This window comes from Pseudomonas syringae group sp. J309-1, from assembly GCF_032582135.1.
Taxonomy (GTDB): Bacteria; Pseudomonadota; Gammaproteobacteria; order Pseudomonadales; family Pseudomonadaceae; genus Aquipseudomonas; species Aquipseudomonas quasicaspiana.
In genome coordinates, this window is the sequence record NZ_JAWHNU010000020.1 from 1 (window position 1) to 52,775 (window position 52,775).

General features: G+C 57.1%; 49 protein-coding genes. 23 read left to right on the top strand and 26 right to left on the bottom strand.

The annotated features are described in order from the left end of the window. The first annotated feature begins 313 nt into the window (after nt 1–313). The 5 genes from colR (at nt 314) to RX972_RS13145 (ending at nt 4,107) form a co-directional block, all read left to right on the top strand. Complete coding sequence (colR, locus tag RX972_RS13125) at nt 314–997, top strand: two-component system response regulator ColR (protein ID WP_027900279.1); 684 nt, start codon at nt 314–316, stop codon at nt 995–997. Next, complete coding sequence (locus tag RX972_RS13130; protein ID WP_122708173.1) at nt 987–2,267, top strand: sensor histidine kinase; 1,281 nt, start codon at nt 987–989, stop codon at nt 2,265–2,267. Before colR ends, RX972_RS13130 begins: the two co-directional genes overlap by 11 nt. Nucleotides 2,268–2,477: 210 nt before the next feature. Beyond that, nucleotides 2,478–3,158 (top strand): class I SAM-dependent methyltransferase, encoded by a 681-nt coding sequence (locus RX972_RS13135; RefSeq protein WP_316875898.1) that lies wholly within the window; start codon nt 2,478–2,480, stop codon nt 3,156–3,158. 5 nt (nt 3,159–3,163) lie between these two features. After that, a complete protein-coding gene (locus tag RX972_RS13140) occupies nt 3,164–3,880 on the top strand; it encodes a lipopolysaccharide kinase InaA family protein (protein ID WP_316875900.1) in 717 nt (238 codons plus the stop codon). Further along, nucleotides 3,880–4,107 carry a hypothetical protein gene (locus RX972_RS13145; protein WP_316875903.1) on the top strand — a complete coding sequence of 76 codons (228 nt, stop codon included), beginning with the start codon at nt 3,880–3,882 and terminating at the stop codon, nt 4,105–4,107. Before RX972_RS13140 ends, RX972_RS13145 begins: the two co-directional genes overlap by 1 nt. A 96-nt stretch (nt 4,108–4,203) precedes the next feature. Here the strand turns inward: RX972_RS13145 and RX972_RS13150 are convergent, their stop codons facing one another. The 11 genes from RX972_RS13150 to RX972_RS13200 form a co-directional block, all read right to left on the bottom strand. Then, nucleotides 4,204–5,301: a DUF1513 domain-containing protein gene (locus tag RX972_RS13150; RefSeq protein WP_316875981.1), complete on the bottom strand. Its 1,098-nt coding sequence runs from the start codon at nt 5,299–5,301 to the stop codon at nt 4,204–4,206. Nucleotides 5,302–5,317: 16 nt separating this feature from the next. Next, a complete protein-coding gene (locus RX972_RS13155) occupies nt 5,318–6,382 on the bottom strand; it encodes an imelysin family protein (protein WP_099270906.1) in 1,065 nt (354 codons plus the stop codon). A gap of 33 nt (nt 6,383–6,415) precedes the next feature. Continuing rightward, complete coding sequence (locus RX972_RS13160; protein ID WP_316875907.1) at nt 6,416–7,843, bottom strand: di-heme oxidoredictase family protein; 1,428 nt, start codon at nt 7,841–7,843, stop codon at nt 6,416–6,418. 300 nt (nt 7,844–8,143) lie between these two features. Beyond that, entirely contained in the window at nt 8,144–8,413 is a 270-nt protein-coding gene (locus tag RX972_RS13165) for an immunity protein (RefSeq protein WP_187522096.1), read from the bottom strand. Continuing rightward, nucleotides 8,413–10,260 carry an S-type pyocin domain-containing protein gene (locus RX972_RS13170; protein WP_316875984.1) on the bottom strand — a complete coding sequence of 616 codons (1,848 nt, stop codon included), beginning with the start codon at nt 10,258–10,260 and terminating at the stop codon, nt 8,413–8,415. The genes RX972_RS13165 and RX972_RS13170 overlap by 1 nt, the downstream gene beginning before the upstream one ends. 587 nt (nt 10,261–10,847) lie before the next feature. Further along, nucleotides 10,848–11,633, bottom strand: coding sequence for a hypothetical protein (locus RX972_RS13175; protein WP_316875908.1), 786 nt, complete (start codon nt 11,631–11,633; stop codon nt 10,848–10,850). 72 nt (nt 11,634–11,705) lie between these two features. After that, nucleotides 11,706–12,164 carry a DUF393 domain-containing protein gene (locus RX972_RS13180; RefSeq protein ID WP_316875910.1) on the bottom strand — a complete coding sequence of 153 codons (459 nt, stop codon included), beginning with the start codon at nt 12,162–12,164 and terminating at the stop codon, nt 11,706–11,708. A gap of 188 nt (nt 12,165–12,352) precedes the next feature. Further along, nucleotides 12,353–13,714: an imelysin family protein gene (locus tag RX972_RS13185; RefSeq protein ID WP_027900291.1), complete on the bottom strand. Its 1,362-nt coding sequence runs from the start codon at nt 13,712–13,714 to the stop codon at nt 12,353–12,355. Between the two features lie 492 nt (nt 13,715–14,206). Beyond that, nucleotides 14,207–16,258, bottom strand: coding sequence for a putative bifunctional diguanylate cyclase/phosphodiesterase (locus tag RX972_RS13190; protein ID WP_255877998.1), 2,052 nt, complete (start codon nt 16,256–16,258; stop codon nt 14,207–14,209). 304 nt (nt 16,259–16,562) lie between these two features. Further along, nucleotides 16,563–17,144 carry a superoxide dismutase gene (locus RX972_RS13195; protein ID WP_027900293.1) on the bottom strand — a complete coding sequence of 194 codons (582 nt, stop codon included), beginning with the start codon at nt 17,142–17,144 and terminating at the stop codon, nt 16,563–16,565. A 638-nt stretch (nt 17,145–17,782) separates the two neighbouring features. Further along, nucleotides 17,783–18,385 carry a LysE/ArgO family amino acid transporter gene (locus RX972_RS13200; protein WP_316875915.1) on the bottom strand — a complete coding sequence of 201 codons (603 nt, stop codon included), beginning with the start codon at nt 18,383–18,385 and terminating at the stop codon, nt 17,783–17,785. 117 nt (nt 18,386–18,502) lie between these two features. Between RX972_RS13200 and RX972_RS13205 the strand changes: the two genes are divergently transcribed. The 3 genes from RX972_RS13205 (at nt 18,503) to RX972_RS13215 (ending at nt 21,469) form a co-directional block, all read left to right on the top strand. Further along, a complete protein-coding gene (locus RX972_RS13205; RefSeq protein ID WP_027900295.1) occupies nt 18,503–19,402 on the top strand; it encodes a LysR family transcriptional regulator ArgP in 900 nt (299 codons plus the stop codon). A gap of 141 nt (nt 19,403–19,543) precedes the next feature. Further along, on the top strand, nt 19,544–20,536 hold the full coding sequence (locus RX972_RS13210; protein WP_027900296.1) for an NAD-dependent epimerase/dehydratase family protein: 993 nt from the start codon (nt 19,544–19,546) through the stop codon (nt 20,534–20,536). 78 nt (nt 20,537–20,614) lie between these two features. Further along, nucleotides 20,615–21,469 carry a hypothetical protein gene (locus RX972_RS13215; protein ID WP_027900297.1) on the top strand — a complete coding sequence of 285 codons (855 nt, stop codon included), beginning with the start codon at nt 20,615–20,617 and terminating at the stop codon, nt 21,467–21,469. A gap of 97 nt (nt 21,470–21,566) precedes the next feature. On the opposite strand, the gene RX972_RS13220 is transcribed toward RX972_RS13215, so the two are convergent. From RX972_RS13220 to RX972_RS13230, 3 genes are all read right to left on the bottom strand, one after another. Beyond that, nucleotides 21,567–22,616, bottom strand: coding sequence for an alkene reductase (locus tag RX972_RS13220; RefSeq protein WP_316875919.1), 1,050 nt, complete (start codon nt 22,614–22,616; stop codon nt 21,567–21,569). 21 nt (nt 22,617–22,637) lie between these two features. After that, nucleotides 22,638–23,804 (bottom strand): MFS transporter, encoded by a 1,167-nt coding sequence (locus tag RX972_RS13225; RefSeq protein ID WP_027900299.1) that lies wholly within the window; start codon nt 23,802–23,804, stop codon nt 22,638–22,640. A 124-nt stretch (nt 23,805–23,928) separates the two neighbouring features. After that, nucleotides 23,929–24,243 carry an ArsR/SmtB family transcription factor gene (locus RX972_RS13230; protein ID WP_231675224.1) on the bottom strand — a complete coding sequence of 105 codons (315 nt, stop codon included), beginning with the start codon at nt 24,241–24,243 and terminating at the stop codon, nt 23,929–23,931. Between the two features lie 160 nt (nt 24,244–24,403). Here RX972_RS13230 and RX972_RS13235 point away from each other — a divergent pair, with 160 nt between their 5' ends. Further along, entirely contained in the window at nt 24,404–25,000 is a 597-nt protein-coding gene (locus RX972_RS13235; RefSeq protein ID WP_316875921.1) for an ACP phosphodiesterase, read from the top strand. Here RX972_RS13235 and RX972_RS13240 read toward each other — a convergent pair. Continuing rightward, nucleotides 24,961–25,800 carry a lysophospholipid acyltransferase family protein gene (locus tag RX972_RS13240; protein WP_231675226.1) on the bottom strand — a complete coding sequence of 280 codons (840 nt, stop codon included), beginning with the start codon at nt 25,798–25,800 and terminating at the stop codon, nt 24,961–24,963. The genes RX972_RS13235 and RX972_RS13240 overlap by 40 nt on opposite strands. After that, the gene (gene olsB / locus RX972_RS13245) at nt 25,800–26,555 is read right to left on the bottom strand and encodes an L-ornithine N(alpha)-acyltransferase (RefSeq protein WP_316875924.1); all 756 of its coding nucleotides are present in this window, start codon (nt 26,553–26,555) and stop codon (nt 25,800–25,802) included. Before olsB ends, RX972_RS13240 begins: the two co-directional genes overlap by 1 nt. 477 nt (nt 26,556–27,032) lie before the next feature. Between olsB and RX972_RS13250 the strand changes: the two genes are divergently transcribed. The 6 genes from RX972_RS13250 (at nt 27,033) to RX972_RS13275 (ending at nt 32,092) form a co-directional block, all read left to right on the top strand. Beyond that, a complete protein-coding gene (locus RX972_RS13250) occupies nt 27,033–28,082 on the top strand; it encodes a serine hydrolase (protein ID WP_316875925.1) in 1,050 nt (349 codons plus the stop codon). 234 nt (nt 28,083–28,316) lie between these two features. Continuing rightward, on the top strand, nt 28,317–28,649 hold the full coding sequence (locus RX972_RS13255) for an amidase (RefSeq protein ID WP_316875926.1): 333 nt from the start codon (nt 28,317–28,319) through the stop codon (nt 28,647–28,649). A gap of 80 nt (nt 28,650–28,729) precedes the next feature. Further along, nucleotides 28,730–29,311 (top strand): YceI family protein, encoded by a 582-nt coding sequence (locus RX972_RS13260; RefSeq protein ID WP_316875927.1) that lies wholly within the window; start codon nt 28,730–28,732, stop codon nt 29,309–29,311. A 2-nt stretch (nt 29,312–29,313) separates the two neighbouring features. Further along, nucleotides 29,314–30,471 (top strand): phosphatidylserine/phosphatidylglycerophosphate/cardiolipin synthase family protein, encoded by a 1,158-nt coding sequence (locus RX972_RS13265; protein WP_316875929.1) that lies wholly within the window; start codon nt 29,314–29,316, stop codon nt 30,469–30,471. A gap of 530 nt (nt 30,472–31,001) precedes the next feature. Beyond that, nucleotides 31,002–31,406, top strand: a complete 405-nt coding sequence (locus RX972_RS13270) for an antitoxin Xre-like helix-turn-helix domain-containing protein (protein ID WP_099270889.1) — start codon at nt 31,002–31,004, stop codon at nt 31,404–31,406. Next, entirely contained in the window at nt 31,400–32,092 is a 693-nt protein-coding gene (locus RX972_RS13275; protein WP_316875932.1) for an RES family NAD+ phosphorylase, read from the top strand. Before RX972_RS13270 ends, RX972_RS13275 begins: the two co-directional genes overlap by 7 nt. Before the next feature lie 175 nt (nt 32,093–32,267). On the opposite strand, the gene RX972_RS13280 is transcribed toward RX972_RS13275, so the two are convergent. Next, a complete protein-coding gene (locus RX972_RS13280) occupies nt 32,268–33,791 on the bottom strand; it encodes a fumarate hydratase (RefSeq protein WP_027900590.1) in 1,524 nt (507 codons plus the stop codon). 380 nt (nt 33,792–34,171) lie between these two features. Here RX972_RS13280 and RX972_RS13285 point away from each other — a divergent pair, with 380 nt between their 5' ends. Both RX972_RS13285 and RX972_RS13290 read left to right on the top strand, forming a co-directional pair. Then, nucleotides 34,172–35,290 (top strand): sensor domain-containing diguanylate cyclase, encoded by a 1,119-nt coding sequence (locus tag RX972_RS13285; protein WP_231666358.1) that lies wholly within the window; start codon nt 34,172–34,174, stop codon nt 35,288–35,290. Next, nucleotides 35,283–36,221: an iron-sulfur-binding ferredoxin reductase gene (locus RX972_RS13290; protein ID WP_316875935.1), complete on the top strand. Its 939-nt coding sequence runs from the start codon at nt 35,283–35,285 to the stop codon at nt 36,219–36,221. The genes RX972_RS13285 and RX972_RS13290 overlap by 8 nt, the downstream gene beginning before the upstream one ends. 144 nt (nt 36,222–36,365) lie before the next feature. Here RX972_RS13290 and pyk read toward each other — a convergent pair whose 3' ends face one another. After that, on the bottom strand, nt 36,366–37,817 hold the full coding sequence (gene pyk, locus RX972_RS13295) for a pyruvate kinase (protein WP_027900593.1): 1,452 nt from the start codon (nt 37,815–37,817) through the stop codon (nt 36,366–36,368). 176 nt (nt 37,818–37,993) lie between these two features. Here pyk and RX972_RS13300 point away from each other — a divergent pair, with 176 nt between their 5' ends. After that, nucleotides 37,994–38,368 carry a tetratricopeptide repeat protein gene (locus RX972_RS13300; protein ID WP_027900594.1) on the top strand — a complete coding sequence of 125 codons (375 nt, stop codon included), beginning with the start codon at nt 37,994–37,996 and terminating at the stop codon, nt 38,366–38,368. A gap of 234 nt (nt 38,369–38,602) precedes the next feature. Beyond that, entirely contained in the window at nt 38,603–38,962 is a 360-nt protein-coding gene (locus RX972_RS13305) for a PilZ domain-containing protein (protein WP_231666322.1), read from the top strand. Nucleotides 38,963–39,103: 141 nt separating this feature from the next. Here the strand turns inward: RX972_RS13305 and RX972_RS13310 are convergent, their stop codons facing one another. Genes RX972_RS13310 through RX972_RS13335 form a run of 6 tightly spaced genes read right to left on the bottom strand, consistent with a single transcriptional unit; the run spans nt 39,104 to nt 45,973 of the window. Continuing rightward, nucleotides 39,104–40,435: a DUF58 domain-containing protein gene (locus RX972_RS13310; protein WP_316875988.1), complete on the bottom strand. Its 1,332-nt coding sequence runs from the start codon at nt 40,433–40,435 to the stop codon at nt 39,104–39,106. 8 nt (nt 40,436–40,443) lie between these two features. Beyond that, on the bottom strand, nt 40,444–41,505 hold the full coding sequence (locus RX972_RS13315) for a MoxR family ATPase (protein WP_316875938.1): 1,062 nt from the start codon (nt 41,503–41,505) through the stop codon (nt 40,444–40,446). Next, nucleotides 41,502–42,713 carry a DUF4350 domain-containing protein gene (locus RX972_RS13320; RefSeq protein WP_316875939.1) on the bottom strand — a complete coding sequence of 404 codons (1,212 nt, stop codon included), beginning with the start codon at nt 42,711–42,713 and terminating at the stop codon, nt 41,502–41,504. The genes RX972_RS13315 and RX972_RS13320 overlap by 4 nt, the downstream gene beginning before the upstream one ends. Beyond that, nucleotides 42,710–44,284 carry a DUF4129 domain-containing protein gene (locus tag RX972_RS13325; protein ID WP_316875941.1) on the bottom strand — a complete coding sequence of 525 codons (1,575 nt, stop codon included), beginning with the start codon at nt 44,282–44,284 and terminating at the stop codon, nt 42,710–42,712. The genes RX972_RS13320 and RX972_RS13325 overlap by 4 nt, the downstream gene beginning before the upstream one ends. After that, nucleotides 44,271–45,251 carry a stage II sporulation protein M gene (locus RX972_RS13330; protein WP_316875943.1) on the bottom strand — a complete coding sequence of 327 codons (981 nt, stop codon included), beginning with the start codon at nt 45,249–45,251 and terminating at the stop codon, nt 44,271–44,273. Before RX972_RS13330 ends, RX972_RS13325 begins: the two co-directional genes overlap by 14 nt. Then, nucleotides 45,248–45,973, bottom strand: a complete 726-nt coding sequence (locus tag RX972_RS13335) for an RDD family protein (protein WP_316875944.1) — start codon at nt 45,971–45,973, stop codon at nt 45,248–45,250. The genes RX972_RS13330 and RX972_RS13335 overlap by 4 nt, the downstream gene beginning before the upstream one ends. Nucleotides 45,974–46,153: 180 nt before the next feature. On the opposite strand from RX972_RS13335, the gene sbcB reads away from it, so the two are divergent. Further along, a complete protein-coding gene (gene sbcB / locus RX972_RS13340; RefSeq protein WP_316875945.1) occupies nt 46,154–47,584 on the top strand; it encodes an exodeoxyribonuclease I in 1,431 nt (476 codons plus the stop codon). 91 nt (nt 47,585–47,675) lie between these two features. Here sbcB and mvaT read toward each other — a convergent pair whose 3' ends face one another. Then, nucleotides 47,676–48,056: a histone-like nucleoid-structuring protein MvaT gene (gene mvaT, locus RX972_RS13345; RefSeq protein ID WP_027900603.1), complete on the bottom strand. Its 381-nt coding sequence runs from the start codon at nt 48,054–48,056 to the stop codon at nt 47,676–47,678. Between the two features lie 359 nt (nt 48,057–48,415). Here mvaT and purU point away from each other — a divergent pair, with 359 nt between their 5' ends. Then, nucleotides 48,416–49,267, top strand: coding sequence for a formyltetrahydrofolate deformylase (purU, locus tag RX972_RS13350; protein ID WP_027900605.1), 852 nt, complete (start codon nt 48,416–48,418; stop codon nt 49,265–49,267). Nucleotides 49,268–49,410: 143 nt separating this feature from the next. Further along, nucleotides 49,411–49,596: a hypothetical protein gene (locus RX972_RS13355; protein ID WP_316875946.1), complete on the top strand. Its 186-nt coding sequence runs from the start codon at nt 49,411–49,413 to the stop codon at nt 49,594–49,596. A gap of 1 nt (nt 49,597) precedes the next feature. Here the strand turns inward: RX972_RS13355 and RX972_RS13360 are convergent, their stop codons facing one another. After that, nucleotides 49,598–50,593, bottom strand: a complete 996-nt coding sequence (locus tag RX972_RS13360; RefSeq protein WP_316875947.1) for a lysylphosphatidylglycerol synthase transmembrane domain-containing protein — start codon at nt 50,591–50,593, stop codon at nt 49,598–49,600. Nucleotides 50,594–50,973: 380 nt separating this feature from the next. On the opposite strand from RX972_RS13360, the gene RX972_RS13365 reads away from it, so the two are divergent. Further along, nucleotides 50,974–52,452: a helicase HerA-like domain-containing protein gene (locus RX972_RS13365; RefSeq protein WP_316875949.1), complete on the top strand. Its 1,479-nt coding sequence runs from the start codon at nt 50,974–50,976 to the stop codon at nt 52,450–52,452. Nucleotides 52,453–52,775 lie beyond the last annotated feature (323 nt).

Consider the following 52,775-nt stretch of genomic DNA (forward strand, 5'->3'; position numbering starts at 1 on the left):
CTCGGCATGGATGCCGAGCGAGCGCCGTTGGGCCAAGGATGGCCCGTCGGCGCGTGCCCACACCACGGCACCGGAGTCGAAGGTACCCCTGCGAAGCAGGGCCGCACGTCAGCGATAAATGGTTTCCCCCCCTTTGCCGAAACAAAGGGGGTCGACCGTCAGGGCGAAACCAGAACTCAGAAGCACAGAGAGTTTTTTTGCTGCCACTCAGTAGCAAAATCACTTCGCTTCACCCTTAACCCTAACTGACACTGGCTCTTGCCCCCTATAGGCCTTAAGCTGCGCCAGCCTATTTCAGATGGAGGGCGTGCACATGCGAATTCTTCTTGTAGAAGACAACCGGGATATCCTGGCCAACCTTGCCGATTATCTGGGCATGAAGGGCTATACCGTCGATTGTGCACAGGATGGCCTCTCCGGATTGCATCTGGCGGCAACCGAACATTACGACCTTATCGTGCTCGACATCATGCTGCCCGGCATCGATGGCTACACCCTCTGCAAGCGGCTGCGTGAAGACGCCCGCCGTGACACCCCGGTCATCATGCTGACCGCCCGTGACCAACTGGATGATCGCCTGCAGGGCTTCCGTTCCGGTGCTGATGACTATCTGCTCAAACCCTTCGCCTTGTCCGAGCTGGCTGCACGCATCGAAGCTGTATTGCGCCGTGCTCAGGGCGGTGGCCGACGCACCTTGCAAGTCGCCGAATTGGTGTACGACCTCGACACACTGGAAGTCACCCGTGAAGGGCGTCTGCTCAAGCTCAATCCGGTTGGTCTCAAGCTGCTTGCCGTATTGATGCAGAAAAGTCCTCACGTGTTGCGTCGCGAGGTTCTGGAGGAAGCCCTGTGGGGGGACGACTGCCCCGACAGCGACAGTCTGCGCAGCCACGTTCATCAACTGCGCCAGGTAATCGACAAGCCTTTCGACAAGCCACTGCTGCAAACCGTACATGGTGTCGGTTACCGTCTGGCCGAGGGCCGGGATGGAGTTTAAACAGAGCCTTGCCCAACGCATCATCATCGCTTTCGCGTTGATGAGCGCGCTGGTGGCGGGTTCTTTTGCCATGGGCATCGTCGCGACTGTCCATCTGGTAGAAGAGAAACTGATTTCAGCCGGCCTTGGCGGCGACCTGAACCGTTTGCTGCTGCTCGACAGTGTCAGCGACTGGAGTCACCGTCCGGAGCCTGATCAGCTCTTCTATTTCAGCGGCGGCCCCGGCGATTTCGATATACCCAGCGACCTCAGGCATCTTGAGCCTGGCTTTCATGAAGTGTTTCGTGGCCCGCTGTCCTATCACGCCATGATCGAAGTGGTCGACGGTCGACGTTATGCATTGCTTCAAGATCAAAGCGATTTTGAAGAGCGCGAGCGAGTGTTATTCGCCGTCGTGCTGGTGGGCTTCGTGCTTGCCTTGGGGCTGGCGGTATTTTTGGGCTGGGTACTGGCTCGCCGGGTCATGGCGCCTGTCGTAAGGCTGGCACGGCAGGTGCGTCATCGCGACCAGTTGCTTGGTTTGGCACCTCCGTTGGCGCCTGACTATGCCGCTGACGAAGTAGGGGAACTGGCCGTGGCCTTCGATGCCACGCTGGGACGCCTGCGTCAGGCGTTGACCCGCGAGCGTATGTTCACCAGCGACGTCAGCCATGAACTGCGAACCCCGCTGATGGTACTGGCCAGCTCCTGCGAGCTGTTGCTGGATAATCCAGCGCTGGATGCTCGTGCCAGAGCGCAGGTCGAGCGGATTGCCCGGGCGTGTGAGGAAATGCGTGACCTGGTCCAGACGTTCCTCATGCTGGCGCGCACTCAGCGTGAAGAAGCCAACATGGTCCCCAAGGTGTCCCTGGAAAGTGTTGCTGAAGATCTGGTTGCACTCTGGCGCGGCCCTATCGAAAGCAAAGGGTTGCAACTGACTGTGCGCTCAGTTGGCACGAGTCCGCCTTCAGGAATTCTGTACAACTCCACCTTCCTTCACGCCGTTATGGGCAACCTGCTGCGCAATGCCCTGCATTACACCGACCAAGGCTTCATTACGTTGACGTTGCAGCAGGAAGGTTTTCTGGTGGAGGACAGCGGTGTCGGTATCCCTGAAGAAAAACGCGAGGCCATGTTCGAGCCTTTTGTGCGGGGTAACGAACAGCGGGGTGAAGGTCTTGGGTTGGGTCTTTCGCTGGTTCAGCGCATCTGTGAAAACCAGGGGTGGAGCGTCAGCTTGAGCCCGATGGAGCCCAACGGTTGCCGCTTCAGTGTGAAGCTCAAAAAGTAAGTCCGTCTGCGTCCATCAACGATGTGCTCCCCCGTTTCAACGCCGAAATAACTCTGACAGTCTTCTTTACCTTACGTCCTCAGGGACGCTAAACCTTTGACGTATCTGGAAACATCTGCGCAGACTTCCGACACTTTTTTCACATGGGCATGACCTGACGCTGACAGCGCTCTGACTATCTTGCCGGCATCGACATGAGTAGGTGCCCCTATGAGCAAGCGAATCGAACTTGAGTTTTCACGCAAGTACAACCACGAACATGCCCAACAGTATTTGCAAAAGCATCAGGACAATCTGTCCCGTCGCCTGTCTCATTGGCGCGATGAGCAATTGGCGCGTACCGCTTTGCATCGTGCGGGTGATCCGGGGTTAGTGCTTGACCTCCCTTGCGGTGCCGGGCGCTTCTGGCCGTTATTGGCTGAGAAATCGAACCGCATGATCATTGGCGCTGACAATTCGGCAGACATGCTGAAGACCGCTTGTGCTGCCCAGCCGGCAGAAGTAGTGAAAAGGGTACAACCCTTGCAGACATCTGCTTTTGACATCGATCTACCCGACAACGCCGTAGACAGCATTTTCTGCATGCGGTTGCTGCACCACGTAGGTCAGGCCGATCATCGGCTCGCTCTACTGAAGGAGTTTCAGCGTGTTACACGTGACAGCGTGATCATTTCACTCTGGGTCGATGGCAATTTCAAATCGTGGAAACGCAAGCGCCTTGATCAAAAGCGCCAGGCGAAAAGTGGGCAGGATAGTTACCAGAATCGCTTTGTGTTACCGGCCGCTACCGTTGAGGCCGAGTTTGAGCAGGCTGGATTCCGCATTCAGGACCGCCTCGATTTTTTACCGATGTATGCCATGTGGCGTGTGTATTTACTGCGTAAGAGGTAAACAAGATGGGCGTACAAGTCGCTATGGAGCCCACAATCTCAAAGGAAGAGCGTTTTGATTCCTTCTGGGCGCAGCATGGCGAATGGGTTGAAGAGCCCAACCAGCGTCGGGGCGGTGAGAGCGGTGTGCAACGGATAATTGCCGATGATGGCCAACTGATTTATGTCAAACGACAGGTTGGGCATACCTATCGCAGTTGGCTGCATCCATTCGGGCGTCCGACGGTATTGCGCGAGCGCGATGCGATTCAGGGCTTGAGCGGACTTGATGTAAACGTGCCCAGGCTGATTTTCTGTGGTGCGCAGCGTGATAAAAGCCATGAGTGGCGTGCGCTTCTGGTGACTGCGGCCCTGGACGGTTTTGTGGAGATCGAAGACTGGTACGCCGCAGGTGGGCGAGAGCACCATGGCGAGGCGTTGCATGATCAACTGCTCCATGAACTGGCAGGTAACCTGGCGCGGATGCATAAAGGCCGCTGGCAGCACAGTTGTCTTTATATAAAACACGTATTTGTGCGTGTTATTGGCGAAGGTGATAACGCTAAAGCTGAAGTCGCGTTGCTTGATCTGGAGAAGTGCCGACGCCGTTTGACCGCTGTGGCTGCCGCCCGTCATGACCTCAAACAGCTACGTCGCCATTCGTCGTTCACTTCAACGGATTGGCAGAAGTTGGTCTATTTTTATCAGGCAGCGTTTGGCAGCGCTATCAAGGGCTTAGACTGATGAAACTAGAACTGGCACGAGGTTTATTTATTCTGGGTGCGCTGGCGGTGACCTCCGTTGCAATGGCCGCCTGGGTACAGCCGGGAACACAGATTTTGAGCGCTCTACACGGCGAAGGGCATTGCCCGCTGCCACGGGTCGCAAAAGCTCCCGACCTGGTGAGTCCGAGTCACGACTTGCTGTTATTGATGTTTGGGTTGGCTCAAGGCTCAAGTAGCGGACGTTAGCTATTGGCGTTTGCTGCTCCACTGACTAACGGCCCCTGTAATGGGGCCTCGTTGCATCTGCGCTTTAGATAAAAGCTCCTCGCAGACCAGGGCGCTTCAAACCAGATGCAGATGGTTGTCCCAAAGTCCGGCAGGCAGATCCAGAGGTTTGGCAAGCAGCTCGTTTTGACGGCAGTCGTAAAAACGGCAACGACCTTGTCCGGAGGTCACCACAAATCCATCCGTTACCGCACCAACACCTGCGCAGTCGGGCAGGGCAGCGTCGAGGCGGACTGCGCCGCTGTCCAGATCCCAGATGAAAAAACGATTGCCCCGTGGAGCAGTGAGGGCCACCAGACGCAATTCGCTGTGTACGGCAACGCTTGCGGTGTAATGCCCCATCGAAGCCAGTTGCTGTTCACTCACCGGAAACGCAACAAACGGCTGGCCCGGGCGTTTGATCGCCAGCAACTCCGAGGACTCATGGGCGTCTCCCATGAATTGCTGACCCGAGACGATGGTGCCGTCGCTGGCGATTCCCAGGTGACGAACACTGTTCATGGATTGCGCCAGGGTTTCCTTGCTTAGCAGCGTGCCGTCGCGCTGCATCAATACCAGGCTTGGCTGCATGGCGTTCAGATTCATTTCGACGCGGCTTTCCGCTTCAGTCCGGATCCCGCCATTGGCCACCACCAATGTTTCGCCATCAGGCATCCAGGACACCTGATGCGGGCCAATACCATGGGTGGAGATTTCCCCTGTATGCACCAGACGCTCGTCCACAAACCGATACACGCCGAGTACACCGCGCCCAGGGTCGGTGGTGTCATTCTCGGTGGTGTAGAGCCATTCGCCGCTGCTGTGGATGACTGCATGGCCGTAGAAATGCCGATCAGGTTGCGAGTGGATCGTCTGTAGCAGACGTCCATCATTCAGGTCGATCAGATAACTTTCAGTGCCCGGTCTACGGGCGACGAACAGCGCCAGATTCAGCGTTGGATGATTGATGATGTCGTGGCAGCGTTGGCCGACCCGGGTTGCGAACACTTGTTGACCATCCAGACGATAACCCACGGCGTAGTGCTGGCCGTCGCCATCGTCGCGAGCGGACAGCAGCAGCGGGCTTTTGCCTTTCTGTCGAAACAGCGTCCAGCCGCCCAGGGTGCAGGCGCTGAGCAGCAGGCTTCCGAGTGCCAGGGCCTGGCGTCGCAACATCATTGTTATCTCCTGATCAGTCGCCGTCGTTGGCGTTGAAGCCCAACTGGATGCCCAGTGCTTTGGCCAACTCACCTTCGTGCAGACGATGCACGACGTTGAGGCTGTCGTAGAAGGCATTTAGCTGCTGACGACCCTCTTCACTGGCCAGCAAGTCGACGAGCGGCGGCTTGAGGTCCGATAGCAGTTTGCGACTGGCAGCGTAAGCAGCGTCGATCTTGTCTGCCAGCGGTTTCTGCTCGGCGGGCAGCAGACCACGCAAGCCTTTGTTGTCGACCCCGGCCCATACCGTCTGGGCGCTGGCCAGGCTCGCTTCCAGGCTGCTCAGGGACGACTGGCTACGCCATGCGTCCGCCTGGAATGGTTGTGGCTGACCTTTGCTCTGACGACCCAGCGGTGTACCGAGCTTTTTCTTCAGCGTATCCAGGGCGGTGACTTGCACGCGCAGTAACTCGGCGATGGCCTCGTGAGAGTCTGCGTAGCGCTGGTTGGGGAATTTGCTCAATTGCGCGAGCATGCCGTCGTTGCTGTTCCAGCGGCTGAGGATCTCTTCGGCGAGGGCTTTCTGGCGCTCACCAATCGCCATCAGCAATGGGCAATAACGGGCTTTTTGCTCGGCGTTGGCCATGTCGATGGCAGCGTCGAACAGGATGTATTCATAAGCGGACAAGCCTTGAACGACCACGCTGGATTTGGCCAACGCATCGGGGGTGATCTGCGGTTGGGCGGTCACCAGTTGTTCCACCTGACGGCCGACCAGATTTTTCTTGTCCGGCCAGAACTGCACCTGCCATGAACGATTGCCCTCGGCCAGTGGCCCGATCAGCAATGGCTGCAGCTCGGCCCATGCCTTCTGGGCATAGAGGAAGTCAGCGCGGGCAGTGGCCAGATCAGTCTTGCCTTCGCAGAACGCCAAAGCGCTTGTCGCCAACTTGCGATCAGCATCAACCCAGCGGCTGTAGGTCGGCAGGATCACTTGCTTGGCAATCGCTGCCGAAGTGACCGCTTGCGGGTCCGAAGGCGCGCAGGCACCCAAGGCGAGCGCGGCAAGGCTGGTGAAGAGCAACTTGGGACGGAACATGTCCGGCTCCTTATAGTTTTTAAATGAAAGAAGTCATAACGAATTCAGGAACGCCAGCAATGCTGCGCGTTGCTCGGCATCGAACGCCAATACCTGACGCTGCGCGGCCTGAGCTTCACCGCCGTGCCACAGCACCGCTTCGAGCAGATCGCGGGCTCGTCCATCGTGTAAAAACTGAGTGTGGCCGCTGACGGTCTGCGTCAGACCTATGCCCCACAGAGGCGGCGTGCGCCATTCGCGCCCGGTCGCCTGAAATTCGGTGCGATTGTCAGCCAACTCGGCGCCCATGTCATGTAATAACAGGTCGCTGTAAGGACGTATCACCTGATTGGCGAGTTCCGGCTCGGCAGCATCATGGCGTGTCTTGAACTGCGGTGTATGGCATTGCTGGCAGCCAGCCTCGTAAAACAGATTCTTGCCGGCCAATACCTGCGGGTTTTCAATATTACGACGGGCAGGAACTCCCAGGTTGCGACTGTAGAACAGCACCAGCCGCAGGATATTGTCGCTGACCTCGGGCTCGCCATCCGGCCCATTGCCGTTAGGGGCCGCAAGGCAGTTGGTCTGTGTGGGCGTGCAGTCATCGAAATTGCGCAGGCTGGTGGTCAGCCCCATGTCGCCTGAAAACGCGTGCACGTTTTGTTGGTTTAGATTGGGCTGCCCGGCCTTCCAGCCAAAACGGCCCAAGGCGACGGTCTGTTGCTCATCGTCCCACACCCAGTTCGGGCGACCGGAGATGCCGTCGCCGTCTTTGTCATCTGTATCGGCATTGGCCAGAATCGCTGCATCGGGAATCGCCTCCAGCAGCCCCAGGCCAATCATTGGAGGTGCGACACGCACCGAAGCGCGGGTTTCAGGGTGCATCGGGCCGTAGCCCAGATGAGTGATGCTCAAGGTCGGCTTGCGCAGTTCGACCACAGTGCCATCGCGGAACCTGACTGGCATGGGCTCGTACTCGATGCGCACTCGACCCTCTGGCTCAACACCCGGCACCGCCATGTCCTGCAACTGTCCGCCATAGACAGGTTCGGGCAGCACGCCATTCTTCTTGATCAGTTCAGCTTGCGCCGGATCATCCGGGATCGACAGGCGCACCAGCATCGAAACGGCATTGACATCATCCTGCTCGGGAGGATGACCGCGACCGTCCTTGATGTGGCAGTTCTGGCACGCATTAGTGTTGAACAATGGCCCCAGACCGTCGCGGGCCGTTGTGGTGGAAGGTGCAATCACCCAAGGGCTGCGGAAGAAGCTGTTACCCACGCTGAAGTCCAGACGCCGCACCGGAGACAGATTCGCCGACGGCATCGAAAACGCATTCACGTCCCGCTTGTTCACCGTCGCCTTGCCACCCGCCAGTGCTTCACCCGGCTCAGCCTGGGTGAAACGCGGGGCGTCATCGCATGCGCCCATCATCAGAGCACTGAGCAACACAACAAAGGGACGCAACCGCGTAGCCATAACCATCCTGCAACAAGCCCGAAATCAGGGCGTGCAAGCTTAACAGCCTCGTCGTTTTTGAATAAGAGGGATTATCGTTTGCCTTGGTGGGTGCAATGTGTTGTTACGAATTATCGGTTAGGCTTTTTTACCCGGCCCGACTCTAGAGTCCACTCCTTGCTACCTGTCCGCTGATTCCTGCAGTCGATCCGAGACAAAACATCGTTGGAAAGGACTGCGGCGGTCGCGGGAGATTTGTGAATACCTACATCGAATATTAATTGAAAAAGCCCCGCCAACGCGGGGCTGCTCGACGTTCCTCTACTCTTCAGTTAACGAATATTTTTCTTGGGTGATGAAGTCCGGCTCTTTCCAATTTGGACCTTTGATCGCCCGCCCCCGTTCATCGCGGGCTAGTACGCCATCAATTATGAGTTTTTCATAGGTATTCCATAACTCACCTGTTCCAAGAGCTTCAAATCTATAGGATGTGTAGAGTCTGTCTATTCTAGGCTGTGAAGAAATAGGAGCTAAAGCCGTTAGTACATCTGCTATGGATTCGTTGATGATAATATCTTTGATGTGGTTCATTATTTTTCCTTAAGTGCGCGAGCATAGTCTTGTTTTTCATCAGCGCTGATAGCGTCTTCCGTATATAGTGGGGTGAGCATTTCGTCGATTCCATAATCCTCAAGCGTAGCAGTGTGGGTATCGTTCCACACAGAACCTTCTTCACTGTCCCTCAACCCAAGAGCCCTATATCGTTCCAACTCTCTAATTTCGTGTGTATAAAACCTTTTATCAATGTCGCTGATAGATATTTCACCGCGCAGGATTTTTTCCAGGCGATCAATCATTATGTTGTTACCGTCCGATGGATCAAATCGCCCTGTATGCAATTTCACCAACTCAATACCCTCTTGGGTAACCGACGCTGTTGTCCAGTCCAGCTTCTGAATCGGGCCTCCAGCTTTGTCGGGATTGTACATACGTCCACTATATTTTCCTTTGGTGGTTGCCCCGTCATATGGAGAGTTCAGCATCACATAGACAGGCTTGATCCCGGATGCTGCCGGGAACCAGATGATGAAGTCATTTAACGTGGGCAGTAATGCAGGGTAGGGCTCAGCCTCAATAACAATGGGTTGCAGAGTGACGCCGGTGTACAGCGGTATTTCCTGGGATATGGCGGGGGTTGTGCTAGACGGGTTTTCGCTCAACGGTGGGTCCGCAGGCGTCCAGGTCAAAGTGATAGGTTGCTGATCCGGGATGGTGCTGAGTATTACTGACTCGTACAAACCTGTCGTTGGGTTCAGCGTTGCAACTCGTACGGGAACCGCCCTGGGTATGTTCGTGCCATCGGCACTAACCACAGAAATGAATGATCGATTACCTCTAGCTTCACTGGTCAAACGCATTGGCATTTCTACCGTGCCTTGCGCCAAAGCTATACTCTGCAAATCGGTATCTGGCGGGAGCCCCAATTGATCGGCGTCAGTGCCAAAACCGTAACGGATATGGTCGGGAGTTCGGTCCTGCGATACGTCAGCGGTAGAACTGGAGTACAGCGCTAGTGACAAGAAAGTGGCGATGTACGCACCCGGGCCTGCGACGGCTATTCGGCCCAAAGCAGCAACACCTTCGGCAATAGCCTGAGCCAGAGATGCAGCCCCTTCGCCAGCTAGAACAAGCCCTTGCCCTGCTATCGTGATAACGTTGGCACTAGCAGGCATAGCGATCGTGCCTGCTGAAGTGAAAATGGCCTGTCGAGCTGCTTGTTGCTGCGCCACACGCTGAGCATCTTCTTTTTTTACAAGAAGGGCGTTTTCAGCAGCTTCGGCAGCCACTCGCCGAGCTTCAGCTTCTATCGCGATACGTGCGTCCTCTTCCGCTTGGGCTGCCGCGATTGTCTGGACGAGCGCTGCTGACTTTTGCGTAAGTATTCCAATCTTCTCCTCGAGAATCTTTGCTCGATAGGCTGCTGTAGCTGACGCTTCCCAGCTCTTGTAAACTTCAAGCGGGGGACGTCGACCCGATCTCGTTTGAAAGATATTTACGAAATCTACCGCGCTTTTTTTTATCTCCCTCGCAAGTACATTTCTTCCAAAAAACGCATGAGCTGCTTGATTGCTTCTATGCAACTCTTCGGTGCTCTGTGTCGTCAGGCTGTCCACAATGGCTTTTTCAGCCCTTGCTCTATCAAGCGTAGAGATGAAATCAGATCCCAGTGCTGCACCGATTTCTGAGTTGATGTCTCCTGGTAATTGCGGCAGATAGGCCGTGTAGGACTGCTCGATGTTTCTTTGAGCTACTGCGACAGTCATTACAACTGCCATGGTAAAGCGCTCAGTCTTGATTCCTTTCTGATTGAAAAATGAGTCGAGTTCCGAGTTGGAGGGTAACTTGCCATCCCATGGTAGTGGCCTGGCCAATATCACTCCTGGAAAAGTCACAGAGGGACTAGGAGCTGTTATCGGCGGATCGGGTGTTATGACAATGGGCGGTAAGTTTATAGTGTTTTGAGGCATGTGCTTATCCTTTAGATTTAGCTAACTTGAGGTTCCATTTCCTGCAGCTAACAAGATCCCGGATAACGTTGTGCGGTACATATATATATATCTTTTGGTAAAATATAGCCCCGAGCGGTCCTTATATAGTTAAGCCCTTTCCTCGGCTGCCATGCCTCAATGGCAGGTACCACAATATCCACGGCAAGCCACCAACGTTGTTGGGTGACGAAGCTACCAGTCCCGACTCACGCAGGTGAGTTCGCCCTCATCGAAAGCCATCCACACAGAAAGGGCAATCGTCCGCCCACTAGATCCTGGCAACCCGGAACGGAGCGAGCTTCATTGACGTTGAATTTGCTTTGCCGAATTGAGTCATAAATACCATTGGCCGCTGGGGCGGCGTCCGGGTGACCGTCCTGGTTTGAGTGGTCAGAGGCTTGGTCCGGGCGGAAATTATCGAAAATTATTCAGACTTTCATCTGGTTTGAACGTCGCGGAAGGGGCAAAAACGGCTTTCACGGCTGAGAGCCTGAGGTGCCTCGGCCGGTAAAGATATCGCTTTGAGGGTTCAGAACTTTGTCCAGAAAACTTTGGACATCCGTATTACCTTCAGCCGTGTTGGTTTTGTAGTTGAAGTCCTGGTCTATCCAGTCCTGAAGCCTGGTTTCATAGTCGCTGGGGTATTGCGACTGTTCGATGGCTGGCAGCCCTTTGTAGTGATCAAGAGCCGAGGTGTAAAAATCAGTCAGCTTGCCTGTCGCGCTGTACTCCGCACTTCCTTGGGCCACGACTTGCTGGCGCCATACTCGCTCCTGACGGTAAGACTCCAGCCAGGCTGATTTTTTTTCGTTGACGGTGAAATCACTACTTTCGTCATAGGCGATGACAGAAAGCTGTTCTCGTGACATGCCAGCGAACGGGTTTTTTCCGCTGCCATTGAGGAATTGGGTCGCGCTTTTTGCGCGCTCCAGACGATCTGGATCGTCGCTGTCAGGAGTTTCCGCATTGTGCCGCGCTTTATTGGCGTCGTAGCTGCTGCCAACCAGTTGCTCTGTCAGTTGTCCGGCTTTCTCACCCAGTTCTTTGCGGCTGAGACTTTTGTCTCTTGCTTCTGCACGAGCAGAGGCTTCACTCAACTGGCGCGCCAGTGAGGACAGGGAGCTCGTATCGTTTGTAGTTCCGACCGTGCTCGCCAGCGAGTCGGTCGCCGTTGAGGGCACTGACAGGGTTTGGCTGACTTGAGTGCCGGACACCTTGATGTTCTGGTTCGAGGGAGTACTGGTATTGATTGAGCTGACCAAATCTGATCTCCATATCTTGAAAAATCCAGGTTCACCTCTGTCTATCGGCCACTCATCCGGGAGCTGAAACGACTAACGTTGATCAGGCGGTGACCGGTCGTGCGTCGCACGGTCGGTTTCCGGAACTACACAAATTTTTCCCCGGCAACGGGCGCCGCCATCAGGATGAGGCAGCCACGCTAAATGCGGCCGCCAGCGGCAAAAGAGACGATAAGCAATGTTAAACATCGGCCTGGCGAACCGCCATGATAACGGTGCAGCCCATGCACCCAGGCCCGCTGCTCGCCAGCTCCAGAGCGTAGCGTCAAGGCCAGTGACCCATGTTCCGTCGTCAAACCTGGCGTGCAACGACGACTCCATTTGCGCAAGCGTGAATCCCACAGAGTCGGTATCAAACGCTTCATCACTGATATCAACAAAACGAAGCCGATCCGGTGCCGCACGCGAACGCAGAATTTTGATTTCTCGAGCGCAGAGTGGGCATTCACCGTCAAAATAGAGCGTCAGTGGCCACTTTGTTGTCTCGTACATTGATGAGGGGCCCTGTATCGGTTTTCCACACAGTATTCCCAAACCTCCAGGCCGACAATGGGCACTTCAGTATCCCGCTCCAGCTTCAGAGATAATTAACAGCCAAAAAAAATGCCAGTCAGCAAAGCCAACTGGCATTTCATTCACCCGTTTCAAGCGTTCAGAAACAAACGCTCAGAGCTCGTTGATCAGAACTCGTGATCGGCGTTGTCCGGGTTCAGGTCGGTGATGCCGAGCTTGCCAGCGGCTTGCTCGATGGCACCGGTCTGCTTGACCAGGGCGGCGATGGCGTCGCGAACGATCTGGTTGCCTTCGGTGTTGCCCGCAGCGATCAACTGGTCGAAGTGCTGACCTTTGTTGGCTTGATCGACGAGGACTTGCAGTTTTGCCTGAGTGGCGTCCAGGTCGGCGCGCAGGGTCGCGTCGGCGGCCGGATCGGCTTTGGCTACCAGGGAAGACAGGCTTGGACCGCTGACCTTGGTGCCGTCTGTACGGGTGTATTCGCCCAGGTAAACGTTGCGGATGCCTTTACCGTTGTAGAAGTGCGAGTTGTGGGTGTTGTCGCTGAAGCAGTCGTGCTCGTCTTCACTGGAGTTGGCTTCCAGCGCAACTTTCATGCGCTCGCCAGCCAGTTCGCCAAGGGACAGGCTGCCCATGCCGAAGAGCATTTTACGCAGGCCGCTTTCGCCGCTTTCGGCTTCCAGGCTGGCGCGATAGTTGTCGGCAACGCCCGGCTTCCAGTTGTTGACCATTTCTTCCAGATCGCTGACCAGCAGGTCAGTCACTGCGGTCAGGTAAGCGCGACGACGGTCGTTATGACCACCGGTACCGCCTGCACCTTCGATGTAGTCAGAGGCTGGACGCTCGCCAGCGCCTGCTTCGTTACCGTGCAGGTCCTGGCCCCACAGCAGGAATTCGATGGCGTGGTAGCCGGTTGCAACGTTGGCTTCGGAACCGCCCAGCTCGTTCAGGCTGGCCAGTTTCTCAGGGGTGATTTCTTTCACGTCGACCTTGTCTTCGCCGACCTGAACTTCGGTGTTGGCGATGATGTTGGCGGTTGCACCCGGGTTGCCCAGCGCGTGTTGGTAGTCCTTGGCAACGTAGTCGATCAGGCCTTCATCCAGGGGCCAGGCGTTAACCTGACCTTCCCAGTCGTCGATGATCGTGTTGCCGAAGCGGAATACTTCGGTCTGCATGTACGGCACGCGAGCGGCAACCCACGCGTCGCGCGCAGCCTTGAGGGTCTTGTCGTTCGGGGTGGCGAGGAAGTCCTTGATCGCAGTCTGCAGCGTTTTGGCACTCGATTCAGCATCGCTGAACGCGGCGTAAACCATGTTGCTGTAGTTGGCGACTACGGCCTTGGCAGCGGCGTCACTGGATTGTGCAGCAGCCGGTGCCGAAGCAGTCGCTTCAGGCGCTGGTGCAGCTGCAGGCGCTGGAGCCGGTGCGGAAGCGGTGGCTGGTGCTGCGGCTTTTTTCTCATCGCCACAGCCGGCGAGAGAAATAGCGATGGCCAGCAGACTAGCGGTTGCCAATGGCATACGAATCATGACGGAATCCTGCGTCTAGAGGGTTCAAGGCGCCAGGCGCCCAAAAAAAGCTGCAACATAATGCGAAAGATTTGCATTCGGTGTAAAGGCCTATTGCCTTTGAGGAAAGATGAGTTGGGGTAGGGTTGTAACAAAGAGTGTCAGTTTCAAGGTTGACTCAGCGAGGTTCGTTGACATTGCTTCTTGGTAAGGGCGGCTACTTCGCGCTCCGTGGGAGCTAAGCCCTGTATCCCTGACACCGCGCTGTCGCTAAGCAAACGGATGACCCTGTAGGAGCCAACTTGTTGGCGAGACGTCGGACCCGCATCGTCAGAAATTCCGCTTCGCCAACAAGTTAGCTCCTACAAGGTCCGCGTTTCAAATCCATTATTGGAGTGATGTTTGATAGGAGCAGAGCTTGCTCGCGATGCAGGCAATGCGGTGCGCGAGATAAATCAGGTTGTTCTTGTCGCGGGCAAGCCCGGCTCCCACAGATGGCGATACTCTGCAGCCTTATGAAACTTCCACATTGATGCGTTGTGCCTGTCTCAAATAAGCCAGCAACTCCCGAGCCGGTAGTGGCTTGCTGTACAGGTAGCCCTGACCTTCATGGCAGCCTTCGGAAATGATGTAGGCCTCTTGCTCGGTGGTCTCCACGCCCTCGGCGATCACCTGCATACCCAGACTTTTCCCCAGCTGGATAATGGCGCGCACGATGGTTGCGTCGTCATCATCATCGATCAGGTCTTGCACAAAGCTTTTGTCGATCTTGATCTTGTCCAGCGGCAGACTCTTGAGATAACTCAGGGACGAATAGCCGGTCCCGAAGTCATCAATAGCGATCAGCGCACCGGAGCGGCGCAGGCTGAGCAGATGCTGCGCGGCGGTGGTGATGTCTTCCATCAAGCCGGTTTCGGTGACTTCCAGTTCCAGGCTGCGTGGCGGCAGGCGGTAGATCTGCATCAGGTTGTTGACCACCCGTGGCAGTTCGGTGTGGTGCAACTGGACGGTCGAAAGGTTGACCGCCATGCGCAAGTCAGTGAATCCCTGATCGTGCCATTCGCGCAATTGGCGGCAAGCCTGGTCAAGCACCCATTCACCAATCGTAATGATGGAGCCGTTCTGTTCTGCCAGCGGAATGAATTGGTCTGGCGGCACCAGGCCGTGTTCCGGATGCTGCCAACGGATCAGGGCCTCGACGCCCACCACGCGATTCTCGCGATAGCTGATCTGCGGCTGATAGACCAGAAACAGCTGGTTGCGGGGCAGGGCGTCGCGCAGGTCTTTTTCCAGCTCCCGGCGGCGACGCATTTCGCAGTCGACGCTGGCGATATAAAACTGATATCGGTTACGCGAGCGCGACTTGGCCAGCGTCATGGTCTGTTCGGCTTTCTGCAGCAGCTTCTCTGTGCTGTCACCGTCTTCCGGGAAGAGCGTGATGCCGATGGTGGCGCGCAGACGAATTTCCTGGTCGCCGAGGGCAAACGGCGCTTCCAGATCATCAAGGATGTTCTGTGCCAATTCTGCAGCTTCATAAGGCTGCTCAATATCAGCCTGCACCATGGCGAACTGGTCGCCGCCCAGCCGCGCCAGCGCTCCAAGCCGACCGCTGTGGCCCCGCAACCGGTCTGCCAGCGCCAGCAACAATTGGTCGCCAGTCTGGTAGCTGAATTGTTCGTTGATGCTCTTGAAGTCATCCAGCCCGACACACAACACCGCAACCCGGCGTTGAAGACGTCCGGCATCGACCAGAATCTTGTCCAGTTGCTGTTGCAGTTGCTGGCGGTTGGGCAGGCCGGTGAGGAAGTCATACTGAGCCATGCGCAGCAGGCTGATTTCAGCTTCGTGGCGCAAGTGCGTATTGCGTTCGATGGAAGCCAGCAACTGGTTGGCTGTATTGACCCAGATGCCCAGTTCGTTTTTCTCGTGGCCCTTGAGCAGCGGAAGCTGGTGTTCGCTGGGGCGATCGGGGTTGATGTTGGTCAGGTGTTCGATGATGCGCGACAGCGGCTTGGTCAGCAGCCAGTGATAGACCAGATACAACACCAGGCCCATCGCCAATGCGCGTAGCACCCCGGAGATGAAAATAATCACGGCATTGATGATGAAACCTTCGCCATAGGTGGCTGTGTCCATCGTGATGCGCAGGTCGCCGTAGTACTCGCTGTAAGGGCTGCGGCCGACCAGTTGAGTAGTGAAGCTGCGCTCCTTGCCAAGAATCAGGTCGGTCAGCCAGCGCGTTGAAGTGGCTTTCAGGGGGCGCTCTTTTTCAGCGAGCAAGGTTTCATTCGGATGGCCAATGGATGCCAGCCGCACCGCATTGTCCTGAAACAGACCTTCAATGACCTGCATGCCCATTTCCCGGTCCAGGCTGTATACGGCCTGAGTCGACGGGTCACGGAACATGTCCAGGATCCTTTCTGCATCGCTCGCTACGGCCTGGCGAGTCTTGTACGCGTCGTAGACGATCTGCGCACAACTCAACACAACGCCTACGACCAGTGCCGAGAGCAGCACCACGCGCAGAAGCTTTACTGACAGGCTGTTTTTGAGTTCCAGCTTCAAATGGCTATTCCTTAATCCGTGCCGGGTGCGTCAAGCCTTTGCAACCGTCAAAAAACAGTGGAACCAGAGCGAGATCGCTAAACGGCGATTCTTCTCCTCTTCACCTGCTCTCTTGCTCCATCCCGACCTCATCATAAAGTCAGGCATTCTCACTGTGTCGGACAAAAACCTTTGAAACTTGAACAGAATTGTAAAAACCCCAGCGGATGATATTAGTCCGCTATCGTCGGCTGACAAGACATTAAGCACATTTCATGGATGAAAAAAAACCCGGCAATGCCGGGTTTTTTGACTGGATCTGAAATCAGGCAGCGAATTGCTTCGCTACGAAGTCCCAGTTAACCAGGTTCCAGAATGCTTCAACGTACTTTGGACGCAGGTTGCGGTAGTCGATGTAGTAGGCGTGTTCCCATACATCGCAGGTCAGCAGCGGGGTGTCGCCGCTGGTCATTGGGTTGCCTGCGCCGATGGTGCTGGCCAGAGCCAGGGAACCGTCAGGTTTTTTCACCAACCAGCCCCAGCCGGAACCGAAGGTGCCGATAGAGGTTTTGCTGAATTCTTCTTTGAACTTGTCGAACGAGCCGAAAGCCGCGTTGATAGCGTCAGCCAGTGCGCCAGTAGGTTCGCCGCCAGCGTTTGGTGCCAGGCATTCCCAATAGAACGTGTGGTTCCAGACTTGAGCGGCGTTGTTGAAGATGCCACCCGAAGAAGTCTTGATGATTTCTTCCAGGGTTTTGCCTTCGAACTCGGTGCCTGGCACCAGGTTGTTCAGGTTCACCACGTAGGTGTTGTGGTGCTTGTCGTGGTGATATTCCAGTGTCTCTGCGGAAATGTGCGGTACCAGAGCATCTTTGGCGTACGGCAGCGGCGGCAATTCAAAAGCCATGGTTTATCTCCTAATCAGGTCAGTTGCGGTGAGCGCAAGGCCGATCACGGGCGGCCAGACAGAACATGCACCGGCGAGTTTGTACTCTTTGCGGCGCAGGGTCAGGATCATAGCACCGGGTCTGCCCGTTAACCACGCAACAACTGTGTGGGATAGAGGTTCCAGAGGATTTACCGAAAGGAAATGCGAGCTGATACAGGGCCCTGGTGCGTGAGGGATTCTATGTTGGCCTGCAAGCGTTGATCCCGGTGGGAGCGAATTCATTCGCGAAGAGGCCGGTACATCGAAGCTTATGTGCTGCCTGAACTACCGCTTTCCCGAATAAATTCGGTCCCACTTGAATGCGTAGAGCCTGTTGGCGGTGCTTGCCCGCGATAAACGATAACGCTGTGTGCCTTGAGGCTGCGTCTCATGTATCGCGAGCAAGCTCTGCTCCTATCAAACATCACTCCAATAATGGATTTGAAACGCGGACCTTGTAGGAGCTAACTTGTTGGCGAAGCGGAATTTCTGACGATGCGGGTCCGACGTCTCGCCAACAAGTTGGCTCCTACAGGGTCATCCGTTTGCTTAGCGACAGCGTGGTGTCAGGGACACCGGGGCATCTCCCACAGGGTTTTGCATTTAGTGTTCTGGATTTACGCAGCCCTGATCAACTGCACCGCAACGCTGAACATCATTACCGCGACCATCAGGTCCAGCAGTCGCCAGGTAGCCGGGCGCGCCAGCCAGGGGGCCAGCCATGCTGCGCCGAGCGCCAGAGTGCTGAACCACAACAGTGACGCACTGGCTGCGCCCACCACATAAGCCTCCGGCACACTTTGCTGAGCGCCAAGGGAGCCGACCAGCAACACCGTATCGAGATAAACATGGGGGTTGAGCAGGGTCACTGCCAAGGCGCTGAGCAGGACTGCCCGGCGCGAGCGCAGGCCTACGGCTTCACTCTTTTCCAGGCTCTGGCTGGAGCAGGCCCGGCGTAACGCAAGGCTGCCGTACCAGAGCAAAAATACAACGCCGCCCCAACGAGCAACCGCCAGCAATGTCGGGTTTTGCGCAAGCAGGTTGGCGAGGCCAAATACGCCGGCGGCAATCAGGATCGCATCACAGACGATGCATACCATTGCTACCGGCAAATGATGTTCGCGACGCAGACTCTGCGCCAGAACAAAAGCATTCTGAGTACCGATCGCCATGATCAAACCGCCCGCCACCAGCAGGCCGTTGAGATAACTTTGCCACATGAAAAATATGCTCCACGCACTGAATAATCTGCCTGTCCGGCAGGTTTGTGTGGCGATTGTGAGTGGCAAACCTGTATAAGAAAAACCAATATTACTGATCGCCCATTAGGGAAACTGATGTTCGACTACAAACTGCTTTCAGCCTTGGCAGCCGTGATTGAACAGGCAGGCTTCGAGCGTGCCGCGCAGGTATTGGGTTTGTCTCAGTCAGCAGTGTCCCAGCGGATCAAGTTGCTGGAGGCGCGGGTGGGGCAGCCGGTTCTGGTTCGCGCCACACCGCCGAGCCCGACTGATATTGGTCGTCGCTTGCTCAACCATGTGCAGCAAGTGCGGTTGCTGGAGCGTGATCTGCAAAGCCAGGTGCCCGCCCTGGACGAAGAAGGCATGCCGGAGCGCCTGCGTATTGCTTTGAATGCCGACAGTCTGGCGACATGGTGGGCCGATGCGATTGGCGACTTCTGCGCGCAGAACAATCTGTTGCTGGATCTGGTTGTCGAAGACCAGGACGTGGGCCTCAAGCGCATGCGGGCAGGCGATGTCGCGGCCTGTTTGTGCGCCAGCGAACGCCCTGTTGCCGGTGCCCGCAGTCTGTTATTGGGTGCGATGCGCTACCGTGGCCTCGCCAGTCCGGCATTCATCGCGCGCCACTTTCCGGAAGGTTTCGAGGCGAAAAAACTTGCCCGTGTTCCAGCGCTGGTATTCGGCCCGGATGATTTTTTGCAGCATCGTTATCTGGCTTCACTAGGGATCGAGGGCGGGTTCGAGCATCATGTGTGCCCATCGTCCGAAGGTTTTTTACGCATGACCGAAGCCGGAGTGGCCTGGGGGCTGGTCCCGGAAATACAGGTGCGCGAGCAACTGCAGCGCGGCTCGCTGGTGGAGTTTGCTGAAGACAAACCGGTGGACGTGCCGCTGTACTGGCATCATTGGCGCAATGGCGGTCAATTGTTGACCCGATTGACGGAGCATCTGGCGCAGCAGGCGGGGCAGTGGCTGGTGCCGCTGCAAGTGCGATGACCGGGCCTGTAGGAGCTAACTTGTTGGCGAGGCACCGTACCTGACACACCGCCTCGCCAACAAGTTAGCTCCTACAGAATCTCTGTAAATCAGATAGACCTGTGTTTTGAAACAAGCAAAAAATATCTAACGGAGCGGTAAATGAAGATTCTGGTCACCGGCGCAAGCGGCTTTATCGGCGGGCGCTTTGCGCGGTTCGCCCTGGAGCAGGGCTTTAGCGTGCGGGTCAATGGCCGACGTGCCGAAGGTGTCGCGCATCTGGTCAAGCGCGGTGCTGAATTTATCCAGGGTGACTTGATCAATCCCGATCTGGTTCGCGTGCTGTGTGACGACGTTGAAGCTGTGGTGCATTGCGCCGGTTCAGTAGGCGTCTGGGGGCGCAAGCAGGATTTCTTGCAGGGCAACGTGCAAGTCACTGAAAACATCGTTGAGGCCTGTCTGAAACAAAGGGTCAGAAGGCTGGTCCATTTGTCGTCGCCTTCAATCTACTTCGATGGCCACTCGCACCTGGACCTCAAAGAAGAACAGGTGCCCAAACGCTTCAACAATCACTACGCCGCCAGCAAATATCTGGCTGAGCAGAAGGTGTTTGGCGCGGAAGAGTTCGGACTGGAAGTGATCGCCCTGCGACCGCGTTTCGTAACCGGAGCAGGCGACACAAGCATCTTCCCGCGGCTGCTGCACATGCAACGCAAGAAGCGTCTGTCGATTGTCGGCAATGGTTTGAACAAGGTGGATTTCACCAGTGTGCACAACCTCAATCAGGCCCTGATCAGCAGTTTGCTGGCTGACAGGTCGGCGTTGGGCAAGGCCTATAACATCAGCAACGGGACGCCTGTGCCGCTGTGGGATGCGGTGAACTACGTGATGCGCCGGATGCAGCTGCCACAGGTCACGCGGTATCGATCCAGTGGCCTGGCCTATTCGGCAGCCGCGATCAACGAGGCTGCGTGCATGCTGTGGCCGGGCCGCCCGGAGCCAACCTTGTCGCGCTTGGGGATGCAGGTCATGAGCAAGGATTTCACCCTGGATATCAGCCGCGCCCGGCATTATCTGGACTACGACCCGCAAGTCAGCCTGTGGGCGGCACTGGATGAGTTTTGCGACTGGTGGCAAACGCAACAAAGCAGGTGAGCGCTTTAGGCTGCGGCCTCAGCGGTTATACTCGCGAACTTCAAGCAGTTTTCATCACGGTTCTACACAGGGTTACTCATGCGTAACGATCCTTATGACGACGTCGATGACGTTCCGAATCTCAGCGCCAAGGACGATGACGACGATTTCGCGCCGACCACGGCGGCACGCAAACGCACGACGGTGTATTCCCGGGATACGCCTGTGGTGAAAGTCAAAGGACCGAGCACCGGACCGCTTTGGGCCTTGGTGGGTGCGTTGTTCATTGCGTTCTGCGGGTTGGGCTGGTGGAGCTTTCAGCAGATATCCCTGATGGAGCAGCAACTGGTGGCTACCCAGGAAAGCTTTGCACGCATCAGCGAAGAAGCCGCTGGCCGTTTGCAGGACATCTCCGGCAAAGTGGTTGCGACTGAATCAGTGGCGGTGGACGGAGAGGCGCTCAAGCAGCGCATCAAGCTTATCGAGGACCAGTTGGCTGACCAGGACAAACAGCAGGAAGGCACAACCGGGCAGCAGAGCCAGTTGCAGCAACGTCTGGAACAGATCACGACGCAGGCGACCCAGCTGCAGACGAGCAATACGCAACTGCAGGAACAGCTCAAAACCGTCACCACTGAGCTGGCCGCAGTGAAGGCTTCGATTCCGGATCATAAAGCGGCTCAGGGTAATCTCGATCAAGTCGATACCCAACTGAAAAGCCTCAGCGCCGATGTTGCCGCACTGAAGAAGCAGGGCAACCCGACAGCAACCATCGAGCGTCTTGAGCAGGATTTGATCGTGCTCAAAAGCGAACAGGAAAACCGTCCGGCTCCGGCGGCGGCCAGCAGCAACACTGCTGAGTTCGATGCGTTCCGTGCGCAGATGACCCGCAACATCAACACGCTGCAGAGCCAGATTCAGAATCTGTCGCAGCAGGTGAATGCGCGTCGGTAACAGCTGTATGCCCGGTAGGAGCGAACTTGTTCGCGAGGCGATCTTCCTGAGTGTTCAGGTCCAAAGCCTCGCCAACAAGTTGCCTTCTGCAGATGTATTACAGCGCCGGGTAATCGATATAACCCACTGGCCCTTTGCCGTAGAAGGTTTCCGGGTGCGGAGTATTCAGCGGCGCATCCTGCTTCAAACGTGCCGGCAAATCCGGGTTGGCAATGAACGGAACACCGAAGGCCACGGCGTCCGCTGAACCATTGGCCAGCCAGGCATTGGCGCTGTCCTTGGTGAATTTCTCGTTGGCGATGTACGCGCCGCCGAAAGCCTTTTTCAGTTGCGGACCAATGCTGTCGTCAGCCTCACGCTCGCGAGAGCAGATGAACGCAATGCCACGTTTACCCATTTCTGCCGCAACGTAGCCGAAAGTTTCGGCCAGATTGTCGTCGCCCATGTCGTGGGAGTCGGCACGCGGTGCCAGATGCAGGCCAACACGACCCGCGCCCCAGACGTCAATCGCTGCATCGACCACTTCCAGCATCAGACGCGCACGGTTTTCCAGAGAGCCGCCGTATTGATCGGTACGCTGGTTGGTGCTGCTTTGCAGGAACTGATCCAGCAGATAACCGTTGGCACCATGGATTTCCACGCCGTCAAAGCCAGCGGCCTTGGCGTTTTCTGCGCCGGTGCGATAGGCCTCTACCACGTCAGCGATTTCTGCCAGTTCCAGCGCACGAGGTGTGACGTAGTCAGACAACGGACGAACCAGGCTGACATGGCCTTCAGGTTTGATAGCGCTTGGCGCCACCGGGGTTTCACCGTTCAGATACGAAGGGTGGGAAATACGCCCCACATGCCACAGTTGCAGAACGATCTTGCCGCCTGCACCGTGAACAGCCTTGGTGATATTGCTCCAGCCACGGACCTGGTCGGTGGACCAGATGCCCGGAGTATCCGGGTAGCCGACGCCCATTGGCGTGACTGAAGTGGCTTCGCTGATGATCAGACCGGCTGACGCACGTTGCACGTAATACTCGGCCATCATCGCGTTCGGCACACGGCCCTCATCGGCGCGGCAGCGGGTCAACGGCGCCATGACGATGCGGTTGGCGAGCTGCAGATCGCCCATGGTGATCGGGTCAAAGATAGTAGTCATGCGTGAAACCTCTTGAATTGATCAGTTGATAGCAGGGGCCAGATCGGCGTTGCCGCCCTGGCGAAAAGTAATCAGGGTCACGATCAGCGCGAGTATCGCCAGTGCTCCAGCCGCCAACGGCACGCTGGTCAGGCCCAGGCCATGGGCAATAACGCTGCCGCCGACCCATGCGCCCAGTGCGTTGCCGACGTTGAAGGCACCGATGTTCAGGGTCGACACCAGGTTTGGCGCGGCCTTGCCGAAGGTCACGACGTTGATCTGCAAGGCAGGTACGGCAGCGAACGCGGCGGTGGCCCAGAGGAACAGGGTGATTTCGGTCGGGATCAGCGCGACGCTGGTCCAGCTCAGGGCGGTGGAGATCACAGCCATGGCAATGAACACTCCAATCAGCGTCGCAGCCAGACGACGGTCAGCCAGCTTGCCGCCGATCACATTGCCCACGGTCAGGCCCAGGCCGATCAGCAGCAGCGTCCAGGTAATGCCGTTTGGCGAAACACCGGTCACTTCGCCCAGCAGCGGGGCGACGTAAGTGAACAGGGTGAACATCGAAGCCGAGAACAGCGCGGTCATGCTCAACGACAGCCAGATGCCTGCGCCTTTGAGCGAGGCGAGTTCGGCGCGCATGTCGAGCTTGAGCTCTTCGCGGTTGGTGGGCAGGAAGCGCATCAGGCCAATCAATGCAATCACACCGATTACCGTGACGGCCCAGAAGGTCGAGCGCCAGCCAGCGTATTGGCCCAGCGCAGTGCCCAGCGGCACGCCGAGCACGTTGGCCAGGGTCAGACCAGTGAACATCAATGCAACGGCGGAAGCACGACGATTGGCAGGCACCAGGCCCGCAGCAACAACCGAACCGATACCAAAGAACGCACCGTGGCACAGCGCCGTGACCACACGGGCAAACATCAATACGTTGTAATCGGCGGCGATGGCACACAGCAGATTACCAATGATGAAGATGCCCATCAGCGTGACCAGCGCAGCCTTGCGCGGGAGCCTGGCAGTGGCCATCGCCATGAACGGCGCACCAATTGCCACGCCCAGCGCATAGCCGGTTACCAGCCAGCCTGCACCGGGGATGGAAACCCCCAGATCGGCGGCGACTTCCGGCAGCAAACCCATGATGACGAACTCGGTCGTCCCGATAGCGAAGGCGCTGAGCGCCAGAATAAACAGTGAAAGAGGCACTGGGCGTCTCCTGTTGATAAAGGTTTCGTTAATCCTGTAGGAGCTGCCGAAGGCTGCGATTCCCGGTGTTTCAGGAACAAAGATTTCGCAGCCTTCGGCAGCTCCTACGGGGAATTTTCCTATTTCAAGACGGCGGACCCAGCTCCAGCTCCAGCGCTTCGACGAAGGCCGCAATCACCTCTTCGTTACGCTTGAAAAAGCTCCATTGCCCTACCTTTTTGCTGGTGATCAGGCCAGCGCGTTGCAGGGTTGCCAGGTGGGCCGAAACCGTGGACTGCGAGAGCCCGGCGCGCTGGTCGATCTGGCCCGCGCAAACGCCGTTTTCCGTCGAGTGGGTCTGGTCCGGAAAGCAACTGAGCGGGTCCTTCAGCCAGACAAGAATCTCCCGGCGAACAGGGTGAGCCAGGGCTTTTATTATTTCGTCGAGGTCGATAGGCATGTCGTTCTCAATATGGGTTTAACGCTATATCGCGATGGAGCGAACTTTATATTTGTATTTCGCGATATACAAATATGATTTTCTGCTGAGAATAGTCAGAAACGCTATATCGGGTTATATCGATATAGGCGGGAGGCGTAATTCGGCGTAGGCTTGCGCCATGAACTATCTCGCACACTTGCACCTTGGCGGCCAACGTCCGGCGCAACTCCTCGGCAGTCTGTATGGCGATTTCGTCAAAGGGCCTGTGGCCGGGCGCTTTCCGGATGAGCTGGCGCAGGCGATCCAGTTGCACCGCAGCATTGACGCATTCACCGACAGTCACCCGCTGATCAAGCAATCGATTGCTCGCTTTCCGTCCGAGCGAAGGCGTTACGCGGGCATCGTGCTGGACGTGTTTTTCGATCATTGCCTGGCCCGGGACTGGGCGCATTACGCGGATGTGCCGCTGGCGGCGTTCACGCGCAAGGTCTACGGCGTGCTGGCCGCCGAACCAGAGTTGCCCGAACGACTGGCCAGGATCGCGCCGCACATGGCCGCTCACGACTGGCTGGGTTCCTATCAGGAGTTTGCGGTGCTGGAGCAGGTACTGGCGGGGATTTCCCGACGTTTGTCACGGCCACAAGGGTTGGCAGGTGCCATGCAGGAATTGCGCGACCTCTACCAACCCTTGAGCGCGGACTTTGCCGAGTTCTATCCGATCTTGCAGGACTTCTCTCAGGCCGCCCTGGCCGAGCGCGGGCTCTCGGCAGTCTGAACTTCTGATACTGCTTCGTCGCTTTTGGTAACCAAAGGCTCGGCAACCACAGGTGGCTCGCCAAACAGAGCGATCTGCACCGCTTGCTGCGCTTCATAAGCCAGCGCGGCGCGTTCCTTGCCTTCGGTGGCAATCGGCGTCAGCAACTGGATATGCACGTCGCCTTGTTCGTTGGCGAACAGTCGACGCAAGTGCGATAGCAAATCGTCGTCGCCGATGAAGGGCGCGATAGGGTCTGGCTGGCCGTTGCGTGAATAGTGAATCGCCACTGGTTGCAGCAACACCCCACTATCAATCGCACTCGACATCAGGCGACCATGAAATGTACGCAGGCCAGTACCGTCAGTGGTGGTGCCTTCCGGGAAAATCACCAGCGCATTATTCTGCTGCAAGTGATTGCCCATCTGCTTCTGGATCAGCTTGCTGTCACCCGAACCGCGACGGATGAACAGCGTGCCCGCTTTCAGGGCCAACCAACCAGCGACTGGCCAGGTGCGTACTTCAGCCTTGGACAGAAATGACAGCGGGGCCAACATGCCCAGCAGCGGAATGTCGGTCCAGGACACGTGATTGCTCACCCACAGCATCGGCTGACGCGGCAGCTCGCCGCTGACGGTTACGCGAAACGGCAGGGCAGCGGTCAGGCGCGCCATGAACCATCGGCTCCAGCGCTGGCGCCGGGCCATTGAATTGCCGATCTTCATGCGCTCCATGCAGGCGAATGTGCCAGCAATGGTCAGCCCCAACGCAATGACCAGTAGCACCCGTGCGACTCGGGCGTAGCCACGCAAGCGGCTCATTACACTGCTGCCTTGAAGTGACGTGCGTAACGCGGGCACAGCTCGTCGCGTTTAAGCAGGATGAAGACATCGGCGACCTGGAAGTCTTCGTCCCAGCACGGTTCGCCGCAGATCTTCGCACCCAGGCGCATGTAGGCTTTGAGCAACGGCGGCATTTCGCAGATCACGTTGTTGGGCAGGTCCAGGGCTGGCAGCGGGTTCTTCGGCTCGGCGCGCAGGTTCTGGTTGCACAGATAACGCTCGCGCAAGCGCTGCATGATGGCGTGGGCCTGAATGCCGCCATCCTGCATCGGGATGCTCGCGCAACCCATCAGGTAGCTGTAGGCACCTTCGTTGAGGATCTCGGCCAACTCGCTCCACAGCACGGCAATGGTGCCGCCGTTGCGGTACTCCGGGTCAACGCAGGTACGACCCAGTTCAAGGATCGGACCTTGCAGATGGCCAAGGCCATGCAGGGCAAATTCTTCTTCGCTGTAGAAGCGGCCGATGGTGTTGGCGGCCTTGTGGTCCAGCAGGCGTGTCGTTGCGACCAGCTTGCCAGTGTTCAGATCCCGTACACCGATGTGCGAGCAGTGCACATCGTAATCGTCCATATCCAGGCCTTGGTCAGCGCCTTTGAGTTTTGCATTGAATTCACCACTGAACACACTGAAGCGCAGGGCCTGTGCTTCCTGCAAGGCGTTGCTGCCGGTCAGGCGTTCTGCCTGAAGGCGGCGGTCGGATGCTGTGTCGCGAATGCGGGCGATCTGAGTCATGCGAAGTCTCCGTTAGCCTGCCCTGCAAGTGCGGGCGTTGGCTGTAATGGCCTGGCGCTGCTGTACAAACTCAGGCTAAGGAGAGGCGATGTCATGACCATGAAGGTTTGGTGATGGTTGTGTGACGCTGGTTGAGGGAACGCTGTATTTCCTGTGCAGACTGTGTGAAAACCCTCAGACAAAAACAAACTGCGCGCGCTCACGTGAAATCTTTAAAAGTTTGTGTAGGTCACAGACCTCCAACTCACGTAGGAGCGCGGTTTTTTGAGCGTTTTTTAGCCAGCTAATTGGCTCGTGAGGTTTTCACACAGCCTGTGTGGGAGCGAATTCATTCGCGAAAGGGCCGTGCGTTCACTGCATATCTGTCCGGCGTGATGCCGCCTTCCCGAATAAATTCGGTCCCACAGGGCTCTCACTACCTGTATCTGTCACAACCCCCTGCTAAAGTCCGGCGATTCAATTTTGAGGTGTGTCCCGATGCGGCTTGCCTGGCTGGTGCTTTTGTTTGTGGCCTTCAATGCCCATGCTGAACCCTCGGCGGCAGTGAAATCCCTTGAAAGTTACGCATTCCCGACCCGCAACGATCAAACCCGGGAGGGCATTCGCACCGACGCGTTATTGGTACTGCGTGACGGTGAGGTGGTGTACGAGCGCTATGCCGGAGTGACCACTGCCCAAACGCCACACCTCACGTGGTCCATTAGCAAAAGCATCATGGCGACAGTGCTGGGCGTAGCCTTCGGTGAAGGACGCTTCACGCTGGATGATTCCGCCGCAAAATTCTATCCGCCGTTGCGCGCTCATCCTGATATTACGATCAAACATCTGATGCAGTGGACCTCCGACCTGGATTGGCAGGAGGACTATGAATACGCACCGCTCAATTCTTCGGTGGTCGCCATGCTTTACACCCGTGGCCGGGACGACATGGCGCGCTTTACAGCCGAGCACCGCAGTGCCCACAAACCGGGTACGTCGTTCCTGTATTCCAGTGGCGACAGCAACATCCTGTCTGCCGCGCTGAAAGGCATGGTCGGGGAAAAGGCCTACGCGGACTATCCGTGGACTGCACTGTTCGAGCCGCTGGGAATTCGCAGCGCTGTGTGGGAGACCGACACCAGCGGCACGTTTGTCGGTTCTTCCTACGCCTACATGACCGCACAGGATCTGGCCCGTATCGGTTTATTGATGCAACGCGGCGGGCTCTGGAATAACCGGCAGTTAGTGCCCAAAGCCTGGGTCGACTTCGTTCTGACGCCGTTCGCCAATCCACAACCTGACGCCGAGGTTTCTGGCGGCCAGTGGTGGCTCAATCGCACCGAAAGTGGTCAAAAAGGCCCATGGCCGGATGCACCCGCTGATACCTTCGCGGCGCTGGGTCACTGGGGGCAGGGGTTGTATGTAGTGCCCAGTGCCAGGCTGGTGATCGTGCGCTATGCCGATGATCGGGATGGCAGTTACTCCCATGATCAGCTTCTAAAACTGGCCATGGCGGCGTTCAGCAGGGAGAGCCCAAGCCCTAAATGATTTTCTGTAGGAGATTGCGCTGTGTCCCTGAGACCGCACTATCGTGAAGCAAACACAGCCCCTGTAGGAGTGAGCTTGCTCGCGATTCGGTCTGTCAGTCGATGAATATGTTGCCTGTGCTGACGCTATCGCGAGCAAGCTCACTCCTACAGGGGCTGTGTTTGCTGCGCGATAGTGCAGCGTCGAAGGCGGTGCGGCGGTTCCGAAAAAATGCATTCCAAAGAGGGGAGGCCAATGACCACAGGTTTTATTCGTCGTCGTCCATTCAGCAGTCTGTTGCTATTGATGGCGGTGACAATAGCGGTGCTGGTCTGGCAAAACCGCGTCGCATTGGCGGCATTTCCGAGCATCATCAGCGCTTATACCGCCAAAGAGTATTGCTCCTGTCGCTACGTCATGCTTAATTCCGCCGAGTATTGCCGTGGTTACGTCAAACAGTACGTACCGAGCAGTTTGCTCGACGACGCGGCGAATAAACGGGTAACTGCCGAAGGTCTTGGCCGCAGTAATGTGGCGACCTGGCAGGGCGAACGACAAGGCTGTCGCTTGCTACCGTCAGCGCCTTGAACAACCAGATGCGAACGTAGCAGTTCGCCAGCGGTCAGACAGGCGGTACGGTTGCCCCTTAATGCGCATCTGGAGTTTGCATGCCCATCACAACCCGCCTGCTGCTGGCCTTGTTGGCGCTGACAGCGTTGCCCGCTCAGGCGAACTGGTATCTGGATAACGAATCCTCACGGCTGTCGTTCACCTCCACCAAAAACGCCAACATTGCTGAAGTGCATCGCTTTCTGACCCTGCATGGCAAAGTCGATCGTAAAGGTGCGGCCGATCTTGAAGTCGAACTGGAGTCGGTGAGCACCGGCATCGCCCTGCGCGATGAACGTATTCGCGAGCAGGTTTTCAACGTCGCGAAATTTCCAAGAGCGAAAATCAACGCTCAACTCGACCTGGGCCCGATCAATGATCTGGCGCCCGGCGCGCAGCTGGAATTGCGTCTGCCGCTGGTGGTGCAACTGCATGGCAAATCCCACAGTTACCGGGCTGAACTGCTCGCCACGCGCCTGGATGAACGACGCTTTCAGGTCGTGACCCTTGAGCCTTTGGTGGTTAATGCCCAGGATTTTGATCTGGTGCCTGGTTTCACGACACTGCGCAATTCGGCCGGGTTATCGGCGGTCAGCCTCGCGGTGCCCGTGGGTGCCGTCTTGATCTTCACGGCGCGCTGAGTATGGCCGGGGCGATTTTTCCGTGGCGTGAGAATAACCAGTTCCAGTTGTTGATCGACGGCCCGGCGTTCTTTCCGCGCATGATTGCCGCGATTGACGGCGCTCAGCAGCAAGTCGAGCTGGAGCTCTATCTGGTCGAGGCGGGCGCGTGTGCCGAGGCGGTGGTGCGGGCTTTGGTCGATGCGGCTCAACGCGGCGTGATCGTGCGCTGCCTGTTTGATGATTTCGGTGCCCAGGCCTTCACCTTGGGGCTGAGAAAGCGCCTGACCGATTCGGGCGTGATCCTCAGGTTCTACAACCGCATTAACTGGCGACGCGGGATACGTAATTTCTACCGCGACCATCGCAAACTGCTGTTGGTGGACAAAAAGCTCGCAGTGGTCGGCGGCACCGGTGTAACCGATGAGTTCTGGCAGCCTGCAGAAGACGTCAGTGAGTGGCATGAAGTGATGGTGGAAATCACTGGCCCGCTGGTCATCGACTGGCAGGCATTGTTCGACCGCCAGTTCCACGCCAACCCGCGTCGTACGGCCTGGCGCCCCGCAGAGAATTTCGGCTTGCCTCGCCTGCCCAGGGTTCCTGTTTCCGGTCACGGGCTAGGCCGTGTTGCCTATGCGGACTCCCGCCAGCACCGTGACATTCTGCAGTCGTTGGTGCGGGCGTTGAACAGCGGTCACAAACGCATATGGCTGGCGACGCCGTATTTCCTGCCCACCTGGAAAGTCCGCCGCTCATTGCGCAAGGCTGCGGCCCAAGGCATTGATGTGCGACTGCTGCTTACCGGCCCACGCACCGATCACCCTTCAGTGCGCTACGCCGGGCATCGCTACTACCCGCGCTTGCTGCGTGCGGGCGTGAAAATCTTTGAATACCAGCCGTGCTTCCTACATTTGAAAATGGTCCTGATCGATGACTGGGTCAGCATCGGCTCCTGCAATTTCGATCACTGGAACCTGCGCTTCAATCTGGAAGCCAACCTCGAAGCCCTCGACGTTGGGCTGACGCGGGATGTGGTCGCCAGCTTCGAAAAAGACTTTGCGGTGAGCAAGCAAATTACCCTGGCTGAATGGAAAGCCCGGCCATTGTGGAGCCGGGTCAAGCAGCGGCTTTGGGGTTGGGTGGATCGGTTGGTGGTGAATTTGCTGGATCGGCGTGGCTGAGCTGTTGCTGAAACCGTAGGACTGGCTTTAGCCGGGAGAGCGGTATGCCTCGCAATGCAGATATTGCGAATGTATCGACGCCCTCGCGGCTAAAGCCACTCCTACGGGATTGTGCAGGTTCTGTGGGAGTGGTCCCGGTATCCCTGACACCGCGCTGTCGCGCAGCAAACGGGTGACCTGTAGGAGCCAACTTGTTGGCGAGACGTCGGACCCGCATCGTCAGAAATTCCGCTTCGCCAACAAGTTAGCTCCTACAAGGTCCGCGTTTCAAATCCATTATTGGAGTGATGTTTGATAGGAGCAGGGCTTGCCCGCGATAAGCCGAGCGCAGTGGCAGCTATATCGCGTTATCGTTCATCGCGAGCAAGCTCGGCTCCCACAGGGCTGTGGCCATTCTGGGAATCACTTGCGCCACACCTCTGGCTGGCTGGATCCGATCCAGTGGGAGCGACGTAAGGCGTAGAGATCGATTTGCATCTTGAGACTCTTATTGCTAATGTTTGAGTCTGCAGATGCAAAAGGTGTTTCTCATGTCCGCCGTCCCACAGCTCCAGCCTCTTTCCAAAGAACAATGCGTTTCCGGTCTGCGCACCGCGCTGCGCATTCTCGACAAGTGGGATGCGTCCAGCGAGCAGGCGTGTCGGATTCTGCGTATCTCCCGCAGCACCTATACCCGCGCCAAGCAGACAGGCTCTGAATGGTCAGTCGGGCTGGACATGGATCAGATGCACCGCATCAGCTTCGTGCTGAATATTCATGCGGCGCTGCGCACGGTCTTCGACAACCCGGACAATGTGTACGGCTTCCCGGCCATGGCCAATGACAACGAGTTTTTCAACGGTCGCAAGCCCTTGGACATCATGGCTCAGGGCGACATTGTTTCGCTGTATGAAACCTTCCGCCGCGTCGACGCACTCCGGGGCGCGCAATGGTGACCCTCGACAGCCTGCCACTCCTTGCCGAGCAAGAGCAGCGGGCTTATCGGCTGGTCAACTCCAGATTCCCGCCCATCGATCTGTTCGACGATGTTGCAGATGCCGCGGAGTTTGAGGGGCTGTATCAGCTACAGGCGCTGACCAATCCACGGTTGCAGAATGAAATCGGGCGCATCGCGTTGATCCCGGTTGCTGAAATTCCGTTCGGCATTCCCGGCTGTTCTTACGCGGTAGGGCCGTTCACCCACGTGAATCCGGCGGGCTCGCGTTTCAGTTCAGGGGCTTTCGGGGTGCTGTATCTGGCCGATGTGATGGAAACCGCAATCGCGGAGGTACGCCATCACCAGAACCACTATTGGTCGAGAGTGGCAGGGCTCAACTATGAGCGTTTTCTGTTTCGTGGCTTGCTCTGCTCCTTCGATGAAGTAGCCAATCGCGATGCTACCGGGCTGCCACTTTCAGACCCCATTTACGATCCTGAAGATTATTCCACTGCTCGCCAGTTGGGCCACGCCGCCAAGCGGGCAGGGTGCCCAGGGCTGCGCTACAACTCGGTTCGCTCGCCGGGCAATCATTGCTGGGCATTGATGACACCCAGGCATGTGAAGTCGATTGTTCAGACTGCGCATTACGAAATGATCTGGAGTGGGCAGATCACCAGTGTGAGTCGGCTTTCGAATGCTTGAAGGTGTTAATGGCACCGCGCCATCGCGCAAAAAACATTGGACCTGGAGCTGCCGAAGGCTGCGATGGTGGTGTGTCAGGATGAATGCTTCGCAGCCTTCGGCAGCTCCTACAGTAGTGCTCGAACGCCAATAAAAAACCCGCATCTCTGCGGGTTTTTTACTAAGGCCGACGTGCTTACTGAACTTCCACCGCCAAACTATCGCTGATCTTTTTCTGCCAGATTTGCGGGCCGGTAACGTGGACGGATTCGCCCTTGCTGTCGACTGCAACGGTAACCGGCATGTCTTTGACTTCAAACTCGTAGATCGCTTCCATGCCCAGTTCGGCAAAGGCCACGACTTTCGACTTCTTGATTGCCTGCGCCACCAGATAAGCAGCACCACCAACCGCCATCAGGTACACGGCTTTGTGGTCCTTGATCGCTTCGATAGCGGTAGGGCCGCGTTCGGATTTGCCGATCATGCCCAACAAGCCGGTCTGATCGAGGATCTGCCGGGTGAATTTGTCCATCCGCGTGGCGGTAGTCGGGCCAGCCGGGCCAACCACTTCTTCGCGCACCGGATCAACCGGGCCGACGTAGTAGATGAAGCGACCTTTCAGATCCACCGGCAGGGTTTCGCCCTTGTTGAGCATTTCGACCATGCGCTTGTGCGCCGCGTCGCGGCCGGTGAGCATCTTGCCGTTGAGCAGGACGGTTTCGCCCGGCTTCCAGCTTTGCACGTCTTCCGGAGTCAATGTGTCGAGGTTGACGCGACGGGCTGACGGGCCGGCTTCCCAGACGATTTCCGGGTAGGCGTCCAGCGATGGCGCTTCAAGGGATGCAGGGCCGGAACCGTCCAGCACGAAATGCGCGTGACGGGTGGCGGCACAGTTAGGAATCATGCACACCGGCAGCGACGCAGCGTGAGTCGGGTAATCCATGATTTTCACGTCGAGCACGGTGGTCAGACCGCCCAGGCCCTGAGCACCGATACCCAGTTGGTTGACCTTCTCGAACAGCTCCAGACGCATCTCTTCGATACGGTTGGAGGGGCCGCGCTTTTTCAGCTCGTGGATGTCGATGGATTCCATCAACACTTCCTTGGCCATGACGGCGGCTTTCTCGGCAGTGCCGCCGATACCAATGCCGAGCATGCCTGGCGGACACCAGCCGGCACCCATGGTTGGCACGGTTTTCAGGACCCAGTCGACGATCGAGTCGGACGGGTTGAGCATCGCCATCTTCGATTTGTTTTCTGAACCACCGCCTTTGGCAGCCACGTCCACTTCCACGGTGTTACCCGGAACGATGGAGTAGTGGATGACGGCCGGGGTGTTGTCCTTGGTGTTTTTACGAGCACCTGCCGGGTCGGCCAGAATCGAAGCGCGCAGAACGTTTTCCGGCAGGTTGTACGCGCGGCGCACGCCTTCGTTGATCATGTCGTCCAGGCCCATGGTGGCACCGTCCCAACGCACGTCCATACCGACGCGCACAAACACGGTCACAATACCGGTGTCCTGGCAGATCGGGCGATGGCCGGTCGCACACATGCGCGAGTTGATCAGGATCTGCGCCATGGAGTCACGGGCAGCAGGCGACTCTTCGCGCAGATACGCTTCGTGCATGGCCTGAATGAAATCCACCGGATGGTAGTAGGAAATGAATTGCAGGGCGTCGGCGACGCTCTGAATCAGGTCGTCTTGCTTGATCACGGTCATGTGGGCGCGCTCCTCTGTTTAGGACGGGAACATTCAAAAATTATTGTCTGAGTCATCTGCCATCTTGCGATGTCTCATGGCTACGACAGCATCGTTGGCTGCGACAAAAAGGCGCGGCAGTATAACCCGCAACCTCGCTGGTCCATCCATCGGTTTTGCGCCTAGCCATCATTGGTCCGCTGACTGGCTTGTCCCGATGGTTGGGGGAGTTATCAGGGGTAAAGTACGCGAACCGTTGTAATCCGTGTATTTGAGCTGCATCACGTCAGTTGCAATTGAACCTTTTTGAACGTATTTATCCCCCGTCGCTGGAAACTTTCTGACGCGAGTCTAAAGTTCTGGGCTTGGTGCCACTACGGGAAGGAATCCTTTTGAGCACGATGAGCAAACGGGAAATATCTCCGACCACGCAGTCCATTTTTCTGAAGCGATTTGGTTTGGCGGTAGCGACCTACGTATTGGTTTTGTTACTGAGCGGGCTGGCCATTTACGCTGGAGAGCTGCATCAGCCATTACATGTGGCGGTGATCACTTGTGCGTCGGTGCTGCTCAGCCAACTGGTTTTGCTGATCGTTTTCCTCACCCGCTTCAATCAGCGCTTCACTGATGCAAGCCTGACTGAATTTCAGGTAGTGCTGGCCTTGTGTTGGCTGACCTGGCTGTTGTCATGCCTGGACGAGGCGCGTGGTATTTTCCTGGTTATCTATGCGCCGATCCTCCTGTTCGGTTTGTTTCAGCTCACGCCCATGGTTTTCGCCCGCTGCGCCTTGCTCGTACTGCTGAGCTTCACAGGCATCAACGCGTGGGAGTTTTTCAACGGAACCCTGCAAAAACCGGGCACTGTACTTCTGCAGATCAGTGCCCTGTTCGTCATGTTGTTATGGCTCAGCCTGTTTGCCGGTTATGTGCATGCCCAGCGCCAGCGAATGCGTCAGCGTCGCTACGCCTTGCAAGCCCACCAGGACACCTTGCGCGGCATGATGGCTCAGCTTGAGGAACTGGCTGCAACCGATGAACTCACCGGCCTGTATAATCGCCGCTACTTTTTGCGCATGGCTGCCCGGGAATTGAATCTACTGAGCGACGACACGTCTCACGGGCTGGCTTTGATTGACCTTGATCACTTCAAGCGCATCAACGATAACCATGGCCATTCGGCTGGCGACCAGGTGTTGCAGGCTTTTGCAGCCCGCGCTCAGGACTGTCTGCGCGAGAGCGATGTGTTGGCGCGCTACGGTGGAGAGGAATTTGTGTTGTTGATACCGCTCTGTGACGAAAAACAACTGGTGGATTGTTGTGAGCGTGTGCGGGAGTCATTCAGCCGTGTTGAACTGGCGGCGTTACCCGGCTCAAATCTCAGCCTGTCAGTGGGGATGACCTTGCTGCAACGGGGTGACAATCTGGATGAAGCGCTACACCGCGCAGATCAGGCGCTTTATCGCGCCAAGCGTGGTGGGCGTAACCGATGTGTGGCGGGTTGGGAAAACGTTGATGCCTGAGCTGCATGTAGGCGAGCGTCACTGGACGGTCGAGGCAGGAAGCAATTTACTCGACAGCCTCAATCAGGCTGGCGTCAGGGTCCCCTATAGCTGCCGGGCCGGAAGTTGCCATGCCTGTCTGGTGCGCTGCATTAGTGGCGAACCGGCGGATGCCCTGTCTGAGGCGCTGGATGCGGGCAAGCGTCAGCAAGGCTGGCGTCTGGCCTGCCAGTGTCGGGTGATGCAGGATTTGACCGTCAAGGTATTTGATCCACAACGTGATGGGGTGCCAGCCCGGGTCGCAGAATGTGACTGGCTCAGCCCGTCGGTACTGCGTTTACGTCTGGAGCCAGAACGGCCGTTGCGTTATCGGGCTGGTCAGCATCTGGTGCTGTGGACGGATAGCGGCGTCGCGCGGCCTTATTCGCTGGCGAGCATACCCGGCGAAGATCGCTTTCTGGAGTTTCACATCGACTGTCGTCAGGCGGGCGCCTTTGCTGACGTAGCTCGCCATTTGCGTGTGGATGAGCGCATAGGGCTAGGCGAGTTGCGGGGCGGTGCATTGCAATATGATCCGGACTGGCAAGACCGGCCGTTGTTACTGTTGGCCGCTGGAACGGGTCTCGGACCTTTGTGGGGCGTGCTTCGAGAGGCGCTTCGTCAAGAGCATCAGGGACCTGTCAGGCTTATTCATCTGGCGCGCGATGGCAGTGAACATTACCTGCGTACCGAATTGGCTGAGTTGGCAAGTACTCATGGCAGCGTTCAGGTCCAACTGGTGACGTCTGATGAACTGGACGCGACGCTGGCCGACTTGCGCATGTTGTCGCGCAAGACCATGGCGCTGGTCTGCGGCAGTCCACAAAGTGTAGAGACCTTTGCCAAGCGACTTTATCTGGCGGGTATTCCGCGTAATCAGGTCTTGGCGGATGTGTTTGTGGGGCGTGAATAAGGCATTCAAACGCGAGATGGCGCGGTGCCATAGACGCCGGGGCCTCTCCTACAGAAATGCGCTGCTATTCACTCCCGGTCATCAAACACAAAAAAGCCCCGGCTCTCGCGAACCGGGGCTTTTTGTTTGCTGCGCGCGACCGTCTTAGACCAACGGATCGCCGACGTGCAGGATCTTCATGCCGTTGGTGCCACCGATGGTGTGGTAGCTATCACCCTTGGTGAGGATGACCCAATCGCCTTGCTCAACGAGACCGCGCTTGAGCAGTTCGTCTACCGCAGACTGGCTGACCTGGCCTGGTGGCAGGTTGGCCGGGTCGAACGGTACGGTGTAAACGCCACGGAACATTGCTGCGCGGGCCTGAGTACCGCGGTGCGGGGAGAACGCGTAGATCGGTACCGAGGAGCGAATGCGCGACATGATCAGCGGGGTATAACCGCTTTCAGTCAGGGCAATGATCGCTTTCACGCCAGGGAAGTGGTTGGCGGTGTACATGGCTGCCAGCGCGATGCTTTCGTCACAACGGGTGAACGAGTGACCGATGCGGTGGCTGGAGGTTTTACCTGTCGGGTGCTTTTCAGCGCCGATGCAGATACGGGCCATGGCCTGCACGGCTTCGATCGGGTAGGAACCGGCAGCACTTTCAGCGGACAACATGACGGCGTCGGTGTAGTCGAGCACGGCGTTGGCCACGTCGGACACTTCTGCGCGTGTCGGCATCGGGCTGGAGATCATCGACTCCATCATCTGTGTTGCCACGATTACCGCTTTATTGTGGCGACGAGCGTGCAGGATGATGCGTTTCTGAACACCTACCAGCTCGGCGTCACCAATTTCAACGCCCAGGTCGCCACGGGCAACCATGACCGCGTCACTGGCGCGGATCAATGCGTCCAGCACTTCATCGTTGGCCACGGCTTCAGCACGTTCGATCTTCGCCACCAGCCAGGCGGTACCGCCCGACTCGTCACGCAGCTTACGGGCGTATTCCATGTCAGCGGCATCGCGCGGGAAGGAAACGGCCAGATAGTCCAGGTCCATTTCGGCAGCGAGCTTGATGTCCTGCTTGTCTTTTTCGGTCAAGGCCGGAGCGGTGAGGCCACCGCCACGGCGGTTGATGCCTTTGTGGTCCGACAATGGACCACCGATCAGCACGGTGCAGTGCAGTTCGTCGGCAGTCTGGGTGTCAACGCGCATGACCACGCGACCGTCGTCGAGCAGCAGCTCGTCGCCTACGCCGCAGTCCTTGACCAGATCCGGGTAGTCGATACCCACGATTTGCTGGTTGCCATCGGTCAGCGGGTGAACAGTGGAGAAAGTGAATTTATCACCGACTTTCAGTTCTATTTTCTTGCCGGCAAACTTGGCAATACGAATTTTCGGACCCTGCAGGTCGCCCAGCAGTGCGACGAAGCGCCCGTGCTTAGCGGCGATCTCACGGATCAGCCTGGCGCGTGCCTTGTGCTCATCCGGAGTGCCGTGAGAGAAGTTCAGACGAGCAACGTCCAGACCCGAGAGGATCAATTGTTCGATGACTTCCGGCGAGTTACTGGCAGGGCCAAGGGTGGCGACGATTTTAGTGCGGCGAACGGTCATGCATAAACTCCTTATATGAAGCGCAGCGAGAGGCTACTACTGTCTTGATCTGTAGTCATGTTTCTTTGCATTGTCGCGAGATTTTGCGAGCCGGTAACCGGCAGACGACCGGTGCCAAAAACTGCTTGAAGAAATCCTGTTTCAGGTCGATATATTGCAGAGCACAGGAGAGTCCCATGCGAATCGTGATGATTTTAGTATTGCTGGCAGCTGTCAGTGGCTGCACCCGAATGGCAATGAATTCCAATTTGAACAGCGCCTACCGGTCCTATGATCGGGGTGATTGCGAGGCTGTGATGTTGAGCCTCTCCAAGGTTGATCGTCAAAGCCGCTCGCGTCGTTACGTTCAGCCAGAAGTATCGATGTTGCGCGGGCAATGTCTGGAGCGGCAAAAACTGTTTGTTGATGCGGCGCAGACTTATCAGTTCATCATCACTCAGTACCCTTACAGTGAGTACGCATTCAGAGCAAGAGCTCGCCTGGAGACGCTGCAACAGTTGGGTCACTATCCACGCGTCCAGACTGCTCAGGTTAGCCCTGTAAAGCGTTAATTACATTCGTTTGGATCCTTTGTAATGTTTTTGAGTGGCTGTATGCCGCAATTGGTCTAGTCTTACGAAAAGCAGACGGACGTACGTGACTTGTGGCGCCTGTATCGGGTCAGAGTCTCGTTTCTGCGACGACAAACTCAAGTTTGTTCGTATTGACGGTGCCAATGCGCAGTGTTGGCTACCCCAGGAGTTTTAGCGCGGCCATGCTCAATGGCTACCTATGGCGGCTGATTTATGTTGAAAGAGCGAAGGATCGAACGGCATCAATTGCCTGGCTATCTGCGGGTGTTCAACCGCTACACCAACAAGCAATTGGGTTGTCTGGGCAACGTGTCCGAGAAGGGATTGATGCTGATCAGTGATCTGCCGATGATGGTGGGAGCTGAATTTCAATTGCGTCTGCAGGTACCTTGTGAGCGTGGAATGCCTGTCACTCTGGAGGTGACGGCGACCTGTCTGTGGTGTCACGAAGATGAAACGCCGGGTAGCTATGACTCGGGTTTCATATTGACGGAGTCACCGCCGGAGTACGCGGAACTGATTGGTGCTCTAAGGCATTACTTCAGTTTTTATCCGATGGAAGCATCGGTCTGAGAGCGACTACCTGACTGACGCTAATTGCGTAGGAGCTGCCGAAGGCTGCGATGTATTTTTCCTGAAAGACCGCTATCGCAGCCTTCGGCAGCTCCTACAGTTCTGTGTTTGCTTCGCGCCACCGGATGTCGGGAAGAGCGGTCACAATGCACCGGTTTTTCTCCAGTTCAAGTAGCGACTGATCAGTTCCGGCCCGAGTTCTGCCGGGCGGGAGTCCAGAACTGGAATGCCGTGGGCGCTCAAGCGGTCATGCAGTTCGGCACGGGCGTTAAGAAAGTCGATGGTTCCGCAGTACATCAATGCGTCATCGTAAGTCTGAACGGGTTCGTGCCGTAAGGTATCCAGCACCTCTTCGCGCAAACTGACGATCAGAACCCTGTGTTTCTGGCCCAGCAGTTTGACCGCGGACAACAGCTCTTCGTCATCCTCATCGCGCAAGTTGGTCATCAATACCACCAGCGCGCGGCGCTTCTGGCGTGCTATCAACTGGCGAGCGGCCGCGCTGTAATCTGCGGTTCTTCGACTGCTGTTCAGGTCATAGACGCTGTTGAGCAGCACATTCAACTGGCTCGGCCCTTTAACCGCAGCAAGGTAGCGGTCCTGCTCGCTGGCAAAGGTCGACAGACCTACCGCATCGCCCTGACGCAAGGCTACATGCCCAAGCAATAGCAGGGCGTTGAGCGCGTGATCGAAGTGCGAAAGATCGCCGTCCTGGCTGCGCATGCGTCGACCACAGTCGAGCATGAAAATGATTTGTTGATCCGTTTCCTCCTGATACTCACGGGCGATGGGCGTGCGGTGGCGTGCTGTGGCTTTCCAGTCGATTTGCCTCAGGCTGTCGCCTTCACGAAACTCACGCAACTGGTTGAACTCCATGCCCAGCCCACGGCGCTGTCGCTGACGTACGCCCATCTGGCTGAGCCAGTTTTCAACCGCCAGCAGTTGCCCGCCGTAGACACGGGCAAAATCCGGGTAGACCCGCGTACTGTCATTCAACTCCAGATAGCGACGAGCCCGCCAGAGTCCCATCGAGCTGGGCAGCTCTATTTCGCACTGGCTAAGCTTGAAAAGTCCTCGTTCCAGCGGGCGCATGCGATAGCTCAACCGGCTTTGCTGGCCCGGCCGCAGCGCCAGGGTTTGTGGCAGATGTTCTACCTCAAAGCCGTCCGGCAAATGGTCGAACACCTGCACCGTGATTTCATCCGGATAATCGTGTGTCAGCGTCAGATGCGCTTGCGCCCAACGCCCCAGCGCCAGACTCCCGCGGACTTCACGTTTGAGGCTCGGTGAAGGTTTGCGAATCAGCCGAATGGCATCCGCCAGTGCCAGCACCAGCAATGCCAGCAGCAACGCGTAAAGCAGCGTGCCAACTTCATCGGGCACCTCAATGGCCAGTGCGGACAGAACGCCGAGCAGCAGTGCAATGCCCGCCAGTCCTCCCAGCCAGCCAAGCAGTGCTGTCGATGGTTTCAGCAGTTGCTTCATAGACGGGGCGCCGGAACCTGATCGAGCAATTGACTGAGGACCTGATCAACCGACAGGCCTTCGATATCCAGTTCCGGTGCCAGCCTTACCCGATGGCGCAGCACGGCCAGCGCGCAACCCTTGATGTCGTCAGGGATGACAAACTCGCCCCCGCGCAACAACGCCCGCGCCCGGCCGCCACGTACCAGTGCAATCGAGGCCCGGGGACCTGCGCCCAGGGTCAGGCCCGGCCAGCTACGGGTGGCGCGCGCCAGTCGAACGGCATAGTCCAGCACCTGATCGTCCAGCGGCAGCTCGCTCGCAATTCGCTGCAAGGCCTGTACTTCACGCGCCTGAAGCACAACGCGTAACGGTTGCACGTCGAGCATGTCGGCCCGGCTCGAGCGGGTGACCTGGCGGACCATGCTCAGCTCTTCGTCGACATCGGGGTAGTCCATGCGCAGCTTGAGCATGAAACGATCCAGCTCGGCTTCGGGCAGTGGATACGTCCCTTCCTGTTCGATGGGGTTTTGCGTCGCCAGCACCATGAACGGCTGGGCGATGGGCATGGGTTTACCCTCAAGAGTGACCTGCCGTTCCTGCATGGCCTCAAGCAGTGCGGCTTGGGTTTTGGCCGGAGCACGATTGATTTCGTCGGCCAGCAGCAGGTTGGTGAAAATTGGACCTTTACGGAGTTTGAACTGCTCGGTGTGCAGGTCATAGACCGCATGGCCGGTGACGTCGCTGGGCATCAGGTCAGGGGTGAACTGAATGCGGGCGAATTCACCTCCAAAACAACGGGCCAGCGCCCGGGCCAGTAAAGTCTTGCCGAGCCCCGGCACCCCTTCGAGCAAAACATGGCCGCCACCAATCAATGCGGTCAGCACGTCATCAATAACGGCGGCTTGTCCGATCACGGCTTTTTGCAGCTCTTTGCGTAAGGCCTGGGCCAACTGGCTGGCGCGCTGACGCTGTTGCGCCTGATTGCTGGCTGCCGGTGCGGGCGTGGCTGCCGGGTCGATATTGAACTCGACGACAGGCTCGGGGCTGGAGGAAGGTTCGTTGGGTAGATCGCTCATAGGGCATTCCTGATGGTTTGCAGGTGGGCAACCTGACGGGTGAAGTCGGAACTGGACATGCGCTGTGCCGGACGTGGGCGCAATGCCTGGCTGATGACACTGGTTGGCTGGCGGGTCAGGCGTGCCAGAACCTGCCATTGGTCGGCGATCACTAGCGATTCGAAGCCGGGGTGACGAATGCGGGCGCGGCGCAGAATTTCTGCCTGCAGGTTGCGCAAGAGAGTTTGCTGGCCGCTGCGACGACGCAGGAACTCGGCGCTGGCGCGCAGGTGCTCGGTGAGTTGGCGACGCGCGCCGACAGCAGGTGCTCGCACAGGCCCTTGGCGCATGCCTGCCCGCCAGAGTCCGACGCCGATGAGTAGCGTCAGCATTAATACCAGCTGCGGAAAGTGGCGCAGCAACAGGCTGAACAAGTTGTCGTGTTGGCTTCTGATGACCATCGTGACTTTGCTGTCCTGGGTCAGGTACCACAGGAGCCATGCATTATCGTAATCATCGATAAATCGGTTTTTCCATAAATCGGCATCGGTCACCACGGTGATCAGACCTTCACCATAGATCAGTTGCAACATGTGTGTCGCGTCAGCGCTGTTAGCCCAGGACTGGGCGTGATCCTCAGGGTCTTCGAGGTGGAAGCTGGGGTCAAAGCTCATGTAAGCCGGAGCTTCTTCGTTTTCGAGATACAAGCGTGTCAGTTCTGGCCAGGGAACCTTGGGTGCTTTGGGGGCAGGTGCTCGTAGAGGGATGACCGGATTAACCGGACTGATCGGTGAATAATCCTGCCCTTTCAGGTCTTTGGTGAGTAATTGATGAATCTGTAACCGGTCCAGCAAAAGGTCGCCGCTACGACCTTTTTTTTCATCCCAGAGTTGCTCGGCGACAAACAGCAGATGCCCGCCTGACCGCGCCCACTGCAGTACCTTGTCCGCTTGAGAAGGCGTCATGTTGTCGCGATAGTCGAGCAGCAGCAAGGTTTGGGATTCAAGCCTCGCATCGGGCAGTTTGTTGGTGGAGTCGGCTGTTTTTACGTCGATGGAGCGACTGCGTAGAAAACTTTCCGCTGCCAGCCATGGATTGGCACGGACTTCGGGGGAGGGGCCTTGATCGACCGTTTCCTCATAGCGTTCCAGATTCTTCAGCAGATAGACCGCAACTGCGCCCAGAACCAGCAAAGCCAGGGCGGCCAATAACCAGCGACGTCGGGTCATGACTGCACTTCCCGATCAAACAGGCGTCGCCAGCCATCACAAAGTTCTTGCTGTACCGGGGTTGCAGGTAGCTGGTGACCATAAGCCAGATTTTGCCAGTGCCGGGTCAGGCTTTGGCTGAAGTCATTGAGAGCAGGTTGATCAAGCGCGGCGATTCGTTGCAGGACCTGGCCTTCGGTGTCGGCGCTTTTCAGGGGCAGTTGATAGTCGACAAGCAAGCGGCTGAGCAGCGCTCGATACAGCAACCCCAACGCTTCACGTGGCTGGTTTGGCCACAGTTGTTCCGCGCTGGCTGCAATGTCGGCCGGGAGGCTTTCGGCGCTGACTTGCAGGCCAAACAATTGTTCAGGTGGGGCGCGTTGTGGTTTCTTGCGGGGAGCGCGGCGATTGACGAACGCGGCCAGCCATTTTCGGTAGCGCCAGATCACCACACCGACCAAGGCAATCACTATTCCCCACAACAAAACCTGAAAGACCTGTGCGAGGACGTTGCCGAAATGCAGTAGCCATCTCACCCAGCCATACAGCGCTGTGCTCCTGTCGTAGTTTTTTTCCTGCGTCGTTTTTGGGGCTTCAGGCAGCCGCCAGCCCGAAACGGTTTTCGGGTTCTTGAACGGCGGCTGTTGCAGCACTTCTTTGATGTTCTGCCGCGCAGCCGCGCTGGTCAGTTCCTGATTGACGAGGCGCGGGCTGTCGGGGCCAGCTTCGCCCTCTGGGGACAGGGAGGGAATCGGACAGCTGAAATCCTGCTGCTCAGACCATGCGGGCGGTGCGGCACTGAGTAGAGTCAGACCAAGGCCGATCATCAGCACATAGGCGCTCCCCGTCAGCCGTTGGCGCAACCGGCGCAGGACCAGTTCAATGTCCCAGGCCTCCAGAACCGTGCGCCGATTCAGGTACAGGGTGAAACCACAGGACACGTAAACCGGTCCCCACACGATCAGGATCAACGCATAGAAAAGATTGCTCAGGTGCTCCAGCCAGTTCAGTTGGTTGTTAAGGTCGAGCATTGTCCGCCAGGTCCAGTCGAGCTCTACCTGCTGGGGAATCAGCGCATAAAACAACACGATCATCCCGACCCACAGGCACGACTCCAGCGTACCGCCCACTGCAGTCAGGCAGCGAGCGGCGAACTGATCCTTCTGGCTGAGCACGCCAATGCGCTGGCGGAGTGCCTCGCCGGAGAGTTGTTCCAGTTGATGCACGGGCAACGTGAAGCTGCGACTCAAGCTGAGTCGACGCCACGTCAGGCTGGCGAGAAGATTGGGGCGCAACGTTTTCAGCCAGCCTTTGAGTGCATCTTTCAGGCTGGGTGCAGGGTCGAACAACGCTTGGGACAGAATGAGAAGTGGCAAGCGTTCATAGACGGGCTTGAGCCACCAGAACAGCAGGATCGCGGTGGTCGGATGATTCCAGAGCAACAGGCTGAGCAGCGCAAAAATCGGCAAGGTGACAATGGCCCAGCTTGTCATCAGCAGAGCGCGATGCTGCTGGGCCAGCAGTACGCCCAGGTCTATGGCTTCCCACGGCGTTCGTGGGTGGATCGCAATGCTGGCGTCAGTCAGGCGCATGGTGTGTCCTGCCTGCAAAAACCAGATAAGCGATGACTAACGTCCAGAGCACTGCACCCACTGTGTATTTGATTGCCGGCTGCGGCCAGGTCATGGAAGACCAATAGGCCTCTATGAACGCTGCAATCAAAAGGAAGAGGATGACGCCGTAGATCAGTTGTACGCTGGTTTTCGCTGCAATCCGCAATGCCTCACCGCGGCGCAATGCTCCGGGGGCCAGTAATGCCCAGCCAAGTTTGAGTCCTGCGGCACCCGCCAGTGCGATGGAGGTGAGCTCAAATGCACCATGACCAACAACGAATGACCAGAATGTCTGACCGTAGCCGATACCGGTCAAGTGCCCGGCAACGGCTCCGATCGTAAGTCCGTTGAACAACAGGAAGAACAGGCTGCCAAGCCCGAACAGCAATCCGCTGGCGTAGGTCTGAAAGGCAATCCCGATGTTGTTCATGATGTAGTAGCCAAACATCATCCAGTCATCATCGGCGGCACGCTCCACTGCTTGACCGATACGACTCGACTGCGGGTCGTACATGGTCTCCATCTGCCCTACCTGTCCAGGGTCCATAACGCTGTAGATCAGATCCGGGAAGCCATACACCAGCAAGCCCATAACGATAAGGCTGCCGAAGAACAGCAGGCTGGCGATGGCGATCAGACGCCATTCGGCGCGCACCAGTTGCGGGAATCCTGCCAGCACGAAACTCAGCAGTTGCGCACCGAAGGGATGACGATGCCGATACAGTTGCTGGTGACCACGCATGGCCAGTTGTTGCAGTGGATCAACCAGATGGCTGCTGTAGCCTCTTTCCTGGGCGACGGCCAACTGGTTACAGATACGCCGGTATTCGCGACTGAAGGTCTCGTTCGATGAGCCTGGTGCTTTGCGTTTTTCGAGACCGTCCAGACGCTCTGCGAAGCGCCGCCATTCAGCCTGATGACGAAGTTCGAACAGACCTTGTTTCATGTTGGCCCCAGCAAGCCGGTGGCTATGCTGTTCAGTCGCGGCACTACCAGTGCCGGGCTTACGTTCAGCGGCGCGGCGAGAATCGATGCCAGCTCCTGGGTGCGTTCCGAGGTCAGTTCGGCTTGTCGTTCCGCGAAGCTCAGAATGGCTCGCTGTTCTTCAAGGCTCAGCACGAACGGCGCGATGATCGGTGTGGCGTGTGGCAGAACCGGACGACTCGGTGGTTTGTCTTGATAGACCACCAGAGTACCGGCGGCCAGATCGCCGAGGCGTTTGAATTGGGGGTGTTGCAGGCAACTGATGGCGCCAAGGCTGTAGCCGAACGGCAGCATATCGACGAAACGCAACAGGTTGCGGATGAGCGAGGCGGTCCAGCCGATCGGGGTCCCGTCATCGTGGATCACTCGCAGACGCATGATCTGCTTGCCGGGTGTGCGCCCCTGGTTCAGGACTTCGAACAGCACCATGTACCACCAGGTAACCAGAAACATGGAGATAGCACTGAGGCCTGCGCCAAAGGATTCGAACAGGCTGAAGACCAGCAAGAGCATGCCGATGGCTACGGCACGAATGGTGAAATCGATGGCGAAGGCCAGAGCGCGAGGGACCAGTCCTGCCGGACGCAGCAGCAGGTCGATACCTTCCGGGGTTTCCATTCGGCTGCGGGTGTCCAGCGGCGCGGTTGGCGGTGCAGTCCTTGGCAAAGCGTGCGGGGAGGGCATTGTCGAGAGAGGTACGCCTGAAAACAAAACCTGATGCTAGGGACTGTTGGGTTGGTAAGCAACCGGACTGTTTCTACATGTGTTGTAAGAAAAGGTTTCTTTTAACGCAAACTTAGCCTTATTCGCCTTTTACCACTCTCAAGCCCTACACTTTGCCGGTCTTTTGTTCAGGATCAGCCCGTGACTTCCACCATCTTCTGGTACGACTACGAAACCACCGGTATCAATCCGCGCAATGATCGCCCGTTGCAGATGGCGGGTATCCGTACGGATGCCGAACTCAATGAAATTGAGGCGCCGGTTAATATTCACTGCCAGCCCAGCGACGATATTCTTCCGCATCCTGCCGCATGCATGATTACGGGTATCACGCCGTCCACGCTGGCCGAGAAGGGTTTGTGCGAAGCTGATTTCATGACCCGTGTTCATGCCCAGCTTGCTGCGCCGGGCACGTGCGGGGCGGGCTACAACACTTTGCGCTTCGATGATGAAATGACGCGCTACAGCCTTTACCGGAATTTCTTTGATCCTTATGCCCGTGAGTGGCAGGGCGGAAACAGTCGTTGGGACTTGATTGATGTCGTGCGCGCCGCCTACGCACTGCGACCGGAAGGCATTGTCTGGCCGGAAGATGATGGTCGGGTAACGCTTAAGCTTGAGCGGCTGACGGCTGCCAACGGTATTGATCACGGACAGGCTCATGACGCTTTGTCTGATGTGCGGGCGACTATTGCTCTCGCGCGTCTGGTTCGTGAAAAACAGCCCCGTCTTTACGATTATCTTTTCGAGTTGCGCAGCAAGCAGAACGTCCAGCAACAGATACGGCTGATGGAACCGCTGGTTCATATCTCCGGGCGCTTTTCGGCGGCACGTCATTATCTGGGGGTTGTACTTCCTCTGGCCTGGCATCCGCAAAATCGAAACGCACTGATTGTGTGCGATTTACATCAGGATCATTTGCCGTTACTGGAGCAGGATGCACAAATGTTGCGACAACGGTTATATACCCGTCGCGAGGATTTGGTCGAGGGCGAACTGCCGGTCCCCCTTAAACTTTTGCATATAAATCGGTGCCCGGTGATCGCACCGCTGAAGGTGCTGCGAGCTGAAGATCAGCAACGCTTGAATCTCGACATGACAGTGTTTAGCGAGCGAGTACGTCATCTCAATGAGGCGCAGGCGCTCTGGCAGGAAAAGCTGAACACCATTTATGCCGCTGATGACTTTGTTGCCAGTGAAGATCCCGAGCAACAACTTTATGACGGATTTATTGGTGACCGTGATCGCAGGCTTTGTGAGCAAGTGCGCAATGCAGAGCCTGAAGCGTTAGGCAGCCAGGCATGGCCTTTCGATGATGCGCGTTTGCCAGAGTTATTATTTCGCTATCGGGCGCGAAATTTTGCTGAAACCTTGAATACAGAAGAGCAACAGCGCTGGCTTGTTTTTTGTAGGACACGTCTGACGGTGCCTGAATCCGGGGCCCCTAATACCTTGCAAAGTTTTACTCAGGCACTTGTGGAACTATCCCTTAGTGCTACCCCTGCCCAGCTTGAGATATTACGTGAATGGCAGGACTACGTGGAGGCGCTGCGCCAAAGGCTGGGTCTTTGATGTAACGAGTACGGCGTTTTTCAGGCAATAAAAAACGCCAGCTAGGCTGGCGTTTTTTAGTGTAACGAATGAAGCGGGACCTGCTCCGGGTTTAGCCCAGCAGGGTTGCCCAGCCTTCAACTTCATCACCGCCCCACTTGGCTTTCCACTCTTTCAGCGTTTTGTGGTTGCCACCTTTGGTTTCGATGACTTCGCCGTTATGCGGGTTTTTGTATTGCTTGACCTTGCGCGCACGCTTGGTGCCGGTCGCTTTAACTGCGCCGCCGCGTGCAGATTTGCCAACTTTGGCTTCTGGATCGAGCAGAGCAATGATGTCACGCAGCGACTTCTGATATTCACCCATCAGCGTACGCAATTTGCCTTCAAATTCCAGCTCGGTTTGCAGTTTGTCGTCTTGGGACAGGTTCTTCAAACGCGCTTGCAGTTCTTTGATGGCTTCTTCTGTAGCGCGGTACTCGTTGATCAGAGACATGAGGCTTACCTTATGTTGAGAGGTGGGCAGGGATACAGTGAAGCAATAATAGTCATGCGCCTTGATCAAGTAAACATTAAAGAAAAGTTTTATTTGAATTATTTAGAAATATACCGCGTCCTACAGACGCTTCATAAACTAAATGGCGTAGCGCATGTGGTAAAGATAGTCGCTATTAAGGCGTTTAAATCGCAGCTTCTTAAGCGTTCGTTCAGGAACCAGCTACCGGTGTGGCAAGGTGGCGATTTCGGCATGCCAGGGTACCGGCGGCAGTCACCAATCAGTTTTACAGGACTACTGCAGTTTTCCTGCGCAGTCGCTAGAATAGCCGCCTTTGCGAAGTTCTGGAGTTTCCCCCAATGCGCACTTTTCGTCTGGTGATTTCATGCCCGGACCGTGTCGGCATCGTTGCCAAAGTCAGTAACTTTCTGGCGTCCTATAACGGCTGGATTACCGAAGCCAGCCATCACTCTGACAACCAGAGTGGCTGGTTCTTCATGCGTCATGAAATTCGTGCCGATACGCTGCCCTTTGATCTCGACGCGTTCCGCGAGGCGTTCACCCCTATCGCTGAAGAGTTTGCGATGGACTGGCGCATCACTGACTCGGCACAGAAGAAGCGCGTTGTATTGATGGCAAGTCGCGAGTCCCATTGTCTGGCGGACTTGCTGCACCGCTGGCACAGCGATGAACTGGACTGTGAAATTGCCTGCGTGATTTCCAACCATCAGGATTTGCGCAGCATGGTCGAATGGCATGGCATTCCTTATTACTACGTGCCGGTGAACCCGACGGACAAGGAGCCGGCATTTGCCGAAGTTTCACGTCTGGTAGCTCATCATCAGGCGGACGTGGTGGTGCTGGCGCGTTACATGCAGATCCTGCCGCCGCAGCTGTGCCGTGAATATGCCCATCAGGTCATCAATATTCACCACAGCTTCCTGCCTTCATTCGTCGGTGCCAAGCCTTATCACCAGGCCTCTCTGCGAGGCGTCAAGTTGATCGGCGCAACGTGTCACTATGTCACTGAAGAGCTGGATGCAGGCCCGATCATCGAGCAGGACGTGGTACGCGTCAGCCACAGCGACAGCATTGAAAACATGGTGCGTTTCGGTCGCGACGTGGAGAAGATGGTTCTGGCTCGTGGCTTGCGCTACCACCTGGAAGATCGCGTGCTGGTGCACGACAACAAGACGGTAGTGTTCGACTAAGCTCCAGACAAGCACTGAATCTGTAGGAGCTGCCGAAGGCTGCGAATGGCGGAGTGCCAGGCAGGTCGCTTTCGCAGCCTTCGGCAGCTCCTACAGAAGATGTATTTCCGACACTACGATGGTGCTTCGATGAGGTGCTCTCCATGACCGATCCCCTCGACAAGGCCACTTCAACAGCGCCCCCCACTCTGGGTGAGGGGTGCCTCAGTCGCTATGACCCGGATGCGTTGACGCCAGAAGACGGTGCCGATTTTGAAGGCGCTGCCGAGCTTTGGCGCGCCACTCAGGCGGATAAAGACCTGCAACCAGACGACAAATCCGACACTTGATTCAGATCCGGTTGAAGCGCATCAGTTTGTTCAGCAGTGGTCGACCGACCATCAGCAGGAAAATTGGCCCGCCCACGACCAGATAGAAGTAGTAGGTCACTGTGCGCCAGATCAGAATCGCGGCCGCTGCGGTGGATTTACCGACCATGGGTGCCAACAGCGCAGCAGATGTCAGCTCGGCAGTACCTGCGCCTCCCGGCAGCAGGCTGAACTGTCCGGCCGTCAGCGATAACATCTGAATCAGAAACGTCCAGGCCCATTGCACATTGACGCCCAGGCCAAGCAGCGCAAGGTACAGAATGCTGTAGCGCAGGCCCCAATGCAGGCAAGTCAGCACAAACACCGCGATCAGTTTCTGACGTGGCATTTTCCAGGTTTCAGCCAGCGCATCGCGGAAATGCAAGACCTTGCGCGCCCAACGAAACCGGGTTGTGCTTTTGGTTTTGAAGCGCTTCAGCAACCGGCCGTTGAACTTGATGACCTGCCGATGGAAGCGGGCGAATCCCAGAAACAGGCACAGGCTGCCCACGACGAGCACTGCGCTGAAGCCCAGCAGCCATTCCATTCGCTCACTGAGCGTATGGAAGAGTGCATAGAACATGATCCCTACCAGCGCCACGAGGAAAAACACCAGATCGCTGAGTTGGTCTGTGGCGAATACTGCGCTGGCTTTTGCCGGTCTGACGCCATTTCGGGCGAGCACTGCCATTAACGTCAGTGGTCCGCCGCTGCCACCGGGCGTTGCGCAGTAGGCAAACTCGCTGGCCATAATCAGGCCCAGGCTTTTATTGATTGTCAGCTTTTGTGCGCTATCTCCCAACAGGATCCGCATGCGTAGGGTATTCAGGCCCCAGCAGAGGATGATCATGCCGAACATCACCATCAATAGCGGGAAGGGAAAGCTGCGCAGACGCTGAAAGATATCGCCGCCGCCCAACAGCAAAGGGATCAGCACGGCTGCCAGCAAGCCAATAGCCAACCATGCAATGCGCTTCATTCTTGGTGCTCTGAAGGTTGCAACAGGTGGGCCAGCGAGATAAATGCAGTCATGGGGGTGTTTGGCCTTGCGCTGGATGATCACGGAAAAGTTTAACGTTGACCACCGATTACGGCAGATGTTCGTCAGGTGGTGTCGATAGTGTGTTGCTGACGCGCTTGCGGCTAAAGCCGCTCCTGCGAACTGCGCATACCCGGTAGGAGCGAACTTGTTCGCGAAGCGCCGGCCCAAACGATAGATGAGCATCGCCAGCCAAACCCTCGCGAACAAGTTCGCTCCTACCAGGGGTTGCATCCTTCCTTCCCTGCCATAGCGTTAAGTTTCGCACTGTTTCCTTACGCGTGGACCACACTGATACAACGATCAAGACAGGTGATGACATGTCAGACGTTCAGAACATTGTGATAGGTGCCGGTCCCGACGGGCTACCGGTGAGTCAGGCACTGCGCCTGGGGAATCGTCATGGTCTGGTGGCGGGAGCGACCGGGACCGGCAAGACGGTGACGCTGCAACGTCTGGCCGAAGCCTTCAGTGATGCCGGCGTTGCGGTGTTCGCCGCTGATATCAAGGGTGACTTGTGCGGGCTGGGCGCAGCGGGTGCACCGCAAGGCAAGATTGCCGAGCGGATTTCTGGCATGCCTTGGCTCAATCACACACCGAAAGCCTATCCGGTTACTTTGTGGGACGTTCACGGGAAGTCCGGTCATCCACTGCGCACGACGCTGAGCGAAATGGGTCCGCTGTTGCTGGGCAGCTTGCTGGAGCTGACGGACAGTCAGCAAGCCGCGCTCTACGCGGCCTTTAAAGTAGCTGATCGCGAAGGCTTGTTGCTGCTCGATATCAAGGATCTCAAAGCGCTGCTCAATCATCTGCGTGACAATCCGCAATTGCTGGGTGAAGACAGCTCGCTGATGACTACCGGTTCGAGCCAGGCCCTGCAGCGCCGACTGGCGGTGCTCGAACAGCAGGGCGCTGAGGCGTTGTTCGGGGAGCCAGCTCTGCAACTGGAAGATATCCTGCAGCCTGCGAACGATGGGCGAGGGCGTATTCATTTGCTGGACGCCAGCCGACTCGTGCATGAGGCGCCCAAGGTCTACGCGACTTTCCTGTTGTGGCTTCTTGCCGAGTTGTTCGAGCAGTTGCCGGAACGCGGTGACGCAGACAAACCGATACTGGCGTTGTTTTTCGATGAAGCGCATTTGCTGTTTGCCGACACGCCCAAGGCGTTGCAGGACAGGCTTGAGCAAGTAGTGCGGTTGATTCGCTCCAAAGGCGTGGGCGTGTATTTCGTCACCCAGTCGCCGGGTGACTTGCCTGATCAGGTACTGGCGCAATTGGGGTTACGCATCCAGCACGGCTTGCGCGCGTTTACTGCCAAAGAGCAGAAATCGTTGCGCGCCGTGGCAGACGGGTTCAGACCCAATCCGGCTATCGACACGCTGGCGGTGCTTACGCAACTCGGCATCGGCGAAGCGCTGGTCGGTACATTGCAGGACAAGGGCACTCCAGCGATGGTCCAGCAAGTGCTGGTCGCGCCGCCGCAATCACGAATCGGGCCGTTGACCGATACCGAGCGTGTCAGTCTGATTGCCCAGTCGCCACTGGCCGGGCGCTATGACAAGCCTGTTGATCGTGAATCGGCCTATGAAATGCTTATTGCGCGAAAAGTCGCTGTATCCGAAACGGAGGCTGCGCCAACAAAGAGCGCCAAGGAGCAGGAAAGCTTCAGTGACATGGCCGGTGAGTTTCTGGGCGGTATAGCGGGGCAGGCAATGAAAAGCGCTGCGCGCCAGGCGGCGAATCAGTTGGTGCGAGGGTTGTTGGGGTCGTTGCTGGGTGGGGGGAAAAAGCGCAGGTAGTTAATATCCGCGGAGGATATTGGCGACCGCACTGTGCGATGCACCTGTGGGATATTTTGTGTTGGCCTGCCAGGACTTCAGATCCCTGTGGGAGCGAGTTCATTCGCGAAGGGGCCAGTACGTTCACAGCATCTGGGTCGTCAGGAACGCCGCCTTCCCGAATGAATTCGGTCCCACAGGATTAGCGTCAACCTGAGGCGTGCGCAACCCAGTGGGAGCGAATTCATTCGCGAAGGGGCCAGTACATTCACAGCATCTGGGTCGTCAGGAACGCCGCCTTCCCGAATGAATTCGGTCCCACAGGATTAGCGTCAACCTGAGGC

Excerpts from the sequence above, each read along its gene's own strand:
- colR (WP_027900279.1), top strand. The coding sequence starts at position 314 with ATGCGAATTCTTCTTGTAGAAGACAACCGGGATATCCTGGCCAACCTT.
- RX972_RS13130 (WP_122708173.1), top strand. The coding sequence starts at position 987 with ATGGAGTTTAAACAGAGCCTTGCCCAACGCATCATCATCGCTTTCGCG.
- RX972_RS13135 (WP_316875898.1), top strand. The coding sequence starts at position 2,478 with ATGAGCAAGCGAATCGAACTTGAGTTTTCACGCAAGTACAACCACGAA.
- RX972_RS13140 (WP_316875900.1), top strand. The coding sequence starts at position 3,164 with ATGGGCGTACAAGTCGCTATGGAGCCCACAATCTCAAAGGAAGAGCGT.
- RX972_RS13145 (WP_316875903.1), top strand. The coding sequence starts at position 3,880 with ATGAAACTAGAACTGGCACGAGGTTTATTTATTCTGGGTGCGCTGGCG.
- RX972_RS13150 (WP_316875981.1), bottom strand. The coding sequence starts at position 5,301 with ATGTTGCGACGCCAGGCCCTGGCACTCGGAAGCCTGCTGCTCAGCGCC.
- RX972_RS13155 (WP_099270906.1), bottom strand. The coding sequence starts at position 6,382 with ATGTTCCGTCCCAAGTTGCTCTTCACCAGCCTTGCCGCGCTCGCCTTG.
- RX972_RS13160 (WP_316875907.1), bottom strand. The coding sequence starts at position 7,843 with ATGGCTACGCGGTTGCGTCCCTTTGTTGTGTTGCTCAGTGCTCTGATG.
- RX972_RS13165 (WP_187522096.1), bottom strand. The coding sequence starts at position 8,413 with ATGAACCACATCAAAGATATTATCATCAACGAATCCATAGCAGATGTA.
- RX972_RS13180 (WP_316875910.1), bottom strand. The coding sequence starts at position 12,164 with ATGTACGAGACAACAAAGTGGCCACTGACGCTCTATTTTGACGGTGAA.
- RX972_RS13185 (WP_027900291.1), bottom strand. The coding sequence starts at position 13,714 with ATGATTCGTATGCCATTGGCAACCGCTAGTCTGCTGGCCATCGCTATT.
- RX972_RS13195 (WP_027900293.1), bottom strand. The coding sequence starts at position 17,144 with ATGGCTTTTGAATTGCCGCCGCTGCCGTACGCCAAAGATGCTCTGGTA.
- RX972_RS13200 (WP_316875915.1), bottom strand. The coding sequence starts at position 18,385 with ATGTGGCAAAGTTATCTCAACGGCCTGCTGGTGGCGGGCGGTTTGATC.
- RX972_RS13205 (WP_027900295.1), top strand. The coding sequence starts at position 18,503 with ATGTTCGACTACAAACTGCTTTCAGCCTTGGCAGCCGTGATTGAACAG.
- RX972_RS13210 (WP_027900296.1), top strand. The coding sequence starts at position 19,544 with ATGAAGATTCTGGTCACCGGCGCAAGCGGCTTTATCGGCGGGCGCTTT.
- RX972_RS13215 (WP_027900297.1), top strand. The coding sequence starts at position 20,615 with ATGCGTAACGATCCTTATGACGACGTCGATGACGTTCCGAATCTCAGC.
- RX972_RS13220 (WP_316875919.1), bottom strand. The coding sequence starts at position 22,616 with ATGACTACTATCTTTGACCCGATCACCATGGGCGATCTGCAGCTCGCC.
- RX972_RS13230 (WP_231675224.1), bottom strand. The coding sequence starts at position 24,243 with ATGCCTATCGACCTCGACGAAATAATAAAAGCCCTGGCTCACCCTGTT.
- RX972_RS13235 (WP_316875921.1), top strand. The coding sequence starts at position 24,404 with ATGAACTATCTCGCACACTTGCACCTTGGCGGCCAACGTCCGGCGCAA.
- RX972_RS13240 (WP_231675226.1), bottom strand. The coding sequence starts at position 25,800 with ATGAGCCGCTTGCGTGGCTACGCCCGAGTCGCACGGGTGCTACTGGTC.
- olsB (WP_316875924.1), bottom strand. The coding sequence starts at position 26,555 with ATGACTCAGATCGCCCGCATTCGCGACACAGCATCCGACCGCCGCCTT.
- RX972_RS13250 (WP_316875925.1), top strand. The coding sequence starts at position 27,033 with ATGCGGCTTGCCTGGCTGGTGCTTTTGTTTGTGGCCTTCAATGCCCAT.
- RX972_RS13255 (WP_316875926.1), top strand. The coding sequence starts at position 28,317 with ATGACCACAGGTTTTATTCGTCGTCGTCCATTCAGCAGTCTGTTGCTA.
- RX972_RS13260 (WP_316875927.1), top strand. The coding sequence starts at position 28,730 with ATGCCCATCACAACCCGCCTGCTGCTGGCCTTGTTGGCGCTGACAGCG.
- RX972_RS13265 (WP_316875929.1), top strand. The coding sequence starts at position 29,314 with ATGGCCGGGGCGATTTTTCCGTGGCGTGAGAATAACCAGTTCCAGTTG.
- RX972_RS13270 (WP_099270889.1), top strand. The coding sequence starts at position 31,002 with ATGTCCGCCGTCCCACAGCTCCAGCCTCTTTCCAAAGAACAATGCGTT.
- RX972_RS13275 (WP_316875932.1), top strand. The coding sequence starts at position 31,400 with ATGGTGACCCTCGACAGCCTGCCACTCCTTGCCGAGCAAGAGCAGCGG.
- RX972_RS13280 (WP_027900590.1), bottom strand. The coding sequence starts at position 33,791 with ATGACCGTGATCAAGCAAGACGACCTGATTCAGAGCGTCGCCGACGCC.
- RX972_RS13285 (WP_231666358.1), top strand. The coding sequence starts at position 34,172 with ATGAGCAAACGGGAAATATCTCCGACCACGCAGTCCATTTTTCTGAAG.
- RX972_RS13290 (WP_316875935.1), top strand. The coding sequence starts at position 35,283 with ATGCCTGAGCTGCATGTAGGCGAGCGTCACTGGACGGTCGAGGCAGGA.
- pyk (WP_027900593.1), bottom strand. The coding sequence starts at position 37,817 with ATGACCGTTCGCCGCACTAAAATCGTCGCCACCCTTGGCCCTGCCAGT.
- RX972_RS13300 (WP_027900594.1), top strand. The coding sequence starts at position 37,994 with ATGCGAATCGTGATGATTTTAGTATTGCTGGCAGCTGTCAGTGGCTGC.
- RX972_RS13305 (WP_231666322.1), top strand. The coding sequence starts at position 38,603 with ATGTTGAAAGAGCGAAGGATCGAACGGCATCAATTGCCTGGCTATCTG.
- RX972_RS13315 (WP_316875938.1), bottom strand. The coding sequence starts at position 41,505 with ATGAGCGATCTACCCAACGAACCTTCCTCCAGCCCCGAGCCTGTCGTC.
- RX972_RS13320 (WP_316875939.1), bottom strand. The coding sequence starts at position 42,713 with ATGACCCGACGTCGCTGGTTATTGGCCGCCCTGGCTTTGCTGGTTCTG.
- RX972_RS13325 (WP_316875941.1), bottom strand. The coding sequence starts at position 44,284 with ATGCGCCTGACTGACGCCAGCATTGCGATCCACCCACGAACGCCGTGG.
- RX972_RS13330 (WP_316875943.1), bottom strand. The coding sequence starts at position 45,251 with ATGAAACAAGGTCTGTTCGAACTTCGTCATCAGGCTGAATGGCGGCGC.
- RX972_RS13335 (WP_316875944.1), bottom strand. The coding sequence starts at position 45,973 with ATGCCCTCCCCGCACGCTTTGCCAAGGACTGCACCGCCAACCGCGCCG.
- mvaT (WP_027900603.1), bottom strand. The coding sequence starts at position 48,056 with ATGTCTCTGATCAACGAGTACCGCGCTACAGAAGAAGCCATCAAAGAA.
- purU (WP_027900605.1), top strand. The coding sequence starts at position 48,416 with ATGCGCACTTTTCGTCTGGTGATTTCATGCCCGGACCGTGTCGGCATC.
- RX972_RS13355 (WP_316875946.1), top strand. The coding sequence starts at position 49,411 with ATGACCGATCCCCTCGACAAGGCCACTTCAACAGCGCCCCCCACTCTG.
- RX972_RS13360 (WP_316875947.1), bottom strand. The coding sequence starts at position 50,593 with ATGAAGCGCATTGCATGGTTGGCTATTGGCTTGCTGGCAGCCGTGCTG.
- RX972_RS13365 (WP_316875949.1), top strand. The coding sequence starts at position 50,974 with ATGTCAGACGTTCAGAACATTGTGATAGGTGCCGGTCCCGACGGGCTA.